60 protein-coding genes (2 of these 60 running past the window's edge) are annotated in these 57294 nt (G+C 49.6%); 36 read left to right on the top strand and 24 right to left on the bottom strand.

Going from position 1 to position 57294, the window contains the following annotated elements; translation table 11 throughout:
* Window positions 1-298, top strand: the final stretch of a protein-coding gene (locus F0P93_RS16690; RefSeq protein WP_150877873.1) for a class I SAM-dependent methyltransferase. 395 nt of this gene lie to the left of the window's left edge; 298 of the gene's 693 nt are visible here — the last part of the coding sequence; its start codon lies beyond the left edge, outside the window; it ends in the stop codon at window positions 296-298.
* A 45-nt stretch (window positions 299-343) separates the two neighbouring features.
* On the opposite strand, the gene F0P93_RS16685 is transcribed toward F0P93_RS16690, so the two are convergent.
* From F0P93_RS16685 to F0P93_RS16675, 3 genes are all read right to left on the bottom strand, one after another.
* The gene (locus F0P93_RS16685) at window positions 344-2572 is read right to left on the bottom strand and encodes a DUF7133 domain-containing protein (protein WP_150877871.1); all 2229 of its coding nucleotides are present in this window, start codon (window positions 2570-2572) and stop codon (window positions 344-346) included.
* Window positions 2573-2669: 97 nt separating this feature from the next.
* Window positions 2670-3860 (bottom strand): acyltransferase family protein, encoded by a 1191-nt coding sequence (locus tag F0P93_RS16680; RefSeq protein WP_374756776.1) that lies wholly within the window; start codon window positions 3858-3860, stop codon window positions 2670-2672.
* A gap of 110 nt (window positions 3861-3970) precedes the next feature.
* Entirely contained in the window at window positions 3971-4804 is an 834-nt protein-coding gene (locus tag F0P93_RS16675; protein ID WP_150877869.1) for an Fpg/Nei family DNA glycosylase, read from the bottom strand.
* Window positions 4805-5087: 283 nt separating this feature from the next.
* On the opposite strand from F0P93_RS16675, the gene F0P93_RS16670 reads away from it, so the two are divergent.
* On the top strand, window positions 5088-6026 hold the full coding sequence (locus tag F0P93_RS16670) for a DUF8428 domain-containing protein (protein WP_150877867.1): 939 nt from the start codon (window positions 5088-5090) through the stop codon (window positions 6024-6026).
* 82 nt (window positions 6027-6108) lie between these two features.
* Here F0P93_RS16670 and F0P93_RS16665 read toward each other — a convergent pair whose 3' ends face one another.
* Both F0P93_RS16665 and F0P93_RS16660 read right to left on the bottom strand, forming a co-directional pair.
* Window positions 6109-6465, bottom strand: a complete 357-nt coding sequence (locus tag F0P93_RS16665; RefSeq protein WP_150877865.1) for a LytTR family transcriptional regulator DNA-binding domain-containing protein — start codon at window positions 6463-6465, stop codon at window positions 6109-6111.
* Between the two features lie 87 nt (window positions 6466-6552).
* Entirely contained in the window at window positions 6553-6930 is a 378-nt protein-coding gene (locus F0P93_RS16660; RefSeq protein ID WP_150877863.1) for a LytR/AlgR family response regulator transcription factor, read from the bottom strand.
* A gap of 210 nt (window positions 6931-7140) precedes the next feature.
* Between F0P93_RS16660 and F0P93_RS16655 the strand changes: the two genes are divergently transcribed.
* Window positions 7141-7923 (top strand): response regulator, encoded by a 783-nt coding sequence (locus F0P93_RS16655; protein WP_150877861.1) that lies wholly within the window; start codon window positions 7141-7143, stop codon window positions 7921-7923.
* Between the two features lie 39 nt (window positions 7924-7962).
* Complete coding sequence (locus F0P93_RS16650) at window positions 7963-9825, top strand: histidine kinase dimerization/phosphoacceptor domain -containing protein (RefSeq protein ID WP_191908838.1); 1863 nt, start codon at window positions 7963-7965, stop codon at window positions 9823-9825.
* Here F0P93_RS16650 and F0P93_RS16645 read toward each other — a convergent pair.
* The 15 genes from F0P93_RS16645 to rsmH form a co-directional block, all read right to left on the bottom strand.
* Complete coding sequence (locus F0P93_RS16645) at window positions 9822-10718, bottom strand: DUF3078 domain-containing protein (protein ID WP_150877857.1); 897 nt, start codon at window positions 10716-10718, stop codon at window positions 9822-9824. The genes F0P93_RS16650 and F0P93_RS16645 overlap by 4 nt on opposite strands.
* Before the next feature lie 36 nt (window positions 10719-10754).
* Entirely contained in the window at window positions 10755-10961 is a 207-nt protein-coding gene (locus F0P93_RS31735; RefSeq protein ID WP_229315734.1) for a hypothetical protein, read from the bottom strand.
* Window positions 10912-11580: a mechanosensitive ion channel family protein gene (locus F0P93_RS16640; protein ID WP_225309514.1), complete on the bottom strand. Its 669-nt coding sequence runs from the start codon at window positions 11578-11580 to the stop codon at window positions 10912-10914. The genes F0P93_RS31735 and F0P93_RS16640 overlap by 50 nt, the downstream gene beginning before the upstream one ends.
* A gap of 16 nt (window positions 11581-11596) precedes the next feature.
* Complete coding sequence (locus F0P93_RS16635) at window positions 11597-11797, bottom strand: hypothetical protein (RefSeq protein ID WP_138992530.1); 201 nt, start codon at window positions 11795-11797, stop codon at window positions 11597-11599.
* A gap of 17 nt (window positions 11798-11814) precedes the next feature.
* Window positions 11815-12426, bottom strand: coding sequence for an RNA polymerase sigma factor (locus F0P93_RS16630; protein ID WP_150877855.1), 612 nt, complete (start codon window positions 12424-12426; stop codon window positions 11815-11817).
* A gap of 201 nt (window positions 12427-12627) precedes the next feature.
* Complete coding sequence (gene tsf, locus F0P93_RS16625; RefSeq protein ID WP_150877853.1) at window positions 12628-13461, bottom strand: translation elongation factor Ts; 834 nt, start codon at window positions 13459-13461, stop codon at window positions 12628-12630.
* Between the two features lie 167 nt (window positions 13462-13628).
* Window positions 13629-14471, bottom strand: coding sequence for a 30S ribosomal protein S2 (gene rpsB / locus F0P93_RS16620; RefSeq protein ID WP_124910044.1), 843 nt, complete (start codon window positions 14469-14471; stop codon window positions 13629-13631).
* Window positions 14472-14555: 84 nt separating this feature from the next.
* Window positions 14556-14942 (bottom strand): 30S ribosomal protein S9, encoded by a 387-nt coding sequence (gene rpsI, locus F0P93_RS16615; protein WP_150877851.1) that lies wholly within the window; start codon window positions 14940-14942, stop codon window positions 14556-14558.
* 86 nt (window positions 14943-15028) lie between these two features.
* Complete coding sequence (gene rplM / locus F0P93_RS16610; protein WP_114407664.1) at window positions 15029-15478, bottom strand: 50S ribosomal protein L13; 450 nt, start codon at window positions 15476-15478, stop codon at window positions 15029-15031.
* A gap of 126 nt (window positions 15479-15604) precedes the next feature.
* Window positions 15605-15949, bottom strand: coding sequence for a hypothetical protein (locus F0P93_RS16605; protein WP_150877849.1), 345 nt, complete (start codon window positions 15947-15949; stop codon window positions 15605-15607).
* Between the two features lie 45 nt (window positions 15950-15994).
* Entirely contained in the window at window positions 15995-17212 is a 1218-nt protein-coding gene (gene mraY / locus F0P93_RS16600; RefSeq protein WP_150877847.1) for a phospho-N-acetylmuramoyl-pentapeptide-transferase, read from the bottom strand.
* 126 nt (window positions 17213-17338) lie between these two features.
* Window positions 17339-18793, bottom strand: a complete 1455-nt coding sequence (locus tag F0P93_RS16595) for a UDP-N-acetylmuramoyl-L-alanyl-D-glutamate--2,6-diaminopimelate ligase (protein ID WP_150877845.1) — start codon at window positions 18791-18793, stop codon at window positions 17339-17341.
* A 31-nt stretch (window positions 18794-18824) separates the two neighbouring features.
* Window positions 18825-21005, bottom strand: coding sequence for a PASTA domain-containing penicillin-binding protein (locus tag F0P93_RS16590; protein ID WP_150877843.1), 2181 nt, complete (start codon window positions 21003-21005; stop codon window positions 18825-18827).
* Window positions 21002-21403 carry an FtsL-like putative cell division protein gene (locus F0P93_RS16585; RefSeq protein ID WP_114407669.1) on the bottom strand — a complete coding sequence of 134 codons (402 nt, stop codon included), beginning with the start codon at window positions 21401-21403 and terminating at the stop codon, window positions 21002-21004. Before F0P93_RS16585 ends, F0P93_RS16590 begins: the two co-directional genes overlap by 4 nt.
* Window positions 21404-21605: 202 nt before the next feature.
* On the bottom strand, window positions 21606-22535 hold the full coding sequence (rsmH, locus tag F0P93_RS16580; RefSeq protein WP_150877842.1) for a 16S rRNA (cytosine(1402)-N(4))-methyltransferase RsmH: 930 nt from the start codon (window positions 22533-22535) through the stop codon (window positions 21606-21608).
* 200 nt (window positions 22536-22735) lie between these two features.
* Between rsmH and F0P93_RS16575 the strand changes: the two genes are divergently transcribed.
* The 9 genes from F0P93_RS16575 (at window position 22736) to F0P93_RS16535 (ending at window position 34226) form a co-directional block, all read left to right on the top strand.
* Window positions 22736-23965 (top strand): peroxiredoxin family protein, encoded by a 1230-nt coding sequence (locus F0P93_RS16575; protein ID WP_150877840.1) that lies wholly within the window; start codon window positions 22736-22738, stop codon window positions 23963-23965.
* A 124-nt stretch (window positions 23966-24089) separates the two neighbouring features.
* Window positions 24090-25370: an MFS transporter gene (locus F0P93_RS16570; protein ID WP_150877837.1), complete on the top strand. Its 1281-nt coding sequence runs from the start codon at window positions 24090-24092 to the stop codon at window positions 25368-25370.
* Between the two features lie 342 nt (window positions 25371-25712).
* Window positions 25713-26345, top strand: a complete 633-nt coding sequence (locus F0P93_RS16565; protein ID WP_150877835.1) for a redoxin domain-containing protein — start codon at window positions 25713-25715, stop codon at window positions 26343-26345.
* Window positions 26346-26465: 120 nt separating this feature from the next.
* Window positions 26466-28739: an ATP-dependent helicase gene (locus F0P93_RS16560; RefSeq protein WP_150877833.1), complete on the top strand. Its 2274-nt coding sequence runs from the start codon at window positions 26466-26468 to the stop codon at window positions 28737-28739.
* A gap of 244 nt (window positions 28740-28983) precedes the next feature.
* Window positions 28984-30138, top strand: coding sequence for an acyltransferase family protein (locus F0P93_RS16555; protein WP_150877831.1), 1155 nt, complete (start codon window positions 28984-28986; stop codon window positions 30136-30138).
* 108 nt (window positions 30139-30246) lie between these two features.
* On the top strand, window positions 30247-30702 hold the full coding sequence (gene ybeY, locus F0P93_RS16550; protein WP_150877829.1) for an rRNA maturation RNase YbeY: 456 nt from the start codon (window positions 30247-30249) through the stop codon (window positions 30700-30702).
* A 139-nt stretch (window positions 30703-30841) separates the two neighbouring features.
* Window positions 30842-31564 carry an RNA ligase family protein gene (locus tag F0P93_RS16545; RefSeq protein WP_150877827.1) on the top strand — a complete coding sequence of 241 codons (723 nt, stop codon included), beginning with the start codon at window positions 30842-30844 and terminating at the stop codon, window positions 31562-31564.
* Window positions 31561-32673: an AAA family ATPase gene (locus F0P93_RS16540; protein WP_150877826.1), complete on the top strand. Its 1113-nt coding sequence runs from the start codon at window positions 31561-31563 to the stop codon at window positions 32671-32673. The genes F0P93_RS16545 and F0P93_RS16540 overlap by 4 nt, the downstream gene beginning before the upstream one ends.
* Window positions 32674-32747: 74 nt before the next feature.
* A complete protein-coding gene (locus F0P93_RS16535) occupies window positions 32748-34226 on the top strand; it encodes a DUF4301 family protein (RefSeq protein ID WP_150877824.1) in 1479 nt (492 codons plus the stop codon).
* Between the two features lie 94 nt (window positions 34227-34320).
* Here F0P93_RS16535 and F0P93_RS16530 read toward each other — a convergent pair whose 3' ends face one another.
* The 3 genes from F0P93_RS16530 to F0P93_RS16520 all read right to left on the bottom strand — a co-directional run bounded on the left by F0P93_RS16530 (window position 34321) and on the right by F0P93_RS16520 (window position 39266).
* A complete protein-coding gene (locus tag F0P93_RS16530; RefSeq protein WP_150877822.1) occupies window positions 34321-34785 on the bottom strand; it encodes an RrF2 family transcriptional regulator in 465 nt (154 codons plus the stop codon).
* Between the two features lie 200 nt (window positions 34786-34985).
* Window positions 34986-36335, bottom strand: coding sequence for a beta-helix domain-containing protein (locus tag F0P93_RS16525; protein ID WP_150877820.1), 1350 nt, complete (start codon window positions 36333-36335; stop codon window positions 34986-34988).
* 123 nt (window positions 36336-36458) lie between these two features.
* Window positions 36459-39266, bottom strand: coding sequence for a TonB-dependent receptor (locus F0P93_RS16520; protein ID WP_150877818.1), 2808 nt, complete (start codon window positions 39264-39266; stop codon window positions 36459-36461).
* Window positions 39267-39739: 473 nt separating this feature from the next.
* Here F0P93_RS16520 and F0P93_RS16515 point away from each other — a divergent pair, with 473 nt between their 5' ends.
* From F0P93_RS16515 to F0P93_RS16415, 21 genes are all read left to right on the top strand, one after another.
* Window positions 39740-40105, top strand: a complete 366-nt coding sequence (locus F0P93_RS16515) for a hypothetical protein (RefSeq protein WP_150877816.1) — start codon at window positions 39740-39742, stop codon at window positions 40103-40105.
* Window positions 40106-40308: 203 nt separating this feature from the next.
* Window positions 40309-40932: a hypothetical protein gene (locus F0P93_RS16510; protein ID WP_150877814.1), complete on the top strand. Its 624-nt coding sequence runs from the start codon at window positions 40309-40311 to the stop codon at window positions 40930-40932.
* Window positions 40933-41263: 331 nt separating this feature from the next.
* Window positions 41264-42172 carry a hypothetical protein gene (locus F0P93_RS16505; protein ID WP_150877812.1) on the top strand — a complete coding sequence of 303 codons (909 nt, stop codon included), beginning with the start codon at window positions 41264-41266 and terminating at the stop codon, window positions 42170-42172.
* A 189-nt stretch (window positions 42173-42361) separates the two neighbouring features.
* Entirely contained in the window at window positions 42362-42817 is a 456-nt protein-coding gene (locus F0P93_RS16500; RefSeq protein ID WP_150877810.1) for a ribosomal maturation YjgA family protein, read from the top strand.
* Between the two features lie 71 nt (window positions 42818-42888).
* Window positions 42889-43221 carry an ArsR/SmtB family transcription factor gene (locus F0P93_RS16495; protein ID WP_150877808.1) on the top strand — a complete coding sequence of 111 codons (333 nt, stop codon included), beginning with the start codon at window positions 42889-42891 and terminating at the stop codon, window positions 43219-43221.
* Complete coding sequence (locus tag F0P93_RS16490) at window positions 43211-43711, top strand: SRPBCC family protein (RefSeq protein WP_150877806.1); 501 nt, start codon at window positions 43211-43213, stop codon at window positions 43709-43711. The genes F0P93_RS16495 and F0P93_RS16490 overlap by 11 nt, the downstream gene beginning before the upstream one ends.
* Before the next feature lie 133 nt (window positions 43712-43844).
* A complete protein-coding gene (locus F0P93_RS16485) occupies window positions 43845-44069 on the top strand; it encodes a hypothetical protein (RefSeq protein WP_114407684.1) in 225 nt (74 codons plus the stop codon).
* 281 nt (window positions 44070-44350) lie between these two features.
* On the top strand, window positions 44351-44944 hold the full coding sequence (locus F0P93_RS16480; RefSeq protein WP_150877804.1) for a dihydrofolate reductase family protein: 594 nt from the start codon (window positions 44351-44353) through the stop codon (window positions 44942-44944).
* Between the two features lie 60 nt (window positions 44945-45004).
* A complete protein-coding gene (locus F0P93_RS16475) occupies window positions 45005-45370 on the top strand; it encodes a DUF2200 domain-containing protein (protein ID WP_150877802.1) in 366 nt (121 codons plus the stop codon).
* Window positions 45371-45387: 17 nt separating this feature from the next.
* Window positions 45388-45951: a Crp/Fnr family transcriptional regulator gene (locus F0P93_RS16470; RefSeq protein ID WP_150877800.1), complete on the top strand. Its 564-nt coding sequence runs from the start codon at window positions 45388-45390 to the stop codon at window positions 45949-45951.
* A gap of 73 nt (window positions 45952-46024) precedes the next feature.
* Entirely contained in the window at window positions 46025-46963 is a 939-nt protein-coding gene (locus F0P93_RS16465) for an alpha/beta fold hydrolase (RefSeq protein WP_150877798.1), read from the top strand.
* Window positions 46964-46991: 28 nt separating this feature from the next.
* Window positions 46992-47888: an NmrA family NAD(P)-binding protein gene (locus tag F0P93_RS16460; RefSeq protein WP_150877796.1), complete on the top strand. Its 897-nt coding sequence runs from the start codon at window positions 46992-46994 to the stop codon at window positions 47886-47888.
* An 86-nt stretch (window positions 47889-47974) separates the two neighbouring features.
* On the top strand, window positions 47975-48730 hold the full coding sequence (locus F0P93_RS16455) for a helix-turn-helix domain-containing protein (protein WP_150877794.1): 756 nt from the start codon (window positions 47975-47977) through the stop codon (window positions 48728-48730).
* A 73-nt stretch (window positions 48731-48803) separates the two neighbouring features.
* A complete protein-coding gene (locus tag F0P93_RS16450; protein ID WP_150877792.1) occupies window positions 48804-49934 on the top strand; it encodes an FAD-dependent oxidoreductase in 1131 nt (376 codons plus the stop codon).
* A 107-nt stretch (window positions 49935-50041) separates the two neighbouring features.
* Window positions 50042-50431 (top strand): VOC family protein, encoded by a 390-nt coding sequence (locus F0P93_RS16445; RefSeq protein WP_150877790.1) that lies wholly within the window; start codon window positions 50042-50044, stop codon window positions 50429-50431.
* Between the two features lie 292 nt (window positions 50432-50723).
* Window positions 50724-51410, top strand: coding sequence for a TolB family protein (locus F0P93_RS16440; protein ID WP_191908837.1), 687 nt, complete (start codon window positions 50724-50726; stop codon window positions 51408-51410).
* A gap of 35 nt (window positions 51411-51445) precedes the next feature.
* Window positions 51446-52021, top strand: coding sequence for a Crp/Fnr family transcriptional regulator (locus F0P93_RS16435; protein ID WP_150877786.1), 576 nt, complete (start codon window positions 51446-51448; stop codon window positions 52019-52021).
* 72 nt (window positions 52022-52093) lie between these two features.
* The gene (locus F0P93_RS16430) at window positions 52094-52846 is read left to right on the top strand and encodes an SDR family oxidoreductase (RefSeq protein ID WP_150877785.1); all 753 of its coding nucleotides are present in this window, start codon (window positions 52094-52096) and stop codon (window positions 52844-52846) included.
* Between the two features lie 161 nt (window positions 52847-53007).
* Window positions 53008-53970, top strand: coding sequence for an SDR family oxidoreductase (locus F0P93_RS16425; protein ID WP_150877783.1), 963 nt, complete (start codon window positions 53008-53010; stop codon window positions 53968-53970).
* Window positions 53971-54000: 30 nt separating this feature from the next.
* Complete coding sequence (locus tag F0P93_RS16420) at window positions 54001-54804, top strand: helix-turn-helix domain-containing protein (protein ID WP_150877781.1); 804 nt, start codon at window positions 54001-54003, stop codon at window positions 54802-54804.
* 50 nt (window positions 54805-54854) lie between these two features.
* Window positions 54855-55238 carry a TfoX/Sxy family protein gene (locus F0P93_RS16415; protein ID WP_150877779.1) on the top strand — a complete coding sequence of 128 codons (384 nt, stop codon included), beginning with the start codon at window positions 54855-54857 and terminating at the stop codon, window positions 55236-55238.
* Between the two features lie 9 nt (window positions 55239-55247).
* Here the strand turns inward: F0P93_RS16415 and F0P93_RS16410 are convergent, their stop codons facing one another.
* The gene (locus tag F0P93_RS16410; RefSeq protein ID WP_150877777.1) at window positions 55248-55763 is read right to left on the bottom strand and encodes a hypothetical protein; all 516 of its coding nucleotides are present in this window, start codon (window positions 55761-55763) and stop codon (window positions 55248-55250) included.
* Window positions 55764-56184: 421 nt separating this feature from the next.
* On the opposite strand from F0P93_RS16410, the gene F0P93_RS16405 reads away from it, so the two are divergent.
* The gene (locus F0P93_RS16405) at window positions 56185-57006 is read left to right on the top strand and encodes an alpha/beta fold hydrolase (protein ID WP_150877775.1); all 822 of its coding nucleotides are present in this window, start codon (window positions 56185-56187) and stop codon (window positions 57004-57006) included.
* Window positions 57007-57141: 135 nt separating this feature from the next.
* Window positions 57142-57294: the 5' portion of a hypothetical protein gene (locus tag F0P93_RS16400; RefSeq protein WP_150877773.1), read on the top strand. The gene runs 204 nt beyond the window's last position; only the first 153 of its 357 coding nucleotides appear in the window; it begins with the start codon at window positions 57142-57144; its stop codon lies beyond the right edge, outside the window.

The following is a 57294-nucleotide window of genomic DNA, read 5'->3' as shown; positions in this document are numbered from 1 at the left end:
CCTGCAAAAAATGGAAGAACTGACCGCACCGGGTACGGAGTATTTTCTGAACACGCTGGAATACGCACCGGCCCTAAACACGGCACCGTTCAGCATTGCCCCGGAAGAGGTCTACGGGTATTTTCCGAATTACGTCATTAAGCACGTCGAAAGCCCCGAAGTTCCCCACCACCGCCTGATGCGGAACTATGCACTGCACTTCCTCCGGGAGCACGGTTTTATGATGCGAAAACTGCATGACGCGTCGTATGCGTCGCTAATCGAATCGGCCAACCGAAGTTTCTACGCGTTTTCGTAACGTCGTATCCGCTTCCGTCTGCCGGTTTTCGAGATCCCGAAACGGTTAGTTCACCAGTTCGTCCAGTGTCCAGGCTTTCTGTCGTCCGGCGGTTTGGTCCCGAACCGCTTTTACATCAGCAGGTCGCACGCCGGGATTCTGATTATTGCCGAATTCGTACCGGATGTAGCTCAGCACGGAAGCCAGCCACTCGTCGTCATTGGCCCCCATGGCCGGCATGCCATCCGGGTAAGTTTGTCCGTCGATCGGGCCGGAAAGACCATGTAGCAAAATCCGAATCGTAATGTCTTTGTTGCGGTTACGAACACGCTGTGAACCCAACAAGGGAGGAGCCGCTTTGCTTTCCAAACCTTTTCCATCCGAACCGTGGCAGGTCGTACAGAGCGACTTGTAAATAGTCGCCCCGCTTAGCACCAGCTTCCGGTCGGTTTCATCCAGACTCCCCAGCCGTCGTCCGAATTTCTTAACATCCTCATTTTTATCCAGGCTTTTCTGCGCGCGGGCCACCATTTCGTTGTCGGGAGCCAGGGCAATCACTTCCTGCGCCAGGGCTCTGGCTCTGGAAGACGAACTGTAGGACAGCGAAAGCACCACCTGCGTGCGGACATCAAAACTCGGATCGGTTTTCAGGTCATCCAAACGAGCCAGCAAAGCCGCATCGTTTTGTTTCAGGTACGGTTCACTCAAGCGAACCGCAGCCCTCCGCACCTGCGCATCGTTATCAGCTAAATCCTTCATAATCATCTCCTTATCCAGTGCGTTCAATCCTTCGAGCGTCCATAATGCATGAAGCCGACCCAGGGCCGAGTTGGCTTTCTGGCCGGTAGCCATTGCTTTCAGCACCGGAACGACGGTTTGATCATTCCGCACAATCAGCTCTTTCTGGGCGTTATCCCGCCACCAGCCGTTGGCGTGGTCCAGATGCGTAACCAATTTGCTGCTGGCTTCCTCCAGCATCTGCGGTTTAGCCCCCGGCTTGAGTCCGTCGTGTACCAGGCGGTAAATCCGGCCATGCTGAATATTTTTGTCCAACCCCAACCGGGTGATTTGCGGGCGGAGATAGCTGTCCGCACGCGTCCAGTTGCCTTCCTGAATGATGCCCCGGTTCATATCGACTAAATACAGGCAACCGTCCGGCCCGGTATACATATTGACCACACGAAAATTCATGTCGGTCGACGCAATAAATTCTTCGTTGTGATACGCGTTTTCCAGCGTCGTTTTGCCCGCCTTGTTGCTCACTTTTGCCCGACGAATCAATCGACCGACCGGTTCGCTGATCAACAAATCGCCCGACAAATCGGATGGTAACCGGTCTCCCCGAAAAACTACCTGGCCGCAACTTGCCGTAAAGTGGTTCAGGGTCGTGTCTGCCGTCCGGATGCGGTGTAAACCGCCCTGAACATCCGGTGTTTTGATAATAGGCCAAACCGCATTGAATTCTTCACGGTACTGATCCTTAAATTCCATCCGGCCATAGATCGGGTTAATCTGAAAGCCCAGCGCCGGAACTTCGCCACCCGCCGACGAGAAATACAGTCGTCCGTAGTTGTCGTGCGTCAATCCCCACTGCCCACCGGAACCGCTCGGGATGGAATCTGCTTTTAACTGACCGTTGGTGTAGCGAAACCGCACCGGGTCAACGGTGACGTAAATCCAGTTGTCCAGATTCCAGTCCAGTCCGCTCCGTTGGTGTTCCAGGTTACCGGGCGCTTTTTTGCCCGGGTTAAAAACCGGTCTCTTCTGATCGGCAACGCCATCGGCGTTTGTATCCTTGTAACTGTAAATATCGTAGGTATCGGTTTCATTGACCAGCAACTCGTGGCCTACACAAAGTAGCATTCGGGGCAACAGCAGTTTATCGATAAATATGGAGCTTTTGTCCATTTTTCCGTCGTTATCGGTGTCTTCCAGCAGCATCACCCGGCTTGTCGGCTCATGTTCGCGGGAACCGTCCACATCCTGCATGTAGGTATTCATCTCCACGACATACATCCGGGCATTGCCATCCCAGGCCACGGCCACCGGCTCGTGAATCATCGGTTCGCTGGCGACCAGTTCGAGGTGATAGCCTTTGGGCAAACGGAATGAGTTCAGGCTTTGCTCAGGCGTCAAATGGGCCGGTGATGGGTTAGCCGTAAACACCGGAACCGTTTCAACGGGTTGGTTTGTTGTGGTTTGTGCCGTTTGCGGAGCATTTTTCCGGGACACCTGACAGGTAACGGCCAAAAGGGATACCGCCAGAATACCGCTGATCCAGATCGATTTTTTCATGGGTTTAAAATGGAATTTCTGTGGTGACAAATCCAGCACTGGATAGAATACGTTTTTCCTGCCGTTTGGTCTATGCTGATGGCGGTTGAAACTGATTTTAAACCCGGATAAACAGTTTCTTTTTGTACATCCAGTACAAAATAAGCCAGAAAACCACCAAGGCGGCACCTCCGCTGGCCAGAGGTTCATACGCTCCGAACTGTTCGAAGACCGACTGCCCCAAATGCGTTTTGAAGGTATCGATGATAAAATGGTCGATGAGGTGAACCAGGCAGTAAATGGCAATGGAGTTCATGCCGATCACAACGAACGGAAACGCCCAGCCGCGCCATTGCCGCACATCAACCAGGTAGTAGAAAACCGCCAGCAGTAAAAAACACCAGCCACCACTGAACAACACCCAGCCGGGCGTCCAGATTCGCTTGATGGAAGGACTGATGCCCGTGATGGTCAACAGCCAGCCCGTTGCCAGACCAATGGCACCGGCGATCAAAAACCGCTTTAGAATTTCGCCATGCGGCAAACCGGCCCGCAGCCATCGCCCGGCCTGCAAGCCCAGCACCATCGTTCCCAGGGTCGGAATAAAGCTCAGGGTTGCGTAGCCTCCCCCATTGAACAGAAACGTTTTGGCGCGGGGAAACAGGTTCAGAAACCAGGTATCGAAGGCCCAGGCCAGGTTGCTGTTTTTGTTGAAATGAGCGGCTATACCGGTTTTATGATTCGGCCAGTCGGCGGGAACGCCCACGGCTTCGTATGAAAAACCGGGGCCGGGCAAAGGATACAGCACGAACGCCAGCCAATACCCAACCAGAATGGCGGCCAAGGCGATCCAAACCGTACGTGTGGGCCGGAAACCCAATAAAAAAAGGAATGGATAGCCCAAGCCGATTTGCGTCAGGGTGTCTTCAAACGTGAAATTAGTCTGTTCACGGCCAACCGAACGCAGAAAAATACCGAGCAGAATCAGGATTAGGGAGCGTCGCAACGTTTGGGCAAACATCACGCCGAACGGTTCGTTTTTGGCCTGTCGACTAGCGATGGAATACGGCAGGGCCACGCCCACCAGAAACGAAAACGATGGCTGGATCAAATCGTGCAGCGTACAGCCAAACCAGTCAACGTGATCCTGGTGGTGCGCCATGAAACGCCAGAACGAACTGTCGGGCAAGGCTTCCGAGATTCGGCCGTAGTGGAGGATTTCGGCAGCCATCAGAAACATCACAAAGCCGCGATAGGCGTCCATCGACATCAGTCGACCGGCACGAAATTCAGGAAGTACAGTAGCCAAGGTGGTTCAGGATTAGGAAATCGCAAGAACGGGATTTTTTTGATGCGTCCACCGACTCCAGTCTGTGTTTTTTCGGTTCGACACTTCCCTGTTATTCAGAAAGGCCGATTTCAGGAAATATGCTGATCGCCCGGGCAAAAATATGTTGTTCGCCCGCCGACTTCAATCTTCTCGATCCTGGTACCGCACCGGGGGCAGAATTTGTGAGCTTCCACGTCGTCGTAAGGGGAGTTGTCCCACTCCCGGACGTGTATCAGAAAGCCAGCCGGGAAATCACGGTAGTGGGCTTCGTGGCGAATGGCGGTGGTCAACACCAGCCGGATGGCGTCGTAAAGCTGCCGGATCGCGTCATCAGTCAGGCGTTCCGTTCGCGTTTCGGGATGGACTTTTGCCTGAAATAGTACTTCATCGACAATCCAGTTTCCCAAACCGGCCACGGTAGTCTGGTCCATCAATACCGGCTTAATGAGGGCTTTTTTACGACGAACCTGTCCCGCTAGCTCAGAAAAAGTGATTTCTAACCCGTCTTTACCAATCTTTTTCCGTTTTAAATACCTATCTATGTCGCTGATTAAGCCAATGCGTTCAAATTTTCGCGGACAAATGAAGCCTAAATTGAAGCCGTTCCGGAAGTGAAATACAATCCGGGCATACTTCGGCCGGTCCAGTGAGGAGTGATAATAGTCCAGGTCGCCCGTCATGCCGAAATGCATGTGAACGATCACCGGTTCGCTAATTTCGCCGGGGCCGTCGGTTGCCACGAAAAGATTTTTTCCCACCCGGTGGGTGCCGGAAAACCAACGCCCCACCAGTGCTTCCTGTAAGGTGGCAAAATCAGTGGTCAGCAGTTTGGGATCTTCGACTTCGATGGATTCGATGGCTTGGTTGAGGGACGACGTTTCCAAATAACGCCGGTAAATCTCGACCTCGGGTAATTCAGGCATAGTCGGGAACTAATTGACCTTTTAGCAATGTTTTACTAATTCCTATAACATTTTCCGCTTTGACAGTGTTATAATTAATAGTCCGGTTGATAACGAACGTGCTCTGAGTCAGGAGATAGTGTTTTACTAAAATTTAATTCCGTAATACACTAACTCTACAGAGGCTCCCGTTATGGTTACAATGTAGTCGTCTTTTTAACCCTAACATGATTGAATGACAATAATTTACTCAATTTTTTTTGTTTAATTCTGTCTAATTCAATTCAAACCGCACAAAGTAGTTATGGAAAACAATAAGCCAAAAGCAAACGGAGCGCTCGTAGCAGCCTTAGTTATTATGACCATTCTGGCCGGTGTGTCCAGTTATCTGTTGTACGAACAGAAAGAAGTGGGTAAAAATCAGGAAGCGACGATTGCCACCCGCGTAGAGGAATTAGCAACCACCCGGACGAGACTGGATTCTATCTCGACGGCTTTGGATGCTAAAATTGCTGAAGTAAAAAAACTGGGTGGTGATATTACGGATCTGGAGCGTGTTAAAGCGGATCTGGAACGCGACAAAGCGAGCCTTCGGAAAGGGCAACGGATTTCGATTGCTAAATACGAAGCAAAAATCAAGCAATACGAGGCCTATCTGGTAGAAAAAGATACGCTGATTGCCCAACTGAAAACCGAAAACCAGGTGTTGGCTACCAACAACCAGACGCTGGCTGATGCCAATACGACGCTACAGACGGAGAAACAATCCTTGCAGGATTCGGTGACTAACATTGCGACAGTCAATAAGGATTTGGCCGAAAAAGTAACCCGCGCTTCCGCACTGAAAGCCCAGAATGTTCGGGTGTTCGCGTTAAATTCACGTGGGAAACAACGTGATGCAACGGAGGATGAAGTGAAATCAAAGCGTGTGGACAAGCTGAAAGTGGTCTATATGCTGCCCGAAAACCCGTTGACCAAACAGGAAGAGAAAGAAGTATTTGTTCGGGTTCTTGACCCAACAGGTGCTGTGGTTTCCGATATGGCCAATGGCTCCGGAACGTTCCAGGTTAATGGGCAGGAACAGGTGTATACCGTGAAACAAACGGTTCCGTTCACCAACAACAACCAGAACGTGGAACTAACCTACAACCGGGGTACGGTACCTTACAAAGCCGGAAAATACACCATCGAGTTTTACTCAGAAGGTTTCCGGATCGGCGAGGGTTCATTTGCCATCAAGTAAACGATTCCATACACACCATAAAAAAGGCGCGGTACTCAACAGTATCGCGCCTTTTTTATGCTTTATCATTTCGCTACATTACTCAGGAAATTAGCGCTTGCTGGAATCGATTCCATTTTTGCAAAATTGTCTTGGTTTTTTGGCGACTCACCGCCAGTATGCGCCCGGAAATTAGCTCAATTAGGGGCGATGGAAAGTGGGGCATCTCGGCCGGATAAAACCGGTATATAATTCCCGGATTGATCAAATAGCTTTCATTAATTCGCCAGAAATCGGGCAATTGCTTTTCCCAGTCATTGAGTGAATCGGCAATGGATACACACTGTTGGGTGTTATGGTCAAAATAGATAATCCAGGTCTGTTGCCCCTCGTTGTGAAGGTAAAAAACGTTTAAAAGGTCGACCTGATGCTTGAAGTTGGGGTCATTGATTGACAGCATAGTGTTCTATTTACGATTCTGACAGAGAAATAGATTTTACTTCTAATCTTTGACCTTTTCAGGATCAAATGTTCGTTTAGGGGTATTTCATGCGTTACTCAGCAATTCAGAAATGACTTCCCATCGACGCCGGGACACGGGTACCACGGTTCCATTGAGCAAATGAATCGCTCCTAAACCGGTTTTCAAACGCTCCACCCGTTCAATATACTCACAATTGACAATGCTGTTGCGGTGAACCCGAACAAAACTGTTGGCCGGTAACATCCCCGCCAGTTGCTTCAGGGTCTTGGGCATGATAATGGACGGGCGGTTTCGCCAATGTAACCAGGTATAATTACCATCTCCCTGCAAACAAACCAAATCAGATGCCTGAAAAACATGCTGCCGGGAGCCCCGAAAATATAATTGTAAGACAGAATCAGAAGCAACTGACCCTGAAGAAGTGGAAGCGGGAATTAACATACTCTAATTTTATAGGTAAAGGGTGCAAATACAGGAAGTTATTGAATAATTGTGCAAATATACTTTCCCAATAATAAGATGTAGGCAAATGGTTACTAACGACCGGTATTGGTACCTGAACGGTTGATTTTGGTAAGGCAAGAAAAAGAATCTGTTTCCCTTTTAGTATCAGTAATAATCTGTAATTTAACATCCTTACCCGGTTGAGGCATGGAGAAGGAGCAGATCCACATATTAGTAATTGAAGACGAGGCCGTTCTGGCCATGGATTTATCCGATACACTGGAAGAAGAAGGTTATTATGTAGTCGGTATTGCTAACAATGGCCGAAAAGCACTGGAATTGTTTAAAACGCAGCGGGTCGACCTGGTGGTATGCGACATTCAACTGAAAGGGGACTGGGACGGCATCGAAACCGTTGGGCAAATACAGACTGTGCGACCCGTGCCGGTGATCTACACAACGGCCCTGTCTGATAAAAGCACGCTGGAACGGGCAAAACAGACCCTCCCGGCCGCCTACCTGACGAAGCCCGTCATCATCAGTAACCTTCGCATTGCGATGGAATTGGCCCTTCATAATTTCAGTCACAAACAGGAACTGGCAGTTGCGGATGAAGCCGTTGAGCTAAACAGCATTCTGGAAAAAGATTCACCGTCCCGGGAAACCATTCTTCGCATCGACAACCTCATTTTCATAAAACACAACTACCAGTTTGTTAAAATTCTGCTGGAAGACATTCTGATTCTGGAAGCCGACGGCCCTTATACCACCATCGTTACCAACGACCGGAAATATGCCATCCGATTGACGCTTACCACCCTCCTGGAACGTTTGAGCGAAATGCAACTGGCTCGTGTTCACCGGTCTTTTGCGGTTCATATCAAAAAAGTTGAAGGATTTTCGGACCGTGAAATAACGATTGGAAAGCACATTATCCCCCTGGGACGGCAATATAAACAGGCGTTTATCCAGCAATTCCAGATTTGGTAACGAAATCGAGTTTGTTGCTTGATGTTATTTCTTCTATCCATGAAAGGGTTTTTATTTCTCTGTGCGGTTTCTCTTTTTCTACAACAGACTTCCGCTCAGCCTACTTTACCCACCGCTTACGACAGCCTGAAAGCCCAACTGGCGTTTAAACCGGATACCGTTCAGATTGCCAAGTATCAGAATTTTGCCGAAGACATGCTTCGGAAAGGCCGGGTGGGCGACTCCCAAACCGCTCTGGCAGAAGCGCTGTCTATTGCCGAAAAACGACAGGATGAACGCCAGATCAGCAAGGTATATGAATCATTTGGTCGTCTGGAAATTGACCAGGGAAACTTCGCTCAGGCCCTGAATCACTTTCAGAAAGCCCTCGATTTTCTCAAAAAATCGCCGGCCCTCAACCAGCGAATTTTGATCTTGCTGCGCATTGGCCAGACCTACTTTTTGGCCAACGACCTGAAGCAGGCCGAAAACTATTATCGACAGGGGTTGAAGTTAGCGGCCCAGAACAAGCGGGCAGTCTTGATGGCCGATACGTATTCTGAGCTGGCTAATCTGGAAGATACCCGGAAAAATTCCCGGCAAGCACTCGCCTACAATGCGAAGGCCATTGCCCTCTACCAGGCTAATGGTGAAGACTACACGGCGGCTCTCTTCAACCGCGCCATCGAATACAAAAATGCCGGGCTTTATGCCGAGTCGGAGCAAATTTACCGGCAATGCCTTCGACACGCCGAAAAACAGAACGACGAATACCTGAAAGGCTATGTCTATGTCAACCTTCCCAATACCCTCTTGCTGCTCAACCGGCCGGATGAGGCCGAGAAATACGCTCGGCTAGCTTTGAAATGGAGTGAAAACGGCCCGGAACGCTTGAAACTACGGGAAGAGATTTTTGATATTCTCACCCGCATCTACGAGAAACGGGGCCAGGACCGGCAGGCACTGGCTTACTACCGTCAAAAAACCATGTACCGCGACAGCGTATTGAATGCGGATAAATCGCGCCAACTGATCATGGCCGAAAGCCGCTATCAGGCGCGCGAAAAGGAAAGTCAAATCCGAAAACTCGATGAGGAAAATAGCCAAAAAGCCCAGCAACTGGGCTGGCTTAGTGCCGGTTTGGTGGTTCTGGTAGGGTTAACGGGACTCTTGTTCTGGCAATACCGTACCATTCGGCGCACCAATGCCCGACTTACGGAGGGCAACCGGGTGATTTCAGAAAGTCACCAGAAAATTTCGGAACAGTCGAAGCAGTTGAAAACGCTGTTGCGGGAGTTGAATCACCGGGTCAAGAATAACCTGGCCATTGTCTCCAGCCTGCTCCGGCTGCAATCGAAACGACTGGAAGACGAGGGGGCAGTTCAGGCGGTTCGGGCCGGACAACAGCGGGTGGAAGCGATGGCGTTGATCCACCAGCGGCTCTACATGACCGACAACGTATCGGCCATCAACATCAAAGAATACATTACCGATCTCTTCGATGGCCTGCTGCTGGCCTATGGGTTTGATAAAGCGAATTTTGACCGGGAGTTGCTCATCGAGCAGGAAGAACTGGATGTCGACCTGTCGGTGTTGCTCGGCCTCATTCTGAACGAAATCCTGACCAATGCCTTCAAATATGCCTACGAGCACGTTTCAAGGCCCTTTCTCCGCATCCGGCTGGCCGCCCACTATTCCAACGAACCGAACGTGGTGCGACCCCGGCTCACGCTGGAAGTGCAGGACAACGGCCGGGGTCTGGACCTCCGGCGGTGGGAACGCCCCAATAGCTCATTCGGCAAACGATTGATTACGTCGCTGAGCGAACAGGCCGGTGGCCAACTGGAGGTCAGCAACCGGAACGGGACATATTACCGGTTGGTGATTCCGCCTTTGTACAGAACCGGATCGGAGGCTGCCTAAAACGAGTACAAAAACCCGATGGCCAGCCCCTGGCTATACTGAATGGCATTGTCCTGGTCTTTGTCGTACAGGACAATGCCGTTCAGATTCACATTGACGTACTTGTTGACTTTGGCGGTCAGGGAAATATCAAGCCGGTGATCGATGGCGTTCAGGGTTGCGTAATTGGCGAAAAGCTGATACCGGGCTTTCAGGTTCAGATTTTCCATCAGATTACGGTCAAAATTGGCAATGAGCTGGAAGGCAAATTCATTTCGAACATTTTTGCCGGGAGCAACCCCGTAGCGCGATGGCTCTCCAATCGTGATGGCATCATCGGTTACGAAGGTCTGCCGGATGGTTCCCAACCCGAATTGCAGGTTGAAATAGGTCGTGGGTTTATATTCCAGCCCCACGGATTCGGTCAGGTAAGCCGGAGCGAAAAAATTGGAGATCAGCACGTTCCGCTCACCACCACCGGGCAGTTGCTCATAGCGGTATCCCGTGGCAAACTGCGACAGGAAGTTGAGGTTACCAAAGGCCAGCCAAACCGGGCTTAAGCGATGCCCCACTTTGGTATCCAGAAAAATGCGGTCGACATTTTTACGGGAATCCTGGTTCTGGTTTTTGACGATACCGTACTGCAACTGCACTTCACTCGTCCAGTTGAAGCGTCGCTGCATGTAGTCGGATTTGGCATTGAAAAAGGCTCCCAAAGCGATCGAATTGACGCCCCCCCCCTTCCAGTTGCTACTGAAGGATCCCTGGTTTAAATTGATCCCGGCCTGCGCAGACCGTTTCCAGTACACCGTATCGATCGGAACGACCTTAATGGAGTCCAGCCGAGTCGGTTTTTGGGCCATAGCGACGGCACTCCAGCCCAGTAAAAAGAGGAGAAAGAACGAGATTTTCATTACGCAAACAGGTTGGTGGATAACAAGCGACTAAAATTAATCAAATACCTCAACGTTTTGTGATTGAAGGCTTTGCAGGGGAATAACTGTAACGGTGGCACCGGTTTGGAGTGTCAATGACGTATTATCCATACGGATAATTTGCCCTTTCGTATCGCCAACCCGGATAATTTGCCCTTCGTAGAAGCGGTTTTTACTGTAGAAAGACGACAGGATGTTGGCCATCACGTCGCGCGAGGCCATACCGTACCCGATGGCGAAAGCAAAAATAACACCCCCTGAGCAAATTGAAGCTCGATTCCAGCAGTTCGGTGTTAATACCGGCCTGGCCTAATGCACTGATGAGGGTAATGATGAGGAAAAAAAAGAATACAATCATGCCCAGCAGCTTCCCGGACGCAATGTTAAACGACTGACAAAGCGTGACAACGGCCCCTTTCAGTGCATCCGCCACCAGCACCCCCACCTGCAACATGATGGCTGCGGCAATCAGGCGGGGAATGAAGTCGACCAGTGATTTGACCATTTCCGTAATGGCCGAAACCCCGAGCGTTTCGGTGGCTGCCATCAGGAAAATCAGCAATACGAAATAGTACAGAATCTTGGCAACGATTTCGCTTAGCTTGATTTCGGTTTTTAGCCGTTTGATGAAATCGATTTCCGTAAGCCGGTCCCCAATGCGGTTAAAGCCGACGCGCGCCAGGACTTTCGACACCAGGATTGACAGTGCTTTTGCCACCCCAAATCCTACCGCAATGATAAAAGCCGCGCCAATAATGCGGGGAACAAAATCAATAAACTGGGTAATGAGGGTGGTAAAGGTATTGATTAAAATATCAATGAACGCTGGAATCCGATCCATGGTACGGTCTGCTTTGTTACGGTTGTGGAGTTCTACTGGGAAGCTTAATAACGGATACCAGGGCTGATGCTACGTTAAATAAATCATCGACGTAAACTTCCACAATGGAGAGTGAATTACGAATCAGATCAATCTCCGAAATCAGTTCTTCTTTTACATTGGGTGGACAGGTATCCGGGAGTTCTATTTCTTTGAAAACGTTGTAAATCGATTCCATCGGGTTCCTTTATCCTCCTATTTATCGAACTTCGCCCATGCTACAAACTTGGCAACCAACAGCGTCAGGAAGATCAGCGTTTCCAGATACCGTTTTTTCAATTTTTCCTTCGCCCGTTTCAGCCGCATTTTCACGGCACTCTCGCTCAGGTTGTGAATGTCGGCAATCTCTTTGATGCTCACTTCATCCTGGTATTTCATCAACAACAGGCTTTGTTCTTCCATCGTCAGATAGGCCAGCGCCGACTTCAAACGGCCGGCTTCCATTTCAATCAGATCTTCATCGGCATCGTCATCCAGCCAATCCATTTCGTCATCCACCGGCACTTCGGCTTTTTTTCGATTGTTGCGCATCTGATCGGTGCAATAATTGTAGGTGATCGAAAACAACCAGGTTGAGAAGCGGGACTGTTCTTTGAAACTGCTCAGCCGCATGATTAACCGCAGGAAAATGTCGTGCGTGAAATCTTCTGCCTTCACGGGATCTTTCGTAAACATCAGACACTTTCGGTAGACCTTGTCACTGTACCGACTGTAGAGGTGTTCAAAGTAGCGGTTACTTTGATTATCGACATACAGACGAACCAGTTCTTCGTCTGTCATCCGCTTTACTTCCAACGACGCAATCATTCTGTAAGACGCTTAAAAGTGATAAAGTAATGCTTCCTGGTTATCTCTGTGGCAAAAGGCACCTTACTTGTTACTAAATCAGCCCATAAATGACTTGAATGTACAAATAAAATTAAAAAACCGTATAAATCATAAAAAAAGCCCGATCAAATCGACCGGGCTTTCTGTACTAAAAATAATTTCTGATACGACTCACCAATCTTAGCCGATTGCGATGCGCTTGAAAGCCGCAATGGTTAATCCCTTGCTGGTTTTTTCCAACAATTGAGCAATTGTAACCGATGAATCTTTGACAAACTCCTGGTTCAGCAGCGTGTTATCTTTGTAGAATTTTTGCAGCTTACCCAATGCAATTTTTTCCAGCATGGCTTCCGGTTTTCCTTCGGCCCGTGCCTGATCCTTACCGATTTCGATTTCGCGCTCCACAATGCTCGAGTCAACACCATCTTTGTCGATGGCAACGGGTTTCATAGCCGCAATCTGCATGGCGATGTCTTTTCCGACTTCGGATACCTCCGTCGTACCGGCGTTATTCAGACCCACCAGCACGCCTAATTTCCCATTGGAGTGATTGTAAGCCACCACCTGCTCGGCTGTTACGACTTCATAGGCTGTCACATCCAATTTTTCGCCGAGTTTACCAATCAGATCGGTAATGTGCTCCTGCAAAGTGCGACCGTCGCCCTGGGGCAACGCCAGCAGTTCTTCTTTGGTAGCCGGTTTGGCCGCCACGGCATTATCCATCAGAGCCATCGCCAGGTTCTGGAAGTCAGCCACTTTCGAGACGGGTTCGGTTTCGCAGGCAAAGCCAACGACACGACCGGTTTTGCCATCCGGGCTCACGTGCGTCAGAACGATTCCTTCGGAAGTAGTATTGTCGGCCCGCTTGTTGGCAATTTTCTGACCCTGCTTGCGCAGAATGTCTTTTGCTTTTTCAAAATCGCCATCGGCTTCGGTAAGCGCTTTTTTACAGTCCATCATACCGGCGCCTGTTTCCTGCCGGAGTCTGTTAACGTCTTGTGCGGTAATAGCCATTGTTTTTTTATTAATTGTCTGTTATCGAGTTCGTTACTGTTACTATAAACCAGTCGGTGACCGGGTATGGAATCATACACCTGATCATTTGAAACGGAATAGCCCATAGCGAGGCTACGGGCTATCCGAATATATTAGTATGGCAACATGGTTGCTCCCAGATAGTCTTAATCCTCCTGCTCTTCTGCTTCTTCAGCGACAACCGGGCTGATTTCTTCTTCCGCATCAACAGCCGTTTCGCCTTCGGCCTTCGCTGTTTTTACGTCTTCAGCCCGTTTTGCTTCTTCTTCTTCCTGCAAACGCTGATCGTCTTTATCCTGTTTACGCTCCAGAAGGCCCTCTTCGATGGCCTTTCCAATCGCCAGGGTAATCAAACGGATCGACTTGTACGCATCGTCGTTTGCCGGGATCGGATAATCAACATCGCTCGGGTTTGAATTGGTATCGCACATGGCGAAAACCGGGATACCCAGGCGTTTTGCTTCAGCGACGGCAATGTGCTCGCGCTTTACGTCCACAATAAACAAAGCTGCTGGCAAACGAGTCAGGTCGGCAATACCGCCCAACACACGCTCCAGTTTCTCTTTCTCACGGTATACGGTCAACCGCTCGCGTTTGGCGAGACTTTTGTACGTTGCCTCGTCCTTCATCATTTTCTCGATGCCCTGCATCTTCTTCAATGACTTCCGGATTGTAGCAAAGTTGGTCAGCATACCACCCAGCCAACGGTCGGTTACGAACGGCATTTTCAGCCGGCGAGCCTCTTCCGTGACAATTTCCTGCGCCTGTTTCTTGGTGGCAACAAACATTACCTTACGGCCTGAACGAACGATGCCTTTCATCGCAGCCGCGGCTTCGTCGATCGATGCCAGCGTCTTGTTCAGGTCAATGATATGGATACCGTTTTTCTCCATGAAGATATACGGTGCCATACGGGGGTCCCATTTCCGGGTAAGGTGGCCAAAATGCACACCTGCATCCAGAAGATCTTTGTACTCTACTTGTGCCATTTGAAAATAAGAATGAATAATAAAAACTTTGATTACGCAGCACCACACATCGGCATCAGGCAAGTGTGGTCTGGACGAAAACTATTAACGTTTCGAGAACTGGAACCGCCGACGAGCCTTCGCGCGACCGTATTTTTTCCGTTCTACCATGCGCGAATCACGAGTCAGGAAGCCTTCTTTTTTCAAAGCAGGCCGAAACTCGGGGTTGATCTCACACAACGCACGGGCAATCCCCATCCGGGTTGCTTCTGCCTGACCGGAAATACCGCCACCGCGAACGTTAACTTTCACGTCGTAGCCTTCCGGAGCATTGATGGTTGCCAGCGGCTGCTTCAGAACGATTTGCAGAACTTCCGTAGGGAAATAATTTTTGTAATCTCTGCCATTGATAACGATGCTGCCCGTACCTACCGACAGGTATACGCGCGACACGGCTGTTTTCCGGCGACCTAATGCGTTAATTCGTTCCATTGTTTAAGATGTGAGACGAAAGACAAGAGAAAAGAGACCGTAGAACTGTGTTCTTTCACCTCTTGTCTTTTGTCTATTCTCTATTATTAATATTCCAGTTTAACTTCTTTCGGTTGCTGCGACGCGTGGGGGTGTTTTTCACCGGCATAGACGTACAGGTTGGTGAACAACCGGCTGCCCAGACGGCTTTTCGGCAACATCCCTTTGATGGCGTGCTCCAGAATGAAAGCCGGATTTTTCGACATCATTTCGCGGGGTGTCCGGAAACGCTGACCACCGGGATACCCCGTGTGACGAACGTATACCTTATCGGTCATTTTCTTACCGGTAAGTTTGATTTTTTCGGCATTGATGATGATGACATTGTCACCGCAATCAACGTTGGGCGTAAAATTGGCCTTGTTCTTGCCACGGATGATTTTTGCCGCCTGGCTAGCCAGCCGACCGAGAACCTGGTTTTCCGCGTCAATGACCACCCAGTCTTTCTGCACCGTCGCTTTGTTGGCCGAAATGGTCTTGTAGCTTAACGTATCCACTTGTTTATGGGAGATTATATATTGATAGACAAATACTTGCGCTATACACAAAAACTCCCGTCCAAAAACGGGAGTGCAAATATAGAGTCTATATTTCTGAAATACAAGGTCGAATGAAATTTTCAGCTATTTCAGATGTCCTTTCAACAACATTAAAATGAGCTGCTGCGTTTGTTCCATCTTCTCCAGCCGCGTTTCGACTTTGTCAAAACGTTGTTCGACCTTGTCGAAGCGCTGACGCACTTCATGCCGCGTTTCGTTTAAACCGATTGTCACAGTAGCCAACCCGTTGGCCAGGGAGTCAATTTTCTTTTCGGTACTGGTGACCTGTCGGGTCAGATCGTCCAGCCGCACGGTATGCAGGGAGACCTGGTCTACGATCATGCCGATCTGGCCCAGCATACGGTCCTGCTTAAGGGCGATGTCTGCGACCAAAGGTTCCAGTTGACCAAGGCGTTCTTTCTCGGTCATGGTTCAATTTCGTCAAAGGATTGAGGAGTTACTACTACTCTGACGTTAGCGGAGCTTCAAAGTCACCAAACTGATAACCGCTAAAATGATGGCAACGATCCAGAACCGGGTGACAATTTTGGCTTCGTGATACCCTTTTTTCTGAAAATGGTGGTGCAACGGCGACATCAGGAAGATCCGTCGCCCCTCGCCATACCTCCGCTTGGTGTACCGGAAATAACTGACCTGCATGATCACTGACACGAGTTCGACCAGAAAAATACCGCAAACAATCGGGATCAGCAGTTCTTTCCGGGTCGCCAGCGCCAGAACAGCGATGATACTGCCCAGCATCAAACTTCCCGTATCGCCCATGAACACCTGGGCCGGATAAGAATTGTACCACAAAAACCCGATGCAGGCCCCCACAAAAGCCGCGCAGAAAATCACCATCTCCCCCGAATTCGGGATGTACATGATGCTCAGGTATTGCGAAAACGGTTTGTTGTTCGACAGGTACGCAAACACACCCAGCGTCAGGCCGATGATCACGGAGGTACCGGCCGCCAGCCCGTCGATGCCGTCGGTGATGTTGGCCCCGTTGGAAACCGCCGTCACAATAAAAATAACGATGGCGACGTACAGAATCCAGGTGTATTCGTCCGGGATAAAATCGGGCAGTAAAGAGGTGTAATTGAAGTCATTGTTCTTCAAAAAGGGAACCGTAGTCGACATGGATTTGATGTCCTGATAGGCCCCGTATTCTACCTGACCAATCGACGTGTTGATCAGCCCCGGTTTGTAGACCCGGATTTTGACGTGTTCGTTAAAGTACAGCGTCAACCCAACGATCAAGCCCAGACCAACCTGCCCGACGACTTTGAACTTGCCCTGTAAACCTTCTTTATTTTTTTTGAATACTTTAATGTAATCGTCAATAAACCCGATCAGACCAGTCCAGACGGTAGAAACCAGCAGCAGAACGATGTAGACATTGGTCAGTTTGGCAAACAGCAAGGTCGGAAAAACCAGCGATGCCAGAATGATAAAACCGCCCATCGTTGGTGTGCCGCGTTTCTGCATTTGTCCCTCCAGCCCCAAGTCCCGGATTTCCTCGCCGATTTGCAGTTTTCGGAGCCGATCGATGATTTGCCGTCCATACACGGCGGCAATCAGCAACGACAGCGTAATGGCCGCCCCCGCCCGAAACGATAGATATTGAAAAACCCCGGCACCGGGGAAATTGAACTGCTGATCGAGGTACGTAAAGAGATAATAGAGCATACAGTCTGAATGTTGAATAGCGGAATGGGATTGATGATTAGACGGTTTTTAATGGCTGGATGGCTCTAATGGTTAACCATTTAACCATCCAACCATTAAAGCCATTCATCCATCAAACCCATTCAATCATGATTGTTGAAAGGCTTCACGAAGGATCTTGCGGTCGTCGAAGTCGTGCTTCACGCCCTTGATTTCCTGATACGTTTCGTGGCCTTTGCCGGCAATTAAAATGACATCGTTGGGCTGCGCCAGTTCAACAGCCCGGTAAATGGCTTCGCGCCGATCCACCAGGGTCTGGGTTTTCTTAAAATGAAGCGGTGGTACGCCAGCCTGCATCTGTTCCAGAATGTCCATCGGATCTTCGTTGCGCGGATTGTCGGATGTCAAAATCACCCGATCGCTGAATTTACAGGCAATTTCGGCCATAATCGGACGCTTGGCGGCATCGCGGTTTCCCCCACAGCCCACCACCGTAATCACCTGCTCGTTGCCCTGCCGCAACCCCGCAATGGTTTCCAGTACGTTTTGCAACGCATCCGGCGTGTGGGCGTAATCGACAATACCCACGATTTTCGTATCGGAAATAACCATCTCAAACCGGCCCGGCGGACTGGGCAAATCCGAAAGCTGCGTCAGCGATTCTTCAGGGTCTTCGCCCAGCAAAACAGCCGCTCCGTATACCGCCAGCAGGTTGTAAGCGTTGAAACGACCCGTCAGTTTAAACCATACTTCCCGACCGTCTACCTCCATTTGCATCCCAAACAAACCCTCCGACAGAATCCGCCCTTTGAACGACCCCAGCGTTTGCAGGGAATAACTTTCCTTCCGGGCGCGGGTATTCTGAAGCATTACCAGCCCCCGTTTATCGTCCAGATTGGTGAGTGCAAATGCCGACGCGGGCAATTGGTCGAAGAAGCTTTTCTTGGCCTTGATGTAATTATCAAACGTCTCGTGAAAATCGAGGTGGTCGTGGGTAATGTTCGTGAAAATGCCCCCGGCAAAGTGCAAACCCGCCACCCGCTGCTGCACCATCGCGTGCGAACTCACTTCCATAAAACAATGCGTACAACCGCGTTGCGTCATTTGCACCAGCAGTTCGTTCAAAGCAATGGTATCGGGCGTGGTGTGCGTCGCCGGAATAACCGTCTCGTCGATCTGGTTCTGAACCGTCGAAAGCAGGCCCGACCGGTAGCCGCGTCGCTGGAAAAGCCGGAACAACAGCGTCGCCGTCGAGGTTTTGCCGTTGGTGCCCGTCACCCCAACGAGTTTCAACTTTTTGGAAGGATGATCGTAGAAATTGGCCGCAATCAGCCCCAGCGCATAACTGCTGTCCTGAACCTGAACGTAGGTTACCTGCTCAGACCGGTTTTCGGGCATCTCTTCGCACAGAATGACCGAAACGCCCTGTTCAGCGGCTTTTTCGATAAACCGGTGGCCGTCGGTCTGCGTCCCGCGAATGGCGGCAAATAAACCGCCGGGGGCCGCCTGCCGCGAATCCATCGTCAATTTACTGACCTCGACGTTCATATTCCCGGACGTCGACTGCAAGGGTACTTTATATAATAGGGTGGTTAACTGCATAAGAACGTGGCGGAGACAGTCCGTCAGGCGGTTATCTTCCGGATTGATTTTTTTTGTTTACGGCCACCACCAGCGTGTCCGGTCGCGCACTCTGCCGCAAGGTTAGCGAGATTTTTCGCGGATTCGGCAGCGGATCGCCCGGTGGCACCGATTGGTCAATCACTTTGCCGTAGCCTTCAAAACGCACCCGAAAGCCCCGGTTTTCGAGCAGATGCAAGGCGTCCCGCAGCGTCATGCCACGCAAATCAGGAACTTTGTTTTGGGTGGTCTGGCTCACCCACTGCGTTCTTGAACCCTGCGTTTCGGTGGTCACCCAGCCGTCGGCATCGGGTTTGGCGTCCATATTCAACTCCGTACTGATGGTTCGGATGTCGTCGGCAAAACCGGCTTTGACCCCTTTTCCGGACTGACGAACGGTTTTGGAGGCAATGGCAACAGGCCGGTGCATCTGGACATCATACGCATAAATCCGGTCGGCAATCTCACGAAAAACCGGTGCTGACACACTACCTCCGTACAGCAGGTCGATGTTGGCTCCGTGGGGTGTATCGATGATGACGGCAATGCTATATTTCGGTTTTTCGGCCGGGAAATACCCGATGAATGAGGTCAGGTATTTCCCAACCTGATACCGTCCGTTGATGAGCTTCTGGGCCGTACCGGTTTTTCCGGCAAAGCGGTAATACGGACTTTGGCTCTTCTTGGCCGTCCCGCGTTCTACAACGCCTTCGAGCATTTTTTTCACCTGCCGAATGGTCGTTTGAGAGCAAATCGGTTCCTGAGCCACATACGGTTCATAATCTTTCACAACTTCGTTGGCCCGGCGAACCTGCTTGACCAGCATCGGCTGTACCCACTTACCGTCGTTGGCAATGGCGTTGTAAAACGTCAGCATCTGCAACGGCGTCAGTTTCAGTTCGTAGCCAATGGCCATCGAGTTCAGCGACAGTTTGCTCCAGCCCGGCGACTGCGGGTTGGGAATCACGGGCATGGTTTCGCCAATCAGCCGAAGTCCACTAGGTTTGTCCAGTTTGAAACGGCGCATGTAGCGGCAATAGGTGTCCGGGTGATTATACATGTTGCTGCTGCTCATCAGCAGGTGGACACCGACGTTCGATGACTTTTCGAAAACCTGCGCGGCCGTAATGCTCCCGTGACCGCTCCGTTTGGCATCCGAAATCCGGCGACCCCGGTACATGACGATGCCACCGCCCGTATGAACCATCTGTTCGGGCCGGATCAGTTTTTCTTCCAGCAGTGCCACGAAGGTTGGGAGCTTAAAGGTAGAGCCAGGATCGCCCCCACCCGCCAGCGCATGGTTAAAGTTTTCGACATACTTTCCGTCTTTCAGCGTTAGATTCGCCATCGCCCGGATTTCGCCGGTTTCCACTTCCATGACGATCAGACAGCCCCGTTCAGCCTCGTATTTTTCCAGTCCGTGCAGCAACGCGGTTTCGGCCATGTCCTGAAAATTGACATCGAGGGTCGTATACACATCCATACCCGGTTCCGGTTTGATGTCCGACCCGTCTTCAATCGGCATACGCACCCCGCCCGACAAAGATTCGACCAGACCAACGCCGTCTTTCCCCGCCAGTTCTTTCTGAAAACTGGTTTCCAGCCCAACCAACCCTCTGGCGGTTTCCGGATTCAGGTAACCGACCGTCCGCAGGGCCATGCGGCCGTAGGGGTGATACCGCTGGTAAACCGGGTCGAATTTGCCGCCACCCAAACCGCTTTTCGAGCGATCACGACGGAAAAAGGGCCATTTCTGCATGGCCAGCCGCTCCTGGTAGGTGATTTTCTTACGACTGAGCAACAGGTACTGCCGTTCGTTTTCGCGGGCTTTCCGGATCATGTACGCGTATTCATTCCGCGAGCGCTCCCCGAATTTCTGCGACAACAGCATGGCGAGGGAGTCGACTTTCTTGTCAAACGAGTCGGCTTTGGCAACGCGGGGGTCAATTCCAACGTAATAATACGGCAGCGAGATCGCCAGCGGGTCTTCGTTGCGCGAATAAATATTGCCCCGCGTGGCCCGCAGGGTATCTTTTTTGATGTGGAATTGCGTAATGCGATCTTTCCACATTCGACCGTCCAGTTTCTGGAAAAACTGAACATAAACCAGTTGCCCAATGATTGCCATAGCAAACAGGCAAATGGCCACGGAAGCCAGGGTAGCCCGGCGGAGAATGGCTTTCTTTACGTTCATGGCTGCGGCTCTTCCGGTTTAACAACGATTTTTAAAGGCGGGGTGACGGGTTCGGTTAAACCGGTGGCAATCACCTGTTTGCTGATTTCGGATTGTTTGCTGCTTTTCTTGAAGTCGGCCTGCAGCGTCATGTATTTCGCCCGCTTTTCATCGACCACGGCTTTCACCCGCTGAATATTCCGCACCAGCCGCTCCGCGTTGTGGTTGAAGCCGATATACAAAATCAGCAGAAACGAGATCCACATGATGCGATCGAAATGCTTGATCGGCCAGGCGTTGTCTTCCCCGAAAAGCCGCTCAAATCCAATGGTATTGTTCAGGTAGTTTAAAAGCCGGTTTTCTCGTTTTTTCTTCACGATCGGTGCTTTTGGCGGATGTTTGTAGGTATTCTGTGCCATTATCGTTGATCAAAGTGTCTATCATACCGGTTTCTCTTTACTACCCTAAATCCCCTAAAGGCGGGGCTGTTACGTTCTGCCCCGTCTTTACCCCCAGCCCCCTAAAGGGGGAGTTTTCTCGCGCTCCAGGCTCCCCCTTTAGGGGGCTAGGGGGCAAAATAGTCGGCTTGAGCCGATTCTAATTTAAGAACCAGCCCATCCTTTAGGGGCGTTTCTCCGCAATTCGCAACTTTGCACTCCTCGCCCGCGGATTCCGGGCCACTTCCTCCGCCGACGCTTCAATCGGTTTGCGCGTGACGGACTGGAGCGGTTTGATTTCGTTCCCGTATAAATCCTTCTCTATATCGCCCCGGAAATTGCCCGATTTAATGAAATTTTTCACCAGCCGGTCTTCCAGCGAATGATACGCCATCACCACCAGCCGTCCGTCGGTAGCCAGCACCTCCGGAACCTGCATCAGAAACTCTTCCAGCGTCACCAGTTCCTGATTCACTTCGATGCGCAATGCCTGAAAAACCTGAGCGAAATACTTGTACTCCCGCCCGCGTGGCGCATAACGCTGCAAGACGGCTTTCAGGTCGTTGATCGTTTCCAGCGGCCGGTTCACCCGGTTGGCGGCAATAACGCCGGCCAGGGTTTTGGCGTTGGTCACTTCGCCGTACATGCCAAAAATTTTATGCAACTGCTCTTCTGGATACTCATTGATCACTTTGCGGGCCGTCAACTCGCCCGACTGGCTCATGCGCATGTCCAGATCCGCATCAAAACGGGTGGAAAAACCGCGTTCGGGCGTATCGATCTGGTGTGACGAAATGCCTAAATCGGCCAGAATCCCATCGACCTGGTCGATTTTATACAATCGTAAATACCGCTTCAAATGCCGGAAATTGGCCGCCACAAAGGTCAGCCGCGGGTCGTCGATGGCGTCCGCATTGGCGCGCGCGTCGGGGTCCTGATCAAAAACGATCAGGCGGCCCGGCGAATCCGGGCCGGACGATAATTGCCGTAAAATTTCGCGGGAATGGCCTCCGCCCCCAAACGTCACGTCAACGTACGTGCCGCCGGGTTTCAGATTTAACCCCTCTACGCAAGCCTGAAGTAATACCGGTTCGTGGTAATTAGTCGCTGTCATTGTCCTTGTAAAACTTCCTATAAACCAGCATGAACGCGCAATCCGCAGAAGATTTCTGGCCCATTTTGTAGGAATTCCGGTCTGGCGGTCGTTTCAAAAAACCTTTTCGGAACTAAAACAAAATCTTCATCCGTTACAAACTTAACAAAACCGCCCCTATTTCTACCCCGAAGAGAACTGGATCTGCTATTTTTTATCGTATGAAAAAAAACGTTGTGTTGCTGCTGGCAACTCTCTTCTGGATTCCTTTCTCCGGCAAATCTCAATCGGATTCAAAACTAAAAACCGGGATCTGGCGGGCGGTTTTACAAAGCAAGGGCGGAGAACTCCCGTTCGGGCTGGAACTTAATCAAACCGGGGCAACGTATACGGCGTTTGTCCGCAACGGATCGGAACGACTTGCGTTCGATAACGTGATCGTAAAAGGCGATTCGATTCGCCTGACCCTTGCCATTTTTGAGGCCGAAATCCGGGCCAAAGTGGACGGCAACACCTTGCGCGGCATCTGGCGTCGCCGGCGGACGGGGCAAAATTACACCTCGCTGCCGTTCAGCGCCCGGCACGGCTTGACCTACCGGTTTACCCCGAGCACGCAGACACCAAAGATCAACGTGACCGGCACCTGGGCAACAACCTTCCGGTCCGGGACGGATTCGACGGTTTCGGTTGGTATTTTCGACCAGAAAGGCAGCAAGCTGACCGGTACCTTTTTGACGACGACGGGCGATTACCGCTTTCTGGAAGGCAATGTGGTGGGCGATAGTCTGCTGCTTTCTACCTTCGACGGAACGCATTTGTATCTGTTCAAGGCCCGGCGCAAGCCCGATAATACGCTGGAAGGCGGTTTCTGGTCGGGCGAGAGCGGGTATGAAAGCTGGACGGCGCGATTCGATCCGAAGGCCAAACTACCGGATGCTACCACGCTGACGTACCTGAAACCGGGTTATAAAACCATTGCCTTCACGTTTCCGGATGTCAATGGCAAGCCGGTTTCGCTGACGGACGCCCGGTTTAGAAACAAGGTCGTGGTGGTTCAGATTCTGGGTTCCTGGTGTCCGAATTGCATGGACGAAACCAATTTTCTGAGTCCGTGGTACAAAAAGAACAAAAACCGGGGCGTCGAGATTGTGGGACTGGCCTACGAAAAATCGGCGGATCTGACGGAATCGGCTCCGATGCTGAAACGCATGACCAACCGCTTCAAGATTGATTATCCGGTGGTTTTGGCCGGAACGAGCGTCAAATCCGAAGCGTCGAAAACCCTGCCGATGCTGAATCAGGTGGTAGGCTTCCCGACCATGATCGTCATTGATAAAAAAGGAATCGTCCGTCAGATCCACACCGGTTTTACCGGACCGGGAACCGGCAAATACTACGACGCGTTTGTCGAAGATTTTAACCGCCTGATTGATAAGTTAGTAACTGAGTAAAGCAAAATAACTAGTAAACAACAAATCCACACCAGAGAGCAGAGAAATGAGAGCAAAGACACGAGACCGAACCGGTTTTCAATGTCTTTTCTCTCTGATCTATCTTCTCACATCTTGAACATTCATGTCCCGTCAGGAAAAATTACTGCTTTTTGTTCTTGCGTGCATCAACTTCACGCACATTGTCGACTTCATCATCATGATGCCGATGGGTCCGCATTTGATGCGGCATTTCGGCCTGAATCCGCAGGAATTCAGCTTCATTGTCTCTGCCTATAGCCTCAGCGCCGGTATTTCCGGTTTTCTGGCCGCGTTCTTCGTCGACCGCTTCGACCGGAAAAAAGTGGTGTTAACGGCCTACGTCGGTTTTGTAATCGGCACGATTGCCTGCGGACTCGCCCCAACATTCGGTTTATTGATCGTAGCCCGCACCACCGCCGGTTTATTCGGTGGCGTGCTGGGCGCGCAGGTGTTTTCGATTGTCGCCGATGTGGTTCCCTACGAGCGACGGGCGCAGGCGATGTCGGTCATCATGACGGCGTTCTCCGTGGCTTCGGTCGCGGGGGTGCCCATCGGGTTGTATCTGGCAACGAAAATTAGCTGGCACGCGCCGTTTCTGGCCATTGGCGGTTTGGGCGTCATCGTGATCGGCTTGATTATCAAGTTTATTCCCCGGCTGGACGGTCATTTTCAACGGAATGGGACCCGGTTTAATCCGCTGGAGGTGATCACCACCATTGTGCGCAATCCGAACCAGATGCGCGCCCTGTGGCTGACGACCACTATCATGCTGGGCCACTTCAGCATCATTCCGCTGCTCTCGCCGTTCCTGGTCGCCAACGTCGGCCTGGGCGAAGACCAGTTATACCTGATTTATTTCGTGGGTGGCCTGGTCACTATCTTTACCGCTCCCGTCGTCGGGCGTCTGGCCGACCGACGCGGCAAATACCCGGTTTTCGTCGTCTTCGCGCTGTTGTCGATGATCCCGATGTTTCTGCTGACGTCCATGCAACCATCCAGCCTAACCTACATTCTGTCCGTCAATGCGCTGTTTTTTATTTTTTCCAACGGACGGTTTATCCCGACCCAGGCGATGGTTTCGTCGGTCGTGTTGCCGCAGCAACGGGGCGGTTTTATGAGCATGAACTCGTCGGTGCAACTACTGGCACAGGCGCTGGCCACCTACGGGGCCGGTTTGATCGTTACCAAAACGGCGGGCGGTCAGTTGATTCACTATTCCTGGGTAGGTTATCTGGCGATGGCGGCTATTTTCGCGAGTGTGTTTATTGCCCGCAAACTCCGGCCCGTCGACGAAAAACCGGCACCCCAGAACCCGCAGCCTCCTGAGCCTGTACACCCTGCGCCCAAGCTCCCGGATGTGAACCGACCCGTTGAAGCGCTATAACCGTTTCCTAAAAATTTAACCGGAAAATTTGGCGGGAATGAATTCTGTTGTTTATATTTGCACATATCCTATTGACAAAGTATAGTAATGTCTGTTTCTGCACAAAAAACCGCCACTCGCCCGTTTGAACGGGTTCTCCCACTGCACAACGTTTGGGTGAGTGGTTGTTGTTGTCAGCGGTTCCTGATGGGCTGTTAGCCCTTCTCTTCCCTCCCAGTTACCCAATTTCTGCCCGACGAATCAGTCAATGTGAAAACCAGTGCATGCACTGGTTCAGCCCATCTGCCCATGTCGTTTTTTTTAACTGACTCAAAATCTATATAGTCTATAAACTTACTTACAATGGTAGCTTTTTTTGATTCTATCCCCGAAGACTCTGACTTGTATTCCATTCCACAAGTATTTCGGAAACTCACGCCCATTTCGCCCTTGAAGGCGGATGAAAAAGCCCCTCTGTTCGGACTCCATCGCCAGCGGACCATCGGGCAATACATCACCTGGCAAACGGATTACTCCAAAACCGTTCATTTGCACGACTGGCTGCAAACCGGCCCGCTAATCATTGCTTTTTACAGCGCTGGCTGGAGTGGCTACGGCAACCGGTATCTGCAAAAACTGACCCGGCTTTACGCCCACATCCAGGAGAACGGCGGCACCTTGCTGGTGTTGTCACCGGATTCCCTCGAATCCCTGCAAACGCTGGTTGAGCAACACGATCTGCCGTTCACGATTGCGCAGGATGTCGATAACCAGATTGCGGCCAAATTTGGCGTTTATTCAACCGAAGATCCGGTCTGGAACCTGATTGCCGGGATTACGGAGGACGTTCCCTACCCGGCTTTGTTTGTGGTAGCACCCAACCGACAGATTCAATTCAGCTACGTCGATCGGAATTTTACGGAAACTTTCCCTGCCGGTGAATTGCTACACCACATCAATGGGCAACAAATTGCAGCTCTGAGTCTGGCGGCCTGATACCTCACGGACCAAAGCAGCACCGGCCGTCCGACCGTCGGGACATTCGATCATCCGCAACTTTTTTAGTAGTTTTGATTGTTCTTTCAAGACGATTAAACCTGAAGCGGAGCGTAGTTGATGACGGATTATATTTCAACCTTAAATGAACCTCAGCGACAGGCCGTGCTGCATGGCGACGGCCCGCTGATTATTATAGCCGGTGCGGGATCGGGAAAAACCCGCGTGCTGACCTACCGGATTTCGCATCTGATTGAAAAAGGCGTCGATCCGTTCCGGATTTTATCGCTGACCTTTACCAACAAAGCCGCCGGTGAAATGCGTCACCGGATCGAGAGTGTGGTGGGTACGGAAGCCCGCAACATCTGGATGGGGACTTTTCACTCCGTTTTTGCCAAAATTCTGCGGATCGAAGCGAAGGCTCTGGGTTTCACCAGTAACTTTTCCATTTACGATACCGACGATTCCAAATCGCTGCTGCGAAGCATCATCAAGGAATTCGGGCTGGACGATAAAATTTATCGCGCCAATGTCGTCTTTTCGCGGATCTCGGGGGCCAAAAACCGGCTCGTCGGCCCGGCGGATTACCTTGCCAATCCATTGATTCAGACGGACGATGCAGCCGCCCGGATGCCCGAAATCGGCCGGATCTACAAAGCCTACACCATGCGTTGCTTTCAGGCCAACGCCATGGATTTCGATGATCTTCTGTTCAACACGAACGTGCTGTTCCGCGATCACCTCGATATTCTGAATAAATACCAGCACAAATTCAAACACGTGCTGGTCGATGAGTTTCAGGATACGAACGTGTCGCAGTACCTCATCACCCGGAAATTATCGGCGGTTAACCAGAATATCTGCGTCGTTGGCGACGATGCGCAGAGCATTTACGCCTTCCGGGGTGCCAACATCGAGAACATTCTGAATTTTGAGAAAGATTTCCCGGACGTTCGCACGATTAAACTGGAGCAGAATTACCGCTCGACTAAAACCATCGTCAACGCGGCCAATTCCATTATCGCCCGAAACCGGGCGCAGTTGCGCAAAAGTGTTTTTACCGACAACGAAGACGGCACGCTGATCGAAGTCATTAAAGCCGCTTCCGACAATGAGGAGGGTCGCCTGATTGCTACGTCGCTCTTCGAAGCCAAGATGCAGGACGGCCTGCACAACACGGATTTTGCCATTCTCTACCGCACCAATGCGCAATCGCGGGCGTTTGAGGAAGCCCTCCGGCGCTTGAACATCAAATACCGGATCATCGGCGGTCTGTCGTTTTACCAGCGCAAAGAAATCAAGGACTTGCTAGCGTACCTGCGTTTTACGGTCAACCAGAGTGACGAAGAAGCCTTCAAGCGGATCATCAACCTGCCCAAACGCGGGATTGGCGACACCACCGTGGCAAAAATTGCGGTGGTCGCTTCGGAAAACCAGGTGCCGATTTGGGAAGTGGTGAGCAACGTCAATAAATACGTTGCCGGACGGGCCGGGATTGCCATTGAAGCGTTTGCCGATCTGATCAAGAGCTACCAACTGCTGCTCGACAAGAAAGACGCTTATGACGTGGCCGCTCACGTGGCCAAAACGTCCGGAATTCTGAAAGAGCTATACGACGACAAAACCGTCGAAGGGCTGTCACGCTACGAAAACGTACAGGCGTTGTTGAACTCGATCAAGGAATTTGTCGACAATCCGGACAACGACGACAAGAGCCTGAGCGCCTTTTTGCAGGTGGTTTCGCTGCTGACCAGCGCCGACGAAAAAGATGACGACGGCGACAACGACAAAGTGACGCTGATGACCATCCACGGAGCCAAAGGGCTGGAGTTCCGGAATGTGTATATCGTGGGGCTGGAGGAAGACCTGTTTCCGTCGCAGATGATGCTTGAAAGCCGGGCGGATCTGGAGGAAGAGCGACGGCTGTTTTACGTGGCCATCACGCGCGCGGAGAAGAAACTGACGGTTTCTTATGCCGATTCCCGGTATCATTATGGTCGGCTGAAAGTCTGCGAGCCCAGCCGGTTTTTGATGGAAATCGATCCCGCCTTTCTGAAAGTGGCCAAAACCCGCAAGGCGGAACGGGAAGAGAGTCAGGAATTAAAACGAGACACCCCCGCTGGTGGATCAATGAGTTTTGTCCGGAGTCTGGCCCAGAAAACCGCCAAACAGCAAGCTCCGCAACCGACGGTAGCCCACACGCCCTCGTCCGACTTTGCCCCCAGCGATACATCGAAACTGGCGGAGGGCATGCGCGTCGAACACCTCAAATTCGGCTTCGGGCTGGTTCAGAAAATCGATCAGAATGGCAACGACCGCAAAGCGATCATCAAATTTGAAACGGCGGGAGAAAAGACGTTGCTGCTGAGTTTTGCCAAATTGAAGATTGTGTGAGATAGAAAACTTGTAAGGTCTGGGCGACCCCGTCTCAAAGACCTTGCTGGTTTGTGTTCAAATTTGAAAGACTCTGTTGCTAAGTTTTGTTAAAACGGGATTGAAAACCTGTAAGGTCTTTAAGACCTTGCAGGTTTCTTTGTGTTTTGTTTGATCGAATAGGCGAAATAGCTTCTGATTCTCTCCCTCCAATCAGTATACCAGCCCCCTTATCTCCTTTTGACTCAAACGATTCCCTGCCCGTATGGTCTCCGATGTCAATGCCGGTTCTGTGCCCCTTCAGACCCAGGAAGTGGTGGCTGTTAAAGCCAAACGATTGCTCTCCATCGATGCCCTCCGCGGGTTCGATATGCTGCTGATTGCGGGTGGGGGCGCGTTCATCGAACGACTCAATGGAAAAACCGGCCTGGGTTGGGTCGACTGGATGGGCGATCAGTTGACGCATCCAGCCTGGAACGGGTTTACGTTTTACGACTTTATCTTCCCGTTGTTCCTGTTTCTCTCCGGTGTTTCGCTTTCTTTTTCTTTACAAACGGCCGTAGCCAAAGGCATCGACAAGCCTGTTTTATACCGAAAAGCATTTCGCCGGTTTGTCATTCTTTACCTGCTGGGCATTCTCGACAAAAATATTCCGCTGGATGTATTCGACCCGGCGAACATCCGGTACGGGACGGTTTTGGGTCGCATCGGCCTGGCCACGCTGGTTGCCACGGTTTTGTTCCTGAACTTTTCCTGGAAACAGCGGCTCTATGCCGTGGCCGGTATTCTGCTGGCTTACTATGCCGCCTTGTTTTTGATCCCGGTTCCCGGCTTCGGCAGTGGGGATCTTTCGTTTGAGGGCAATCTGGTCGGCTGGTTCGACCGGAGTTTCATGCCCGGCCGGTTGCTCCAGAAAACCTACGACGAGCTGGCGCTGCTAACGCAGTTTCCGGCGCTTTGTCTGGCGGTTTTGGGAACCGTAGCCGGGGAGTGGCTGCAATCGGATCGATCCGATCGGACGAAGCTAACCTATCTGGTGACGCCCGGCCTGTACAGCATTGGAGCCGGCCTGCTTTGGGGCATTCATTTCCCGATCAATAAGCACTTGTGGACCAGTTCTTTCATTCTGGTTACGGCGGGTATGGGCGCACTGTTTCTGGCGCTTTTTTACGGCCTCATCGACGTGCTGGGCTTCCGGAAATGGTCGTTTTTCTTCAAGGTGATTGGGGTGAATTCGCTGGTCGTTTACCTGGCATACCGGTTTATCGACTTTAACCACACCTCCAAATTGTTGTTTGAAGGATTTTACCGGCATACCCCCGAACCGTTACACGAATCGCTGAACGCGCTGGGCGCCCTCGTGCTGGTCTGGACGTTTCTGTACATTCTCTACCGACACAAAATTTTCGTCAAAATATAGCGATAGGAACGCGGATGGAACGGATTAGGCGGATTTTAACGGATTATCTGCGTCAATCGGTTTAATCCGTGCCATCCGCGTTCCCATCCGGTTGGCTATCTTTGCGGTATGATTCGATTCTTTACAGAAGACATTCCCTTTACGCTTTCCCGGAAAATACCCACCCGGCAGTGGCTCACCGCACTGGCGTTGAAAGAAGGGTTCAGCGTTGGTGAGTTGAACTACATTTTCTGCTCCGACGAGTATCTGCTCCAGGTGAACCGCGAGTATCTGGAACACGATTATTACACCGACATCATCACCTTTGACAATTCGGAAGAAGAAAACCGGCTGGAAGGCGACATTTTCGTCAGCATCGACCGCGTCCGCGACAACGCCCGGCAATTAAACATTCCGGAAGAGCAGGAATTACGGCGGGTGCTGGCGCACGGTTTGCTGCACCTCTGCGGCTACGGCGACAAAACCGACGAGGAAGTGAAACGAATGCGGGAGAAGGAAGAAGAAAGTTTGATAGACTGGAATAACCGTTCGCTCAATCCTGCCTCCGGCCAATCGGACTTTTAAGCAGAAAACCGTATTTTTGAGGGCTTAATTTCAGGCACTATACGCAATTGAAGCCATGTAATCGTTCACAGGTCTCCTTTTAATGGATTTGCCCTTGCCACCCGGCAAGGTGCCTGTGTTACCTTTTATCAAAACGAACATGGTATTTTCACAAAAATACGGTCGCACGTATCACTACCCGTTTTCGCCAGGCACGACCAGCGACGACCGCATCAATCAGCACTACGAAGAACATATTGCTCCTATTCCGGCACTGGTTCATACCGAAAAACTCGACGGTGAAAACAATTGCCTGAATCGCTACGGCGTTTTTGCCCGCTCACACGCAGCACCCACACAATCGCCCTGGACACGGTATCTGCGTGACCGCTGGGAGCTGATTCGCCATCATCTCGGCGATCTGGAATTGTTTGGCGAAAACCTCTACGCCATTCATTCCATCGAATACCGCCAGTTAGAACACCATTTCTATGTCTTTGCCATTCGCGACCGCGACTGCTGGCTTTCGTGGGAAGAAACCCGGTTTTATGCCCAGTTGCTCGATTTTCCGGTAGTGCCCGAGTTAGAGGTTGTTCAGGCGCCCTTTCGCCCCGGAGTCATTGAAAAACAGGTAAAAGGCTGGGCCAACCAGAACAGTCGGCTTGGTTCGCACGATGCGCTGACGGGCCAGCCCTGCACAATGGAAGGCATTGTCACCCGCAACACCGATGCCTATACCGCCGATGCATTCGGCCAGAATGTGTTCAAATATGTCCGGGCCGGGCATGTAAAAACGGATGAACACTGGACGCGAAACTGGAAACGGGCTTCATTACTCCGGGAACGCCCCGCTGATGTTCCACCTCAACCGACGATCCGATGATGTGGCAGTTAACGACACAAAAGAATTGGGACGAACTTGAGCATCAGTTTGGGTTTGTCCGGGATATGCGCGACGTGCCACAGGACCCGCGTCACCATGCCGAAGGTGATGTAGCGGTTCATACCCGCCTGGTGGTCGAACAACTGCAACAGCGTCCCGGCTACCAGCAACTTAATCCGCAGGACCAGGCGGTTTTGTGGACGGCAGCCCTGCTGCATGACGTTGAAAAACGGTCGACAACGGTGCTGGAAACCGATGGCAGCATCACGTCACGGGGCCACGCCCGACGGGGTGAGCAAACCACGCGGGAATTGCTGTACCGCAGCTTTCCGGCCCCCTTCAAACTTCGGGAGCAGATTGCAAAACTGGTGCGGTATCACGGCCTGCCTTTGTGGATCTTTGAAAAACCGGACCCGTTGAAATCGTTATTGCAAACCAGTCTGGAAGTCAACACGCAATGGCTGGCTCTGCTGGCCGAAGCGGATGTCCGGGGCCGTATCTGTACCGATCAGGCTGAATTGTTGGAAAAAATAGCCTTTTTTCGGGCCTATTGCGAAGAAAACGGGTGCTGGGGAACGCCTTATCCGTTTTCCTCCGGGCTAAACCGGTTCACGTATTTTTACAAGGAAGACGCGTCACCAACCTACGAGCCCTTCGACACCACGGTTTTCGAAGTGGTGCTGTTGGCCGGATTGCCCGGAGCAGGAAAAGATACGTACATTAGCAAACAGCTCGCCGACTGGCCGGTGGTTTGTCTGGATGATTTCCGGCGACAATTCCGCATCGATCCGGCCGACCGCGAAGGGACGGGTTACGTCGTTCAAATGGCCAAAGAGAAAGCGAAAACCCTGTTACGACAACAACAATCGTTTGTTTGGAATGCCACAAATTTGACCCGACAGGTGAGGCAGCAACTGATTGAGTTGTTCGTAACCTATAAAGCGCGCGTTCGGCTGGTCTACCTTGAAGTGCCGTATACCCAGCTAAAGCAACAAAATCAAAACCGCATTCATGTTGTACCCAATGCCGTTATGGCCCGAATGCTTTCCCGATTTGAAATTCCGGCCTGCTGGGAAGCCCATGAAGTTGTTTATGAAGTTCGTACTTAATGGCTTGATTCAGTACAGCAAATTCCCGTATTTGCCATTCGTACAACAACCGCATCTCTATACCGAATTATTCTATGCAATTCACTGAAGTAGATCAGCATCAGATTCTGGCGCAGGGCGCTACGCTCGAGCAGGTTGAAGAACAGATCCAGCATTTCGTCGATAACTTCCCGTATCTGCCCGTGATTAAAGCGGCTACGGTAGGCGACGGTCTGATCCGCGTCGATGAGCAGGCACTGGCTGGCATCGTGGCAGGTTTCGACCAAAAAGCTCCGGGGCTTTCACTGCTGAAATTTGTACCAGCCTCGGGAGCAGCCACGCGGATGTTCAAGTCGCTGTTTGCCGCGCTGGAGGGAAAAACCGACAAATCGGTAGAGGAATTCTTTGCTCGTCTGTCCGATTTTGCGTTTTACGACGCCTTGAAAGGGGTTTCGGGTGAACCCAACCACCATGTTCTGTCGGCCCTGCTCACGGAAGAAGGCCTGGATTACGGCAGTTTACCCAAAGGACTGCTGTTGTTTCACCGGTATCCCGAAGGGCCGCGCACACCCGTCGAAGAACACCTGATCGAAGGGGCGGCATACACCAATTCCAACGGCCGCGTCCGGATTCACTTCACGGTTTCGCCCGAACACCGCAGCCGGTTTGAAGACCTCATCGAACGCGTTCAGCCGGACTACGAAGCCAAACTGGGCGTTACGTTTGAGATTACGTTCTCGGAACAGAAAAAATCGACGGACACGATCTCGGTCAACCCCGACAATACGCCGTTCCGCAATGCCGACGGTTCGCTGCTGTTCCGCCCGGCGGGTCACGGCGCGCTGATCGAAAACCTGAACGACATCGACGCCGATGTGGTGTTTATCAAAAACATCGACAACGTGGTGCCGGATGCCCTGAAAGAGCCGACGATTACCTACAAAAAAGTGCTGGGTGCCATTCTGCTCGACATTCAGCAGCAGATTTTCCGGTTTCAGGAAATCCTCGGCGACGATATGATCAGCGAAGGCTACCTGGCCGAACTCGATGAATTTCTGCGAACAACGCTCTGCATTCTCCCGCCCGACGGTTTTGACACCTGGCTACAGGACGAGAAAGTGGAGTATTTCCGGAAGAAACTCGACCGACCACTGCGGGCCTGTGGCATGGTGCAGAACGTGGGCGAACCCGGCGGAGGACCATTCTGGGCGAAAAACGCTGACGGTTCGGTTTCGCTGCAAATCGTGGAATCGGCGCAGATTGACCTCAAAAATGCTGAACAAAAGCAGATTTTCGATCAGGCCACGCACTTTAACCCGGTCGATCTGGTGTGTGCGCTGAAAAACCGGGATGGCGAAAAATACAACCTGCCCGCTTACCGCGATCCGCAAACCGGTTTCAATACCGCAAAATCGAAGGATGGCAAGGAACTGAAAGCGCAGGAATTACCGGGATTGTGGAATGGCGCGATGGCCGACTGGAATACGGTTTTTGTGGAAGTGCCGCTGATTACGTTCAATCCGGTGAAAACCGTGAATGATCTGCTGCGGAAGGAACATCAGCCGGCCTCCTAAAACTTGCCCCTAAATCTCCTAAAGGGGACTTGGACACCGTAACATCCAGATGCGTAAAGTCCCCTTTAGGGGATTTAGGGGCTTAAACCGTAAACTATTTATTCTCCGTATCGACCAGACTAACAACCACTTCCTGGTGTTCGGCTTCCCGGCGGGCAAAGGCCGACAGGGTGGTTTGTTCGTAGACCGCCAGATTCGCATCCCGGACGCGCTGCATGATGGGGCGGATGGCGCAGGTTACTTCGTCGTTGCAGTCGTCGCAGCGAACGTAAAAATTGAGGGAAACGCAGGGCGTTGGCGCAATCGGGCCGTCGATGACGCGCAGGACCTGGGCCAGATTGACCCGTTCGGGATCGACGCGCAGCAGATAACCGCCCCCTTTGCCTTTCTGGCTCTGCAAAATACCGTGGTTCCGCAGCTCCAGTAAAATCGCTTCCAGGAATTTTTTAGGAATATTTTCTTTCGCAGAAATATAAGAAATCAGTATTGGTCCCTTGCCAAATTCTTCGGTGAGAACTTTCAGGGCTTTAATGGCATACTTGGCTTTCTTTGAAATCATTGCGTTACGGGTATGAAACGGTTCCAGGTGTCGGTTTTAGCGTACTTCCAGACAAGGTATTAACTTATTAGTCTATAGACAAGTTCCTCAATAGATTTTGTAGTGAAAGGTCATTCCGCAGGAGGTGGTAAAAATAAGAAAAAAGCCGGAGCAAAGCCCCGGCCTTTTCGTGCGACACCAAATATAAAGAATTGAGAGAGTTACTTCAAGGTATAGTCCGTGTTCTGCGGATCGAAGTTGGTCCAGGTTTCGGTCCAGTCCGTCGTTCCGAAAGCGCCCATGTAGGTCGTGGCTTCCAGACCGGTCGGCAACGTGGCACCGCCCGTCAGCAAAGGCGACCCGGTTTGGAGCAAAATACCCGGTTTTCCGGTCAGCACGTTGAAGTTGGCCGGCAATTTCAGATCGGCTTCTTTCGCCCCCAGCATATTTTTACGATCGGCGGCTTTCAGCATAACCGTGTCGCCCGAAACCACGGCTTTGTTGTTGACAATGGCCAAACCGCGGTAATCGCTTTTGCCGGTTTTGAAGTTGTTCTGTGAAGCATCCGATTCCAGTTCCAGACCGCCTTTCGGGAACGCACCCACCACCGTCGAGTTGTAAATGCTGATGGCCGAATTCCGGCGAATCCGGAACGCTGACCGGAATTTGCTGTTTACCGTACCCGTTCCCATGAAAACGCTGATGTTACCAAATTTGGCCGACGTCTGCGGCAGATCGGCCGAACCGGTTCCGTCGTTGTCTGACTCAAAACCGTTCGAATCCGAACACGTACACTGATCGGCAACGGCCGGATCGCGCAGGATCAACCCGTACTGAACGATGCCACTGTAGCCATAATCCGTATCGAAATCATCGTCCAGGGTCCGGTAAGCCACCAGGTGTTTCGCATTGACGGTTCCGCCAAACCACTCGATGGCATCGTCACCGCTGTAGGATACCTGTACATAGTCGATCACCGTGCCGCTGCCGACACCGGCCAGCGTCAAACCGTTGATTTCTTTGTCGGTCTGGAAGGCAATACCGCCAAACTCGATGCGGACATACCGCAGAATCCCGGAATTGTCGGCGGCATCGCCCGTTGCACCACCCGGCACAATCGATACTTCTTCGCCTTCGATTTTGAAATCCTTTTTGTTAGCGGGCGCTTTTCCCAGGATTACGACACCACCCCAGTCACCCGCCCGGCGCGAGCCGATGGCCTGATTGGACGTAAAAACGATGGGTTTCTCCTTTGTTCCGTCGGCAATGATTTTAGCACCCGGCAGAATAAACAAGGTCGCTTTCGATGCCTGATCGCCTTTGATAACCGTACCCGGTTCGATCGTCAGCGTAACACCCGGCTGCACATACACAAAACTTTTCAACAGATACTGGTTTTTAGCCGACCAGGTCGTATTGGCCGTAATATTTCCGCTCACCTCGGTCAATGTGCCCGGTACAGGAACCGTACCCAGATCATCGTCTTCGTCATCTTTGCTACAGGAAACCATCGTGCTCAGCGTTACGACGCTTACCAGCAGTGCCAGCATCCAGGTTGTTAACTTTTTCATACGAGTTTAAATTGGTTGTGTGTATTGATTGTGTATTGACTTAAAAGTTGCTTTGCCCCTACGGACATCGCGTCATCCGGATTAAGGTGCGTCCGTTCCCCTTTAGGAGGCAGGGGCAACGCATTAAAACTTATAGGTTACCCCCACCGTCGAGTACGAGCCGCGTTTGAAACGCTGGTACACATCATCGCTGTCCGTAATTTTCTTGTCCAGATTGGAATCCTGAATCAGGCGGAACGGCTGGTTCAGCAGATCCTGAATACCGGCGCGAACTTCAAGATGCTCGCCCACTTTTTTGGTGACCGTCAAATCGATCACATTACGCGGCATTTCGTAAATCGTCGGCTGCACCGACCGGTCGCCCACCGCAAAAATCCGGCGGCCGATGACGTTGTAGAGCACATTGACCTGCCAGCCCTGTTTCGGGTCGGTGTAATACACCCCGGCGTTGACCAGATACGGCGACTGCCCCTGCAACGACCGGTTGTTTTCCTGGCCGACAAAGGAGTTAATGACCGAGCTTTTGATCAAAGCCGCATTCAGCAAAACCGTCATATTGTCCAGAAAACCGGACCCGCTCACACCCCGCAGCGACTTCCGCGCTTCGAGTTCGACGCCCATGCTGTAGGCGTTGTTGGCGTTATCGACCGTGTAGGAAACCCCGCTGCCCGAGTAGTTGATTTTGGCTTCGATCGGGTTGATGAAGTATTTGTAGAAACCGGCGACCGAAATCAGTTCGCCCTCGCCCGGATAAAACTCGTAGCGAACGTCGGCGTTGTGAATTTTGGCAATTTTCAGGTTCGGATTCCCGACGCGCGACACGTCGTAGTTGAAGTCATAATAGGCAAACTGCGCCAGCTCGCGGAATTCCGGCCGGTTGACGGACATGCTATACGCGACCCGGAACAGCGACTTGTCCGACAGGTTATACGACGCGTTGACCGACGGCAGCGGGCTGAAAATCGGGTTGTCGACCCGGATCGGCTGCACACCGTTCACGACGCTTTGCAATTGCTGGCGGTTGTATTCGCCCCGGAAACCGAGCGTGGCGTTAAACCGGGCCGACAGCGGAAGGTACGCGCCCACATAACCGGAAACCAGCATGTTCTGGGCGTCATAATGATCCTGCGTGTTCGTGCCTTCGTTGTAATACAACCCTCTGGACGACAGATTGGACGCTTGGAAGAACTGCGAGGGCGACTGCGTCAGCACTTCAGCGCTGACGTTGTTTGGGTTCACGATCCCGAAATACCGCGCCTTGAACACCCGGTCTTTGTATTCGGAATAGACTCCGGCGCGCAGTTTCAGAATCTGCTTGTCGTCCGTATCGGCGGGGGCGGCTTTCTTGTATTCGTAATCGACGCGGCCCGTGGTGACGTATTCCGTCAGGTTCGAATAAAACCGGGCGGCATTCTGGAAGGTCGGGCTGGGTTGTTGCGGAACGTCGATGCGGAACGTTTCGCTGCTGCCCTGCGGACGGCTCGACGTAAACCGGCGGTAATCCGGCTCCTGGCGGTTGGTGAAGCCAAAACCGCCCGTCCAGCGCAACCGGCTCTGGCCATTCAGTTCGTGGGTTCCGTTCAACTGACCGGTGTAAATGCTTTTCTGTTCGTAGCGGAACGCGTAGTTGTTCAGCTCCAGGTTGTTGTCGTTATAGCCACCCCGCATCGTCGTTTCTTTCGTTCCCAACTGGTTGAACAGGTTCCGGAATTCGATTTTCGTCCGCGGATTCAGAATCAGCGCCCAGTTGGACAGAACGCCCAGGCGGGTGTTCTCGGTCAGCAATTGGTCGTTGTAGGCGTATTGAATGTCGCTCTTGCCGGTGGTGGGGTCGGCGGCAAAATACCGATATTGCTCGACGTTCGAGAACGTGTGCGTATTGGTGTAATTGAGGTTGGTAAACGTGGTCAGTTCCTTGCTGCCCAGGTAAAACCGGCGGCTGAAGCCCAGTTGCGCCCGCAAATCCGGCGAAACCATTTTGTTGTTCAGGGCAAAATACGGCGACAACGATTTAAACTTGTTGATGACCGGCTCCGACGACGCACCGAAAGCGTTGATCCGGCGTTGCGACGGGAAGTTGGACGGCAACCGGCGCGTGCCGTCGTCGAAACCGAGGAAGTCGGTTTTGCCACCCTGGTACGAACTGTGATTCTGGAAGGTCGTGTTGGCGCGATAGGAAGTCGAAAAACCGGCGTAGAAACTGTTGGCGTCCGGGATGGTTTTGGTGTAGATTTTGATGATCCCGCCCCCGAAATCGCCCGGCAGTTCGGCGGCTCCCGATTTGAAGATCAGCATCCGGTCGATGGCCGAACTCGGAATGAGGTCGAACGAGAACGCCTTGATATCCACCTCCGTAGAGGGCGTGATGACGTCGTTCAACATCACGGTATTGTAGCGTTCGTTCAGCCCGCGAACAACGATGAAGCGGTCGTCCTGAATGGAAACGCCCGGCACCCGGCGGATGACCTGCGACGCGTCGCGGTCCTGGCTGCGGGAAATCTGCTGCGCCGAAATCCCGACGGCCACCTGCTCGATCTGCTTGATTTCGGTGATGACGGCGACTTCGGTGTTGGTGCCGCGCTGTCCTTTTACGATGACTTCCGCGAGGGTTTTGTTGTCTTCGGCGAGGGCAGAGTTGATCAGTGTGGTTTTTCCGGCTTCCACCCGCACGTTGTCGATGGTTTTGGTGGCGTAGGAAACGTAGCTGATTTGCAGTTGGTGAACGCCCGCGGGCACTTTGTTGATTTCGAAATTCCCTTCAATGTCGGTGACCGAACCGATGACGGGGTTGGCCCCGACGAGTTGAATGGTGGCGCCGATGATGGCTTCGTTGTTTTTGGCGTCTTTGATCGTCCCTTTGAGGGAGCCGCTCTGGGCAAGGACGCTGAACTGGAGGAAAAGTAAACAGATTCCGGTTAGAAGAAATTTCATGGTTTGGTGTCGTTTTTTGACGACCCAAAGGTAGGGTGGCTATATTACCCCAATGTTACGGGAAGGTTATGGGAGGGTTGTGATTTTGGGGATTGGGGGGAGGGGAGAAGAATGTTATGGCTACCAGTTTTTCGGCAAACTATATTTTGTGATACATTATCTATCATATATAATTAAGTAAAAAGTCGCAAAAAAGATAGTGTTTAAAAATAGATCGTGTTTTGTATTGTCAATTATTTTCAGAAATACAAAATACAAACTTTGTATTTTGTATTTCGAAGGGTTATTAATTACCTTAATGGCTTGAATATAAAATAATTAAGATGAAGATTTTGTATTTATCACCTCTTCCAGTGATTTTGTTCTCTTTAACAACATCACCGCCTATTTACGAGTTATCGGTCAACTAGAAAAATCGCATAAGTGGGCACTGAAAACCGCACAGATTGAGTAAAAAACAAAAGCACATAAAAATGAAAAATTTATTCCTAGTTTTGATTGTATTAATTACAGCAATAAGTGTAAAAGCACAATCCTGTGACGAAATAATAAGGTCTGTAAAATCAGAAGGATATGGGACAACATATACGAGTTATAATAGCGATGCAATTTCTAAAGTAACATTTTATCAAATAACTGTTGATTACAAAACACTTTATTTTGCAATAGTTTGTTTCAAGCAAAAATATTCGTATAACTGTTCAGAATATATTTACCAAGTTGCTTCGAATACCAAGTATAATTATTCTTTAAACTACATGAATAGTGCTGGAAAAGCATTTTGGGAATATATACAACCATATCATTCAAACTTGGGCTGTTCACCTAAGTTTGAATAATATAAATAAAAACTAGCATATCAAAAACCAAAACTGGAAACCGAACCACTAACAAGGTACTGCAAAAAATAAGTCAAATTTTACTGGGGGACAAAATTAATTTAGCATTTCTAATTCTATTGAACGGTAGTACTGAAAATCTTCTCGGCAACACCTAAATCGTTAGTAGTAAATTTTGATAGATACACCATGACCAAGCTAAAATGAAGAAAAAGAGGCTAAAAATTGCAGAAACATATCTAAAACTTGACCTTGACTTTAACGAAAAGAGAAATCAGGAATTAGAAATAATTTTCAGAAAAGCTGCTGAGAAAAGTATTAGAGACTTTAAATACAGTGAAACACTTGTATATAAAATTGAGTTTGACAAAGGTTCAACCAAAGCAAAAGTCATATTTTTTGCATTTCTAAATGGAATGATATTTTATGCAGACTTAAAGGATAGTATTAAGACAATCTATAATGATATTAAATGGCTTTCCGAACGAGTTATTACTAATGCAAGGGAGGAAAGTAATTTAATAGATAACAATATTATTCGGACAGAACGAAGAACCGGTATTATAGGTAGGTTGAATAAGGTATTGACAAGAATTGATTTTTTGCAAAACAATTTGAATAATTTAGGAAACAATCAAGCACTGGCAGAACTAAATCAATTATATCAAGAAGTTGCAAATCTTATGCAACTTTTGGAAGATGTGGAACGACAAACATTTATCCGAGCTTTACCACAAGAAATTAGACATAACTTACCAGCACCAAATCAAAATGATGTTCGACATTTTGAGCTACTGTATGCAATTAAACCTGAAGAGGATGAATAAACTTCCGTTGTCGCTCGCGTGCCGCGAGTGACTCCTATCTACAGTTCCTTCGGCCCGTCCTCGCAATTGTCTAAAATTTACGCTAAAAACCGGCTTCGCACTGGATGTCCTTCATTCTATTTTTCACACGCGAGCAAGAACTGATAAATAAGCAAAATTTGATAAAAAATTTATCTTTATACTATCAAATACATATGATGAAAAAATGTATAATCCATGTACCTTACTTTATTTCCTGTATTTTGATTAGATTTAACTGAGATTCTATCCATTTATACGATGTCGCATAATTATACATAAGAAAACTTAGTATTAAACAAAAACAATGCATATGTCGCGTAAACTTGTATTAACGCCATTTGAAAATGGCTATTTAGCTGCTTTACATGAGGTTTTCAATGAAAGCCCAATGGCTGTCAAAAATCAGCCAATAGATATTTCTCACTTTTTGCTATCTGCTCTTACAATGGCAGGTGTTGATAGTATCCAATCATTTGGGGAGCTAAGCTATTCGAAGACTAAGCTTATTAAAAAAAATGTTTCAAAATTATCTAGGAATGAGTGGTCTCGTTGCAGTGAAAAAGTGCAAGATACATTTGATAAGTATCGAATACCTAATATCAGCAAAGAGATGGATGAAGAGATAAGTTCCATGTCTCATAGAGTTTCACAATTATTCTATGCTATGAAATCTAATTCTGGGATCTTATCGTTCTTCGAAATAGGTAATATTAAAAATAAGCATCTGTTACCACCAGAATTAGCTTTGCCTTTAGAAATCCTTTTTTTATCGATTCAAATAAAAACCACCAATTTGCCTGTTTTGAGATATGATATTGAAAAGAAAGATATAAATAAATTAATTGAAGTATTAAATAGTAAAGAGTTTGAAGTGTACAGTGAAGCGCAGTCAGAGTTAGAGACCAATAGTAGCATAACAAACAAAACAATTAATGCTATTGAAAAAGCTGGAAAAGATTTATATAAGAAGAATATTCGCATATTAGACATCAAAGAATCTGTAATAAAAACTATACCATTAACATCGAAAGTTATTGATTTATATTTTGGAAAAATGCCAGGTATTTTAGCTGAATATGGAGGCAAGATCTTAATTGATTATTTAGGTCTAAACAAGACAATTCCTATTTATAGTTGTGATACTATTCTAACAGGTATGCTTAAATCTCGACTAGGTATTATAACAAGGAAATCTGTTAATGCTAATCAAGAACTCTGATATTTTTGTCAAAATGAAAAAATTGCATTAGAAATTTAGCTGCTAGTGATTACTGTATTGATGTATTAACCTAATCTTGTACGGTGAAGACACCTGCCATATTCTAAAACCAAATTGCCGGACTGTACGAAAACCAGCCGAGCCAAGATCCATTAGGTCTTAAGACACCGTATCCAACTCGCCAACACTTTGCTAAAATTCCAACCTCACTACTTCATCACCACCCTACTTCTCTTCATCATCGAAGTTTTAATTGCCCTATTTCTCCATGATGAAATCATTCGACCGTACGTGGGGGATTTTCTGGTGGTTATTTTGATCTATTGCTTTCTACGCGCCTTCCTGAACATACCGGTTTTGCCCACGGCCCTCTTTGTTTTGGTATTTTCCTATACGCTTGAAGTGCTGCAATATTTCAACCTGGTTGAGCTGCTAGGTCTTCAAAAGTGCAAACTGGCCCGAATCGTCATTGGCACTTCGTTTGAATGGATTGATTTGCTGGCGTATACCCTCGGCGTTCTTTTCGTTGTATCCCTTGAAAAGACAAAAACCGCCCGGCGGTGGAATCGGAGCGGAATAACGGAAATAGATTCCACTTCAAAAGACAAGCCACACCCTACGACTTCCAGCACGCCCAAATTTTGAGTTTGAAAAATAGTTGCGCAACCAGATCATTGCGCTTATATTTGCAACCATATGGTAGCAGATCGGTAACGATGGAAACAAGACGAGACATATTTCAGGCGATTGCCGACCCGACACGGCGGGCCATTCTGGTGCTTATTGCCCTGCAGGCAATGACCCCGAACGCATTGGCCGAGCATTTTCACACCAGCCGACAGGCGGTTTCAAAGCATTTGAAAGTATTGACCGAATGCGAACTGGTAAAACCGGAACTTTCGGGCCGGGAAATTTACTACCAGCTTGAAATCGGAAAAATGAAAGAAATCGATACCTGGCTCGAGCCATTCCGGAAACTCTGGGAAGATCGATTCAACCAGTTAGATATAGTATTAGCCACCCTTAAAAAACAGCAAAATGAAAAATGAGTTGCCAGTTGATTTTACCGTAGACAAAGCCGCCAAAACGGTGTTTATAACCCGAGAATTTGCGGCCGACCTTTCACTGGTGTGGGATGCGTACACCAAACCGGAAATTCTGGACCAATGGTGGGCACCCAAACCCTGGACTTCAAAAACCAAGGTTATGAATTTTGAAGTGGGTGGCCGACGGTTTTACGCGATGGTAAGCCCGGAAGGACAGGAGCACTGGGCCATTCAGAAATACACGTCCATTCGTCCAAAAACTAATTTCAAACTGCTCAATGCGTTTGCCGACCCGAATGAAAACCCCGAATTGCCCGGTTCTGATTGGGATTTAACTTTCAGCGAACAAAACGGAACGACAAAAGTCAGTATTACGATTTACAATGAATCCCTCGAACGCATGGAACAAATGATTGAGATGGGCTTCAAAGAAGGATTCAGCATGGCCCTGAACAACCTGGAAACCGTATTGGCCACTTTATCGCAAAACTGATTTTCGTTCTCAATTCGTCTGCATGACTTCCGTTGTCGCTCGCGTGCCGCGAGCGACAACGGAAGTCATGCAGACGCCCGGCGGACCCTGAGAAGAAGTGTTTTCCCCGGCCAGAAATCACTATATTTGAACGATGACGACCTATCAGATTGATATACTGAACCCCAAAGCGACCAAGCTGCTGCAAGACCTTGCAGACCTGGACTTGATTGCGATTCGGCAAACGACAGAAGACGGTTTTCTGAAAGTCGTCAATCGTCTACGGGCAAAAGCGGCTGATAACCCACCGTCTTTGGAAGACATCACCAAAGAAGTTGAATTGGTAAGGTCCAAGCGCTATGCCAAAAAGAAAGCATAGAGTTACATTTGATCACTGGCGACAACGATTTGCTTACCCTTCAAAAGTTTGAAAATACCGCTATTGTGACGATCGCAGCGTATTTATCTGGCAAGTAATCATGCGAAACCGGGTAGCTATCATTTAGTTCTGCCAAAATAATTTACTGTATCATGCTCGCCACTTCTCTACACAGGCCACGCCATTCTGGTCGCATTCAGCCATCAGACTTGTCACATTCACACTCTCATTGAAGGGGATTTTTTAGCGAGATTTATGGCGTACTAAAACCGTCCGATGCGATGCGAAAAATAATTGTTTTGTCCATGATTACTTTGGATGGCCTCATGCAGGCACCCGGCGGACCTGGGGAAGATACCGAAGGCGGTTTTATCTATGGCGGTTGGGTAGCTCCCTATGGTGACGAAGTGAGTGGTAAGGTCGTGCAAAAAGAGATGCAACCGACCGATTATCTGCTGGGCCGAAAAACCTTTGAAATTTGGGAAGACTACTGGCCAAAGCATGCGAATGTATGGCCAGGGATCAATGAAGGTACCAAATATGTCCTGTCCACAACCCTGACAAGCTCCGATTGGAAAAACTCGGTATTCCTCGACAGCGTGGCCGCTATCAAAAAGCTCAAACAGTCCGATGGGGCTGACCTTCAGGTTTGGGGCAGCAGCAAGCTTATTCAGTTGCTACTACAGCATGACTTAGTGGACGAACTCCGGCTCAAAATATATCCCCTGACGCTCGGTGAAGGGAAAAAATTGTTCGGCAATGGCCCGATCCCGGCAGCCTTTGCCCTGACTGAGAGTGTGGTTACTCCAAGTGGCGTACTGATTGCCTGTTACCAGCGGGCGGGGGAAGTCAAGACCGGTTCTGTTGGAGCCTGAGATCGAAAAAACACCGAAGAGACCATGCCCGTTAACTGAATTTATAGTAAAATAGAGGGTATGAAAGCAACGCCCGAACACGATGAGCGGATCGCAAAACTGACCTTCGCTTCAGTATATCCGCACTATGTTACCAAAGTGGAGAAAAAAGGCCGAACAAAAGACGAATTGCATCAGGTAATTGCCTGGTTAACGGGCTTTGATGAAAAAAGACAGCAGGAACTCATCGAAGAAGAGGTAACGTTTGAAGCCTTCTTTCAAAATGCCAGACTAAACCCGGCTGCTCATCGCATTACAGGGGCAATCTGTGGCTATCGGGTGGAAGAAATCGAAAATCCGTTGACGCAGCAGGTTCGGTATTTAGACAAGCTGGTGGATGAACTGGCGAAAGGTGGTGCGATGGAGAAAATTTTGCGGGTGGTGTAAACCGAACGGCGACAACCATGGAAGAATTTATCCGATTTATAAAAACCATTATCTGGATCGATGATTCCGATTTGCAACTGGTCCTTTCCCGGTGCACCGAAAGGCAAATCCCCAAAGGGAAAACGATCCTGAGAAAAGGACAAATCGCAAAGCAATACTTCTTCATTGTGTCGGGCGGGGTCCGGTTTTTTTATGACCGGAATGACCAGGAAAATACCACCTGGGTAACGTTTAAAAATGAGTTTTTCACCGAGATTTCCAGCCTCCATCCCCAAAAACCGTCCCGGTTTACGATTGAAGCCATTGAAGATTCCAAACTGGTGGTGATTGATAAAAAGGACATGGACTTTTTATACAGCCATGTTCCTGTTTGGGAAGAGTTTGGCCGGAAAATCTGGGAAGCGATGTCGGTGCGAATGATCGATCAGATCCTGAATTTCCAGACTCTGTCGGCCGAAGAACGGTACCTGAAATTTATGAGCAACCCGGAATTTTTACAAAAAGTACCCATCAAACAGTTGGCTGCGGTGCTGGGCATTACCCCCAACGCCTTAAGCCGGATCCGAAAAAACATCCGGTAATTTTCATTATCTACCACTTGGTAGTTTTCACGCTTCACCAGCCGTCTACCTTTGAGTCGCTAAAAACAAACCAATGACTCAAACGAAAGACCACACCCCGGCGTCTCAGAATCAATATTCTGACGATGAATTGATTAACGATTTCCCTGGCTTTACCAATCAGTATGCAACCGTCAACGGAGTGAAGCTGCATTACGTGGAAGGCGGTAGCGGCATACCGCTGATTTGTTTGCCCGGTTGGCCCCAAACCTGGTATTCCTACCATCCGGTTGCCACCGAGCTGGCCAAAACCTACCGCGTCATCATCGTTGACATACGAGGCATGGGCAGTTCGGAAAAACCCACGTCGGGCTACGACAAGAAAACGATGGCAACGGATATTTTGGAACTGATCCGGCAACTCGGTTTAAAAAAGGTTCATATCATGGGGCACGACATTGGCGGCATGGTAGCCATGAGTTTTGCTTTCAATTACCCCGAATTCACCCAAAAGCTCATTGTTCTGGATGGTTCGCACCCCAGTGAAGGCATGATGCAAATGCCATTGCTGCCAGCCGCCGGCACGTTTACGGAAAAAATGGATGCCAACAGGCCGTATGCCTGGTGGATGGGATTTAACCAGGTGAAAGAATTGCCGGAAAAGATCCTGGAAGGGCGGTTTCAGTATTTGCTGGACTGGCTTTTTCAGTATGTCATGATCGATGATCGCAAAATGACTTCGTTTGAACGAGCTGTGTATGCTTCCGCGTACAATGAAGCCGATAGCATCCGGGCGTCCAATGCCTGGTATCAAACCTTTACGCAGGATATCGAGGATGCAAAAACCTACCAGCCGCTTGCCATGCCGGTATTAGGGATTGGGAGTTACATTAGCTACCAGTACATGAAAATGGGATTGCCTTACGTAGCAAACGATGTACACGTGCTAGGGATTTTAGAGAGTGGGCATTACCTGTTTGAAGAGAAGCCGGAACAAGTAGTGGATGCGGTTTTGAGCTTTCTGGCATCCTAGAGAAACAAACAGTCATATAAATTCAGACATGAAAAAAGCAATTTTAGTAGCCGGTGCTACCGGTAACTTAGGAAGTAAAATCTGTAGGGAACTCCTAAAACGAGAAGCAGACGTCAGTGCCATCGTTCGAACATCTTCCGATCCTGAAAAAATAGAAACGCTGGCCAAAATGGGCGTCAAGGTTATGGAGGTTGATTTCAACAACCTTGATGACATTGCGAATTCCTGTGCCGGTATCCATTGCGTGGTTTCCACACTCGCGGGCCTGGGCGATGTCATTGTGGACTTACAAAAGCGGATTTTGGATGGTGCTCTGCAAGCCGGGGTTCCACGCTTCATTCCGTCCGACTTTTGCACGGATTACAACAATCTGGTGCCGGGCGAAAACCGGAATTTTGATTTACGAAGGGAATTTAAAGCCTACCTGGACAGCACGTCCATACAGGCCTCTTCTGTTTTCAACGGGGCTTTTGCCGACATCCTGAAATACAACACCCCGGTTTTAAACTTAAAAGACAAAAGCATTGGTTACTGGGGTGAAAAAGCAGACTGGAAACTGGATTTTACCACCATGGACGATACCGCTGCCTTTACCGCCGAAGTGGCTTTGGACGACAGCGCACCCCGGGATTTGCAGATTGCCAGTTTTCAGGTCAGTCCCAACAACGTATGGGCTGATGTAAAAGAAGCAAGCGGTCAGGAATTCAGAATCCAGCAACTAGCCAGTCTCGAAGACTTTGCCCGATTTATCCACAAACAAAGAGCCGACAACCCGGCTGGTGAAAATGAATTGTATGCAAAATGGCAGCAAAGCCAGTATATGTATTCCATGTTTTCGACGCAACACCATCAACTGGCGAATGACCGGTATAAAAACCTGACCTGGACAACGAGTTTGGCATTTATCAAGTCTTTTGTCCACTAAAATAAGTAGGTAGAGCCTATCAATTGGTAGGCTCTACCTAACTACCATGATCCTTTCTTTTCAATCAAGTGGTATGACGTAGAAAAATGGAGTTAACGATCCAATCCGCTTTACCCGATCCTTCCATTTCGCAGTTTGTTCACAGCTTTTGGATGGTGGAAAACAAAACCGGGAAAGACATTTCGTCGACGGTTTTGCCGAATGGAATGATGGATATGATGCTGATGAACGTGAATTCTATGAATTGGAAAATGGTCGTGCGAGGCATTGACACGATGCCCAGCCAGGTAACGATCCCGGCCGATGCGCAACTGTTTTCCATCGGTTTTAAGTTACTGGCCGTAGAATACCTGCTCGGAAATTCGATCAAAGGCGTATTGAATGGAGCACAGCCTGTTTCAGATGAGTTCTGGCAATTTGAAACCGTTGACCTGAACAGCCTGGAAAACTTCTGCAACAAGGCGACACAAAAAATAAAAATCCTTTCACCGGAAAACGTGGATAGCCGGAAGAAGAAATTATTTGCGCTCATTTATTCTTCCCGAGGCTCGATGACGGTTAGGGAACTCTCCGACAACGTGTATTGGAGTAGTCGGCAGATCAATCGGTACTTCAATCAGCAGTTTGGAATATCACTCAAGGCCTATTGCAACATTCTTCGCTTCGGGGCTTCGTTCAAAAACATCAGCGAAGGCAACCTTTTTCCGGAACAAAATTTCACCGACCAAACGCATTTTATCAAAGAAATTAAGAAATATGCCGGTGTTACACCGAAAGTGTTGAGCAAAAACGAAGATGAACGTTTTATCGATCTTGTCTCCATCAAAAAACTACCTTCTTAAAAACGGCTGATTTTTACTATTCCACTCCGCACCACCGCAGCAATTTTGCATCGTCACTAAACCATGCAAAATCATGTTACTGAAAAATAAAACAATAGCCATCCTCGGTGCAGGCCCCGTTGGTCTGACCCTGGCAACATTACTACAGCAAGCCGGACTCGATGTGACCGTTTACGAAAGAGACGGCGATGCAAAAACCCGGATTTCAGGCGGTACGCTCGATCTGCACAAAGGTTCCGGGCAGGAAGCCCTGAAAAAAGCCGGATTGCTGGAACGTTATTACGCCCTGGCAAAACCCATGGGGAGAACCGTGGTTGACGAACAGGGCAACGTCTTATTCTCTAAAAAACCGGGTCAGGCAGAGCAATATGACAATCCGGAGATCAACCGAAACGATTTAAGACAACTGCTGCTTGACAGTTTGGCGGGCGATACCGTTGTTTGGGACCGAAAATTTACCGGACTTGAAGAGCACAACGAAAGATGGCTTGTGCATTTTGAAAATGACATTCATGCGACCGCAGACGTTGTTATCGGAGCGAATGGAGGAATGTCCAGAGCAAGAAAACAGGTTACGGATGCCGACATTGAATATACCGGAACCGTGATTCTACAGGGCGAAGTAGTTCAACCGGAACGAAACTGTGCGGAGTTCTATCAGCTTTGCGATAATACCATACTAATGGCCTCAGGTGAAGGCTATTTATTAATTGCAAATCCTGAGAACGGCAGTATCTTGAGCTACAACGTAATTTTTAAAAAGCCTGAAGAATGGGCTCAGGGAACTGAATCAGATTTACAAAATACGGACACGATCATTGCGTTTCTTTCCAATCGGTTTGCTCGCTGGCATGCCTGTTATCACCAGTTGTTCCGCGCAACCTCTTCCTTCGTTGTATGGCCCACGAGAAAAATGCCATTGGATAAACCCTGGAAAACCAATCGCCCGTTACCGATCACGCTCGTTGGAGATGCCGCACACTGTATGCCGCCTTTCGCCGGTCAGGGTGTGAACACCGGGCTACTGGATGCATTCGTTTTATCCGACAACCTGACCAGCGGAAAATACGAAACCATTCAAGCCGCTATCGACGACTATGAACGAAAAATGTTTGGTTACGCCACTGCAGCACAACGTGAAACGAGCCAGAATGAAATAGAGATGTTGCTCCCCACCTTTTCCTTCCAAAAGCTTTATCAGTAGTTTTGTGCACCGCGATCAAACCATACATCGCTACGCGGCTGTAAGCCGGTATAAGCGAAATAGTACGTAAATTTAACGACCAACAACCACAGATAAATGACCTGCATATGACAGCAAATACGACCACAACGGTATCGCCTTTCCTGACCGTCAACAATGGAAAAGCCGCGGTTGACTTTTATCAATCTGCTTTTGGAGCCATTGAACTGGAACGGCATGATCGGCCTGACGAAAAATTGACTTCCAAAATAAGCATTGAAGGGGCCGAATTTTTCGTGGGCGACGAAGAACCCGAATTTGGGAATGTCAGTCCCGACCAACGTTCCAGTAGCTCCGTCAGAATTATTTTAAAAACTCAACATGCAGACGAATTATTCGGCAAAGCCGTAACGTTTGGTGCGACAGAAATTTGCCCCATGACGACCGAAACCGATTGGAGAATAGGAAAACTAAAAGACCCCTTTGGACACATTTGGGAAATTGGGTACACCCTCTAAGGTTGAAAAAATCAGTTATGATCCTGATTCAGACCGCAACGGCTGGGTACTAAAACCGTTGAAAGCAATTTATAAACAATGCAAAAGTGATCTTTAATCAAGAATACGCATGAACTATTCCGTACTAATAGCCTTTCTCTGTATAACGACATTTTGTAAAGCCCAAGTTGCCCCCCAACTATTTGAACCCTCGTTAATATCCAACGGTGGCGTTTTTGGGCTAACCATTTCGCCTGATTCCAAAATTGCTCTTTGGGTACGTTCAAATGGGAAGAGAGATACGTTAAAAATAATGGAGTCAAGGAAAAACAACGGTACCTGGTCGACGCCGGTTGTGGCGTCCTTTTCTTCACCAACCGGCGAGTGGAAAGACATCGATCCCCTGTTTAGTCCGGACGGAAAAACGGTATTATTTCAATCCAACAGAACCACGGGAAGGAATGCTGACCGGAAAGATTTCGACATCTGGGCGGTTACGTTAGCGAATAATCAATGGAGTAAACCGTACCATCTGGGCAGTGTAATCAATACCGAAAGCTCCGAATCATATGCTTCCGTAGCCAGAAACGGCAACATCTACTTCATGAAGGAAAATGAAGATGGCAAAGGCAAATCCGATCTGTATGTTTCAGAATTTAAAAATGGTAACTATCAAACTCCTCGAAACATAGGTTTGCCGATCAATACGACGGAGCGGGAATCAAACCCTTTTATTTCTCCCGACGAAAATTACCTGCTCTATTTTTCGTCCGATCCGACCGGTTTCGGCGATGTCGATTTATACATCTCTTTTCAGAAAAAAGGCAAATGGACCACCCCGAAAAATCTGGGATCACCCATAAATTCCAGCCTGGCTGAATTTTGCCCATTTTTCCATACCAAAGAAAAAAGACTATACTTTTCCAGACAGGAGAAGCAAGGTGATAAAATGAAAGAAGACCTGCTTTACATCGATTTTGATGTAAAAAAATACAAGTAAAACAGGCATCAACAACCGCTGCCAACCATCGATCCATGCCCGAACGCTTCAAAGCCCATCTGACTAAATTTGTAGCCGTTTCGGATGACGAAGCGGTTCGGATTCTTTCGTATTTCCAGACCAAAACCGTGAATAAAAAAGAAAACCTGCTCACGGCAGGACAGGTCTGCCAATGGCATTATTTTGTCGAACAGGGAATCCTGCGCAAGTTTTATGTCAATGAAAAAGGCGTGGAGCAAACCACGGAACTGGCCATCGAAAACTGGTGGATAACCGACCATTTTGCCTACGAAAGCCAATCGATCACCGAGTCCACCATTCAGGCGGTTGAACACACGGACGTGCTCGCACTGCATCGGGATGTCCGGGAAAAATTGCTGGCGCAACATCCGGTGATGGAAAAATATTTCCGGTGCGTCTATCAAAAAGCGTATGCAGCCGCTCAGATGCGGATCAAGTTTATGTATGGCTTTTCGCGGGAAGAGTTATACCATCATTTCTGCAAAAAACATCCCGAGTTTCTGCAACGCATTCCGCAATACCTGCTGGCTTCCTACCTGGGTTTTACGCCCGAATACCTGAGCGAAATTCGCCGGAAAAGCATTTCTTAAACCAGTTTAAGATTTCTAAACGATGCGGTTTTCACCTTTGCATCACATTTAATCCGTTAAAAAAGAAGCAAGATGAAAATAGTCATTATCGGCGGTACTGGCCTCATTGGTAGCCAGTTAACCCATACATTAAAAGACCAGTACGACGTTCTGGCCGCATCGCCCAATACCGGCGTCAACACAATTACCCAGGCCGGTTTGGCAGAAGCCCTCCAAAACGCCAGGGTGGTGATCGATGTTTCCAACTCCCCCTCCTTCGCCACGGACGACGTGATGGCCTTCTTTAAAACCTCCACGGAAAATTTGCTGGCGGCCGAAAAAAGAGCTGGCGTTCAACACCACGTTATCCTCTCGGTGGTCGGGACTCACAAACTCCAGGAAAGCGGTTATTTCCGCGCCAAACAGGTGCAGGAAGAGCTGGTCAAGGCATCCGGCATTCCATTCTCGATTGTCCGGGCGACCCAGTTTTTCGAATTTGCGGCAGGCATTGCCCACATGAGTGCGGCCCACGGGAAAATCGTGCTGCCCCGTGGGCTTGTGCAGCCCATCGCCAGTGCCGACGTAGCGTCGTTTCTGGCCCAAACCGCCACCGGAACGCCAACGAATCGCATTGTGGACATTGCCGGCCCCGAGCGGTTTGAGCTAGATGCCTGGATCCGACGCTATTTTGCGAGCATCAACAACCCGCAGGAAGTGGTAACCGACGCCAACGCGGTTTATTCAGGGGCTGCCATCACCGCGACGACGCTGGTGCCCGATGCCGCCGGGTATGTGGGAAATGAAACCTACGGCGAATGGATTTCGAAAGCGGAAAACCAGCGCTAAACCGCCCTTGCACACCCATACTAAAAAAGGATTGCCACGACAAGGCAATCCTTTTTTAGTATGGGTGTGACCTTCACAACAAACCAAAATTGGACGTTACAACAAAGTTGCCTGCCATTTAAACCCGGAATTTTGTGCTGTTCATTAACGACAATTCTAAAATGACGAATCAAACTGTATTGGTAACCGGCGGCACCGGATTTGTGGGGATCCACACCATTCTCCAACTTTTGCAAAAAGGATACCACGTAAACACCACGCTTCGCTCCCTGTCGAAAAAAGACCGCATCCTCAACGCCTTGAAAGAAGCTGGCATTGACGACTTTACCCCATTGGCGTTTTTTGAGGCCGATTTAACCAGCGACGCCGGTTGGGAGGAAGCCGTAGCCGGTGTGGATTATGTGCTACACGTCGCGTCGCCGTTTCCGGCACAGGACCCTACCGATGAAAACGACCTGATCGTTCCGGCGCGGGACGGCGCTTTGCGGGTGCTGAAAGCCGCTCAAAAAGCCGGTGTCAAACGGGTTGTGCTGACTTCCTCGTTTGCGGCCATCGGCTACAGCCGCAATCCCAAAGACCATCTTTTTACCGAAGACGACTGGACGGATGCCACGGCCCCGATTCCGCCGTACATCAAGTCGAAAACCGTGGCCGAAAAAGCTGCCTGGGACTATATGAAAACCGAAGGCGGTGCAATGGAACTGACGGTGATCAATCCGGTGGGAATTTTTGGCCCGGTTCTGGGTGGAATCACCTCGGCGTCGCTGGATATTGTGGTTTCCGGAATCCTGAATGGCGTGGTCCGGGAAAGTCCGAATTTTACCATGGGCGTTGTCGATGTCCGGGATGTGGCCGCTCTGCATCTAACGGCCATGACGCATCCGGAAGCAGGTGGAGAACGGTTTATTGCAGCATCAGATGGCGTGATGAGCTTTTACGATGTCGCCGAACTCTATAAAAAAGAACGGCCTGAATTAGCAAAACACATCGCCGAGATGCGGCCGACAGCCCCGGAATTTTACATTGACATGACGAACCGGAAAGCCAAAATGGTGCTCGGCTGGCATCCCCGCAGCAAAGAAGTGGCCTTGCTGGCCAGTGTCGATAGCTTGCAAAAGAATTAATTTTTAGATTGACGTCTAAAGACTCTAAACTTGAAAGTTCACAACATCCAATCCTGCCACTTAGGGCCTGAAATTTCCCCGGAACAATTCATATCAGACCATTTTTTTCTGTATTTATTGAAAGGGTCGATGAAGGCATTTGACGGGCAAAACACGTATACGATGAATCCGGGCGATGCCGTAATCGCCCGGAAAAATCATTTGGTGCGGTATACGAAATACAAGGAAAACGATCGGTTCGAGAAAATTATCATTACGCTGGACGAGCCTTTTCTGAGAAGATTCCAGGAGCGCCATCCGGTCGATGTGCCGGTCTTTTCCAACGATGACTCGTTTTTGTTGGCCGAAAAAACGAAATTCATCCACAGTTTTGTCCATTCTCTGGAACCCTATTACACCGGCGACTTGCAGATCGACGACACGTTTGCCGATTTAAAAAGGGAAGAATTACTGCTGATCTTGTTGAAAGCCAATCCGCAATTGGCCGGCATTTTCTTTAATTTCAGCGTTCCCGAAAAAATAAATCTGGAAGAATTCATGAATCGTAATTTTCGCTTCAACATCAGCCTGGAACGTTTTGCCTATTTGACGGGCCGAAGTCTGTCGTCGTTCAAGCGGGATTTTCAGAAACGATTCGGGACAACGCCCTACCACTGGCTCAAAAAAAAACGGCTGGATGAAGCTCATTTTCAACTTTCGAACCAACACCTCAAACCGACCCAGGTGTATCTGGAAGTCGGGTTTGAGGATTTGTCGCATTTCTCGTTTGCCTTTAAGAAGCAGTTTGGCAAAACACCGACAGAAATAGCTGAAAATCAATTCACAATCAACTAATACGGTTTTAGTAAAAGCAGGAATCTTACTGGAATGAAACAAATCCGATCATGCCCTATACCGAAGAAACCGCGCACCGAATCCGCCAGATTTTAGTCGACAAAGGGGTTGACTTCACCGAAAAGAAGATGTTCAGCGGCTTGTGCTTTCTGGTGGACGACAAGCTGTTCTGTGCCACGCACTTCGACAGAAAACGGGACGAAGACCTACTGCTTTGCCGCATTGGCATGGAGGCATATGAAACCGCCCTGGAAGAAAATGACTGCATTCCGATGGACTTCTCGGGGAAAACCATGAAGGGCTATGTGTATGTGACCGAAAACGGATTCAAAAGCCCAAAAGAGTTGGAACGCTGGCTCCAGCGTTGTCTGGATTATAACCCATTAGCCCAAAAGAGCAAAGCAAACGGACGCATTTCGGAAAAACCGCACTGATCGATTTCATTATTTATTGGGCAAATCCTGGATTTGCTGGAGTGTTTTTTCACGGATGGGTTTACCCTCTGCAATACTGTTAACCGCGCTGGTAACACAAATACCCGCATTCAACGTATTCGGATCGGCCCGGCGTTTGGGGTAGTCTTCAAAATTAGCCTTTTTATTCGCGAGCAACTGGTAGAGTTCCTCCATGCCAGGATGGCGGGTAACGATGGGCTGCTCTTCAAATTCGTCGCCGGGAGTTGATGTCTCACGATCAATATTGACACAGTAGAGAAAAAGCAATGCCAAATAGCGTTCTTTCGCAGGCACCTCGATTGCAACCCTGGCAGGCAAAATACCATTCTGAACATTTCCCGATTTGCTGATAAAAAGCAATCCGGGTGGTAACTGAATGGTAATGGGTTGGTTGGTACTATTATAAAAATTCAGACACAGCATAACGGCTCCGCCGTTTCCATATTCCCGTTCTCGCCCGGCCTCTTCCTGACAGTCATAATCGGTTCCGGGTTTGCCGATCAATGTAATGCCTTTGGGCCATACAAAAGGCGTACCGACGGGCCGTTCTTTCGATTTGCCAAACCCTGGCTCAAGCCGGGGTGTTGGGCTGCTATCCTCTTTAGATACCGGCTTGCAATTCATCAGGAAAAGCGAAACCGCCAGTAGATACAAACGGAATAATACGGTTAAATATGACATAGCCCTGCTTTAGCTTTACAGGCGAATTTACATCCCGTGCCTGCTGGTCTAAATGGGTTTTATGCCAATCGCTTCTGATGGTATTTGAATGCGGTATCTGGCGGTCTAAATTAGAAGAAATGGATGCCTGTGAAACCGGGCTCAGGCAGTGTAGTGAAAGAAAAGAGCAGGTTCGTGACGACCCAACTCGTCAAAAAAAAGTATCTTTCCAAAACTTTATCAATAACCAACCAAAACGTAAAAAATGGCAAAGATCACCGTAAAAGACGGAACCGAAATCTATTACAAAGATTGGGGAACGGGTCAACCGCTCGTATTCCACCACGGCTGGCCGTTGTCCGGCGATGACTGGGACGCCCAAATGATGTTTTTCCTGAACCAGGGCTTTCGCGTGATTGCGCACGACCGCCGGGGACACGGCCGGTCGTCGCCAACCGAAAACGGCCATGACATGGATACCTATGCCGCCGATGTGGCAGAACTGGTCGAGTTTCTGGATCTGAAAGATGCGATCCACATCGGCCACTCCACCGGTGGTGGAGAAGTGATCCGCTACGTGGCCAAACACGGCCAGGGCAGGGTTGCGAAAGCGGTGTTGATCAGTGCCGTTACGCCCGTCATGGTACAATCCGAAGCGAATCCGGACGGTATTCCGCTGTCGGTATTCGACGAAATCCGGGAAGGAACCGCCACCCATCGCCCCCAATATTTTCAGGATTTTACGATGCCCTTTTACGGCTACAACCGGGAAGGCGCTAAAGTCTCGCAAGGCATTCGGGATAACTGGTGGCGGCAGGGCATGATGGGCGCTATTAAAGCCCATTACGACTGCGTTAAAGTTTTCTCCGAAACTGATTTTACCGAAGACCTGAAAAGTGTCGATGTACCGGTGCTGGTGTTGCACGGCGAAGACGACCAGATCGTTCCGTTTCCGCTGACCGCCGTGAAAGCGGTGAAGCTTTTAAAGAACGGAAAGCTGATCTCCTACCCCGGTTTTCCGCACGGCATGCCGACAACCGAAGCGGCCACCATCAATGCCGACCTGTTGGCGTTTATTCAATCGTAAAACGGATAAGCCTTCTCGGTGGCCGGTGTCTTCACCGGCCACTTTTTATACGAAACGATACCGCAACGCATGCCGGACATCATTCAAAAATTCAGGTTTTAGAACACCGCCGGTGTTCTGAACGCGCCGGAAGCCATGATGGCCGCCTTTCAATCGCCCGGTTTTCAAACCGGTTTTGACCCAAACGAAAAGAGCACCAACACGCTGGTTTTCATCACCAGTAACACTTTCAACCCCGGAATCGACGCCTTATACCAGACCGTGAACAGGCTGTATTTTGATAAACCG

It is taken from the genome of Larkinella humicola (genome assembly GCF_008727875.1).
Lineage (GTDB): Bacteria > Bacteroidota > Bacteroidia > Cytophagales > Spirosomataceae > Larkinella > Larkinella humicola.
This window is presented reverse-complemented; position numbering and strand designations above follow the sequence as displayed.

Excerpts from the sequence above, each read along its gene's own strand:
- F0P93_RS16665 (WP_150877865.1), bottom strand. The coding sequence starts at position 6,465 with ATGCTGTCAATCAATGACCCCAACTTCAAGCATCAGGTCGACCTTTTA.
- F0P93_RS16685 (WP_150877871.1), bottom strand. The coding sequence starts at position 2,572 with ATGAAAAAATCGATCTGGATCAGCGGTATTCTGGCGGTATCCCTTTTG.
- F0P93_RS16585 (WP_114407669.1), bottom strand. The coding sequence starts at position 21,403 with ATGGCACAGAATACCTACAAACATCCGCCAAAAGCACCGATCGTGAAG.
- F0P93_RS16480 (WP_150877804.1), top strand. The coding sequence starts at position 44,351 with ATGCGAAAAATAATTGTTTTGTCCATGATTACTTTGGATGGCCTCATG.
- F0P93_RS16590 (WP_150877843.1), bottom strand. The coding sequence starts at position 21,005 with ATGAACGTAAAGAAAGCCATTCTCCGCCGGGCTACCCTGGCTTCCGTG.
- F0P93_RS16660 (WP_150877863.1), bottom strand. The coding sequence starts at position 6,930 with ATGTTAATTCCCGCTTCCACTTCTTCAGGGTCAGTTGCTTCTGATTCT.
- F0P93_RS16445 (WP_150877790.1), top strand. The coding sequence starts at position 50,042 with ATGACAGCAAATACGACCACAACGGTATCGCCTTTCCTGACCGTCAAC.
- F0P93_RS16640 (WP_225309514.1), bottom strand. The coding sequence starts at position 11,580 with ATGGATCGGATTCCAGCGTTCATTGATATTTTAATCAATACCTTTACC.
- F0P93_RS16495 (WP_150877808.1), top strand. The coding sequence starts at position 42,889 with ATGGAAACAAGACGAGACATATTTCAGGCGATTGCCGACCCGACACGG.
- F0P93_RS16470 (WP_150877800.1), top strand. The coding sequence starts at position 45,388 with ATGGAAGAATTTATCCGATTTATAAAAACCATTATCTGGATCGATGAT.
- F0P93_RS16520 (WP_150877818.1), bottom strand. The coding sequence starts at position 39,266 with ATGAAATTTCTTCTAACCGGAATCTGTTTACTTTTCCTCCAGTTCAGC.
- F0P93_RS16575 (WP_150877840.1), top strand. The coding sequence starts at position 22,736 with ATGAAAAAAAACGTTGTGTTGCTGCTGGCAACTCTCTTCTGGATTCCT.
- F0P93_RS16655 (WP_150877861.1), top strand. The coding sequence starts at position 7,141 with ATGGAGAAGGAGCAGATCCACATATTAGTAATTGAAGACGAGGCCGTT.
- F0P93_RS16435 (WP_150877786.1), top strand. The coding sequence starts at position 51,446 with ATGCCCGAACGCTTCAAAGCCCATCTGACTAAATTTGTAGCCGTTTCG.
- F0P93_RS16460 (WP_150877796.1), top strand. The coding sequence starts at position 46,992 with ATGAAAAAAGCAATTTTAGTAGCCGGTGCTACCGGTAACTTAGGAAGT.
- F0P93_RS31735 (WP_229315734.1), bottom strand. The coding sequence starts at position 10,961 with ATGGCCTCGCGCGACGTGATGGCCAACATCCTGTCGTCTTTCTACAGT.
- F0P93_RS16630 (WP_150877855.1), bottom strand. The coding sequence starts at position 12,426 with ATGATTGCGTCGTTGGAAGTAAAGCGGATGACAGACGAAGAACTGGTT.
- F0P93_RS16565 (WP_150877835.1), top strand. The coding sequence starts at position 25,713 with ATGGTAGCTTTTTTTGATTCTATCCCCGAAGACTCTGACTTGTATTCC.
- F0P93_RS16455 (WP_150877794.1), top strand. The coding sequence starts at position 47,975 with ATGGAGTTAACGATCCAATCCGCTTTACCCGATCCTTCCATTTCGCAG.
- rpsB (WP_124910044.1), bottom strand. The coding sequence starts at position 14,471 with ATGGCACAAGTAGAGTACAAAGATCTTCTGGATGCAGGTGTGCATTTT.
- ybeY (WP_150877829.1), top strand. The coding sequence starts at position 30,247 with ATGATTCGATTCTTTACAGAAGACATTCCCTTTACGCTTTCCCGGAAA.
- rsmH (WP_150877842.1), bottom strand. The coding sequence starts at position 22,535 with ATGACAGCGACTAATTACCACGAACCGGTATTACTTCAGGCTTGCGTA.
- F0P93_RS16485 (WP_114407684.1), top strand. The coding sequence starts at position 43,845 with ATGACGACCTATCAGATTGATATACTGAACCCCAAAGCGACCAAGCTG.
- F0P93_RS16450 (WP_150877792.1), top strand. The coding sequence starts at position 48,804 with ATGTTACTGAAAAATAAAACAATAGCCATCCTCGGTGCAGGCCCCGTT.
- F0P93_RS16595 (WP_150877845.1), bottom strand. The coding sequence starts at position 18,793 with ATGCAGTTAACCACCCTATTATATAAAGTACCCTTGCAGTCGACGTCC.
- F0P93_RS16645 (WP_150877857.1), bottom strand. The coding sequence starts at position 10,718 with ATGAAAATCTCGTTCTTTCTCCTCTTTTTACTGGGCTGGAGTGCCGTC.
- F0P93_RS16545 (WP_150877827.1), top strand. The coding sequence starts at position 30,842 with ATGGTATTTTCACAAAAATACGGTCGCACGTATCACTACCCGTTTTCG.
- F0P93_RS16515 (WP_150877816.1), top strand. The coding sequence starts at position 39,740 with ATGAAAAATTTATTCCTAGTTTTGATTGTATTAATTACAGCAATAAGT.
- F0P93_RS16570 (WP_150877837.1), top strand. The coding sequence starts at position 24,090 with ATGTCCCGTCAGGAAAAATTACTGCTTTTTGTTCTTGCGTGCATCAAC.
- F0P93_RS16525 (WP_150877820.1), bottom strand. The coding sequence starts at position 36,335 with ATGAAAAAGTTAACAACCTGGATGCTGGCACTGCTGGTAAGCGTCGTA.
- F0P93_RS16405 (WP_150877775.1), top strand. The coding sequence starts at position 56,185 with ATGGCAAAGATCACCGTAAAAGACGGAACCGAAATCTATTACAAAGAT.
- F0P93_RS16465 (WP_150877798.1), top strand. The coding sequence starts at position 46,025 with ATGACTCAAACGAAAGACCACACCCCGGCGTCTCAGAATCAATATTCT.
- F0P93_RS16555 (WP_150877831.1), top strand. The coding sequence starts at position 28,984 with ATGGTCTCCGATGTCAATGCCGGTTCTGTGCCCCTTCAGACCCAGGAA.
- rpsI (WP_150877851.1), bottom strand. The coding sequence starts at position 14,942 with ATGGAACGAATTAACGCATTAGGTCGCCGGAAAACAGCCGTGTCGCGC.
- F0P93_RS16505 (WP_150877812.1), top strand. The coding sequence starts at position 41,264 with ATGTCGCGTAAACTTGTATTAACGCCATTTGAAAATGGCTATTTAGCT.
- F0P93_RS16425 (WP_150877783.1), top strand. The coding sequence starts at position 53,008 with ATGACGAATCAAACTGTATTGGTAACCGGCGGCACCGGATTTGTGGGG.
- F0P93_RS16650 (WP_191908838.1), top strand. The coding sequence starts at position 7,963 with ATGAAAGGGTTTTTATTTCTCTGTGCGGTTTCTCTTTTTCTACAACAG.
- F0P93_RS16635 (WP_138992530.1), bottom strand. The coding sequence starts at position 11,797 with ATGGAATCGATTTACAACGTTTTCAAAGAAATAGAACTCCCGGATACC.
- F0P93_RS16605 (WP_150877849.1), bottom strand. The coding sequence starts at position 15,949 with ATGACCGAGAAAGAACGCCTTGGTCAACTGGAACCTTTGGTCGCAGAC.
- F0P93_RS16540 (WP_150877826.1), top strand. The coding sequence starts at position 31,561 with ATGATGTGGCAGTTAACGACACAAAAGAATTGGGACGAACTTGAGCAT.
- F0P93_RS16675 (WP_150877869.1), bottom strand. The coding sequence starts at position 4,804 with ATGCCTGAATTACCCGAGGTCGAGATTTACCGGCGTTATTTGGAAACG.
- F0P93_RS16530 (WP_150877822.1), bottom strand. The coding sequence starts at position 34,785 with ATGATTTCAAAGAAAGCCAAGTATGCCATTAAAGCCCTGAAAGTTCTC.
- F0P93_RS16440 (WP_191908837.1), top strand. The coding sequence starts at position 50,724 with ATGGAGTCAAGGAAAAACAACGGTACCTGGTCGACGCCGGTTGTGGCG.
- F0P93_RS16560 (WP_150877833.1), top strand. The coding sequence starts at position 26,466 with ATGACGGATTATATTTCAACCTTAAATGAACCTCAGCGACAGGCCGTG.
- mraY (WP_150877847.1), bottom strand. The coding sequence starts at position 17,212 with ATGCTCTATTATCTCTTTACGTACCTCGATCAGCAGTTCAATTTCCCC.
- F0P93_RS16535 (WP_150877824.1), top strand. The coding sequence starts at position 32,748 with ATGCAATTCACTGAAGTAGATCAGCATCAGATTCTGGCGCAGGGCGCT.
- tsf (WP_150877853.1), bottom strand. The coding sequence starts at position 13,461 with ATGGCTATTACCGCACAAGACGTTAACAGACTCCGGCAGGAAACAGGC.
- F0P93_RS16430 (WP_150877785.1), top strand. The coding sequence starts at position 52,094 with ATGAAAATAGTCATTATCGGCGGTACTGGCCTCATTGGTAGCCAGTTA.
- F0P93_RS16475 (WP_150877802.1), top strand. The coding sequence starts at position 45,005 with ATGAAAGCAACGCCCGAACACGATGAGCGGATCGCAAAACTGACCTTC.
- F0P93_RS16415 (WP_150877779.1), top strand. The coding sequence starts at position 54,855 with ATGCCCTATACCGAAGAAACCGCGCACCGAATCCGCCAGATTTTAGTC.
- F0P93_RS16490 (WP_150877806.1), top strand. The coding sequence starts at position 43,211 with ATGAAAAATGAGTTGCCAGTTGATTTTACCGTAGACAAAGCCGCCAAA.
- F0P93_RS16670 (WP_150877867.1), top strand. The coding sequence starts at position 5,088 with ATGGAAAACAATAAGCCAAAAGCAAACGGAGCGCTCGTAGCAGCCTTA.
- F0P93_RS16510 (WP_150877814.1), top strand. The coding sequence starts at position 40,309 with ATGAAGAAAAAGAGGCTAAAAATTGCAGAAACATATCTAAAACTTGAC.